The following is a 57,671-nucleotide window of genomic DNA, read 5'->3' on the forward strand; positions in this document are numbered from 1 at the left end:
ACGGCGCGGGCAAGAAGCCGGCTTCGAGCGCGAAGAGCGACGAGCTGTGCTTCGTACGGGTGCGCTACAAGCTGCCGGGTGAGTCCAGCAGCCGCCTGGTCGAACAGCCGGTGCGCGCCGGATCGGTGCACAAGACACTGGCCTCGGCGCCGGCCGACCAGCGCTTCGCCGTCGCCGTCGCCGCCTTCGGCCAGCGCCTGCGCGGCGAGCAGCAGGTGGCCGATTACAGCTATGCCGACATCGCCGACCTGGCGAACGGTGCGCGGGGCGAGGATGCGGAAGGCTATCGGGCCGAGTTCGTGAAGCTGGTGCGGATGACGGAAGCGCTGGGCAAGGCCGGTGGAATCGGCCAGCCGTAGGGATTACGCCGACAGTAAATCGAAGAGGGTGAGGGCGACGACCTTGGTCGCTTTCCTCAGATCCTCCAGCGCCAGCTTCTCGTCCGCCTTCTTCGCATTCGATTCCGGCACCGTCCGCGGCCCGGCGCCGTACATCACGGCCGGAATCCCGCGCTCGCCATACAGGCGCGCATCCGCGTACAGCGGCGTACCGACCGCCGGAATGGCTTCGCCGAGCACCGCCCGTGCATTCTCCTGCAGGCTGCGCACCAGTTGATCCGCCCCTGGCAGCGGCCGCAGCGCCTGCGACAGCAGCAATCTCCGGATCTCGACCCGGATTCCGGGCAGGCCCTGCACCGCCTCCTCGATCAGCGCACGCACCCCCGCTTCCACGGCGGCCGGGTCTTCTTCCGGAATCATGCGCCGGTCCATTTTGAGGACCACCTTGCCCGGCACGACATTCGTGTTGGTCCCGCCATCGATACGCCCGACCAGCATGGTCGGCGAGTCGATCCCCGGCACGCTCGACTTGATCTTCTTCAGCTCCGGCAGCTGGCCATAGATCGCGTTCAGGACGCGCGTGGCGGCCTGCAGTGCATCATGCGCCGTCTCGGGCATGGCGCCGTGGCCGGCCTTGCCGTGCACCGTCACTTCCAGCTGCAGGCAGGCGTTGTGGGCGGTGACGACCTGGTAGCTGAAGCCGGCGGCGATCACCAGGTCCGGGTGCGTCAGCTTCTGTTCGAGCAGCCAGCCCGGACCGAGCAGGCCGCCGAACTCCTCGTCGTACGTGAAATGCAGCTCCACGCCGCCCCGCAAAGGCGCCTTCAATGCTTCGAGTGCGCGCACGGCGAAGATATAGGTCGCGAAGTCGCTCTTCGACACCGCCGCCGCGCGCCCGTACAGGTAGCCATCCTCGATCTCGGCGCCGTAGGGCGGCCTGGTCCAGCCCTCGCCCGGCGGCACCACGTCGCCGTGGGCGTTCAGGGCGATCGTCGGACCGCCCGCGCCGTAGGGCCGGCGCACGATCAGGTTCGTGATGCTCTCCATGCCGTAGTCGCGCACCTCCTGCGCCGGCACCGTGTGGCGCTCGGCCTGCCAGCCGAAGCTTTCCACCATGCCGGCGATCGCTTCCGCATGCGGCGCGTTGTTGCCGGGCGGGGTATCGGTCGGGATGCGCACCACCGACTGCAGAAAGGCGACCTGCTCGTCGAAGTGGGCGTCGATCCAGTCGAGCAGCTGCTGTTTGGTGTCCATATTTTTATTTACCCCGCTTGTTTACCTGCTTATTTACTTACCTTTGCGCCGGCTTCGAACCAGGCGCCGACCTGCGCCCGTTCGGCGTCGGTCATGTGGGTGAGATTCGCCAGCGGCATCGCCTTCAGCTGCACCGTCTGCTGGTAGATGCGCGCCGCGTGCTGGGCGACCAGTTCGGGCGAATCGAGCATGACCCCGGCCGGCGCGGTGGCGAAGCCGGGTTGCGTTGGATGCGCGGAATGGCAGGCCACGCAGCGCTGGTCGACGATGCTCTTGACCTGCGTGAACTGGCCGGCCGTGTCCACGCCCGGCTGCTGCGCCGTGGGCGCTTTCGGCGCAATCAGCACCGCCAGCACGGCCAGCAGCGCGACGCCGGCCGCCGGATACTTCCACTCGATGCGGCCCTTGTGGCGCAGGTTGAAGAAATGGCGGATCAACACGCCCGCCGCCATGATCACCGCCAGCACCGCCCAGGCGTGTTCGTGGCGATAGGTCATCGCATAGTGGTTGCTGATCATGAGGAACAGCACCGGCAGCGTGAAGTAATTATTGTGGACCGAGCGCTGCTTGGCGCGGATGCCATGGACGGGATCGGGCTTCCCGCCGGCCAGCATGGCATCGACCATCTTGCGCTGCCCGGGAATGATCACGTGGGCCACGTTGGCAACCATGATGGTGCCGATCATCGCGCCGATATGGAGGTAGGCCGCGCGGCCGCTGAGCAAATGCGTCAGCACGTATGCGCTGCCGACCAGGAAGGCGAAGATGACGAGGCCGAACGCCAGGTCGCGTTTGCCGAGCGGTGATTTGCACAGCAGGTCGTACACCAGCCAGCCGGCCACCAGGCTCCCGAGGCCGATGCCGACCGCCTGCCAGCTGCTCAGATCGGCCACGCTGCGGTCGACCATCATCGCCTGCGCGTTCAGGTAGTAGACGATGAACAGCAGCGCGAAACCCGACAGCCAGGTCGAATAGGCTTCCCACTTGAACCAGTGCAGTTCCGTCGGCAGTTCGGCGGGCGCCACCAAGTATTTCTGCGGATTGTAGAAGCCGCCCCCGTGCACGGCCCACAGCTCGCCGGCGACGCCCTTCTTCGCAAGGTCGGAGCCGGGCGCGGGCGGCTTGATCGTGTTGTCGAGCCAGACGAAATAGAAGGAGGCGCCGATCCAGGCGATGCCCGTGATGATGTGCAGCCAGCGCACCAGCAGGTTGAGCCATTCGAGGCCATAGGAGGCGAACACGTCCATGCAGGGTCCTTGTAGCGTGATTTCACTGACGATAAACCGATTTCATTTTGTACAACATGAAAGTTGACGTATATTCGACATACCCGATTTCATATACAACAAGCCCATGGCCGCCCTGCCCCAGCACCTGGATATCCACCTGATCCGTATCCTCTATCTGCTGCTGGTCGAGAAGAACGTCTCGCGGGTGGCCCTGAAACTGAACCAGCCGCAGCCTTCGATCTCGGCCTCGCTGCGCAAACTGCGCGAACTGACGGGCGACCCGCTGCTCGTGCGCGGCGCGCGCGGGATGGTGCCGACCCAGCACGGCGAAAGCCTGCTCAAACCCGCCAAGCGCATCCTCGACGAGACCGAGAGCCTGTTCGTCAAAAAGTCGGCCTTCGTCCCCGAAGAGGCGGCGCGCACTTTTCATATTGCCGCGCCCGACTACCTCGACACCCAGTTCCTGCCGAACGTGGTCGCCGCCGTGCGCCGCGGCTCGCCCAACAGCCGGGTCGCGATCCACGGCATGGGCGCCGGCGCCGACTACCTGCGCATGCTCTCCGACGGCGAAATGGACCTGGTGATCGCCAACTGGGACGAGCCGCCCGCGCACCTGCACATCTCGAAACTGTTCGAGGACCCGATCGTCTGCACCATGCGCGCCGACAGCCCCTACGCGCGCAGGACGGACGCCGACGCGATGACCATCGAAGACTACCTCAGTTTGCCGCACGTGGCACCCTCGCAGACGCTGCCCGGCTACCACGGCGTGATCGATTCCTTCCTCGCGCGCCAGGGGATGCAGAGAAAAATCGCGGTCGAGTCGCCCTACTTCGGGCTGATTCCCTACATGCTGACCCAGACCGACCTGGTGCTGACCACCGGCCGCCAGTTCATGCGTTTTTATGAGAAGACGCTGCCGCTGAAGACGTTTACGATGCCCCTGAAATTCCCGCCGATGCGCTTCTACCAGCTGTGGCACCAGCGCGTGCACCAGTCGTCCGAGCACAAATGGCTGCGCGACCAGGTGAGCCAGGCTGCGCGGGCGCTGGTACAAAAATAAGGTATATGCGCAGGCTTATGATTGAACCGCGCGCAGGATTTATCATCGAATGCTTGACCACCCGAGGCCGACCATGACCACGCTTGCAAGCCTGAACACCTTGACTGACTCCGCCTTTGTCGCGGCTCTGGACGGCATCTACGAGCACTCGCCCTGGATTGCACAGCGCGCGGCAGCACGCCGGCCGTTTGCGACGCTCGCCGCGCTCAAGCTGGCGCTGCAGGACGTCGTGAATACCTCGAGCGAGGCTGAGCGTCTCGGCCTGCTGCGCGCGCACCCTGAGCTGGCGGGCAAGGCGGCCATCGCGGGCGAGCTGACGCAGGAGTCGACGAGCGAGCAGGCGGCTTCCGGCCTGAACCTGTGCAGTGCCGGGGAATACGCGCGGCTGCACGCCCTGAACGCCGAATACAACGACAAGTTCGGCTTCCCCTTCATCCTGGCCGTGAAGGGCCCGACCGGGCGCGGGCTGACGCGCACCAGCATCATCGAGACCTTCGCCCGGCGCCTGAAGAACACGCGGCCCGATGAATTCGCCGAGGCCCTGCGCCAGGTGCACCGCATCGCCGAAATCCGCCTCAACGCTTTATTCGACGTGGCGCCGCAACTGGGCGCGCAGGTGATGGACTGGTGCGAAACGATCGGCGCCTGGAGCGACCCCGACACAGGCCTCACTTGCGCCTATCTCACGCCCGCACACCGGCGCACCGCCGCACAGATCATGCAGTGGATGGCCGACGCCGGCATGGAAGCCCACATCGACGCGGTCGGCAATGTGGTCGGGCGCTACGCCGCGCATGACCCGGATGCGAAGACGCTGATGACCGGTTCGCACTACGACACGGTGCGTAACGGCGGCAAGTACGACGGGCGGCTCGGCATCCTGCTGCCGATTGCCATCGTGGCCCACCTGCACGCGCGCGGCGAGCGCCTGCCCTTCCACCTCGACGTGGTCGGCTTCGCCGAAGAAGAAGGCGTGCGCTTTCGCAGCACCTTCCTCGGCAGCAGCGCGATCACCGGCCAGTTCGACCCGGCGCTGCTGGACGCGCTCGACGCCGACGGCATCGCGCTGCGCGACGCGATCCGCGCCGCCGGCCAGGAGCCCGGCGCCATCGCATCGATTGCCCGCAAGCCGGAAGACCTGCTCGGTTTCGTCGAAGTCCACATCGAACAGGGACCGGTGCTGCTCGAACGCGGCTTGCCGGTTGGCGTCGTCACCGCGATCGCCGGCAGCTCGCGCTATCTGGTCGAACTGACGGGCGTGGCGAGTCACGCCGGCACCACCCCGATGGGCATGCGGCGCGATGCCGCCGCCGCCGCCGCCGAAATCGTGCTGCTGGTCGAGGAACGCTGCAGCGGTGTGCCGTCTCTGGTCGGCACCGTCGGCCAGCTCGAGGTGCCGGGCGGTTCCGTCAACGTGATCCCGGGCGCCTGCAAGCTCTCGCTCGACATCCGCGCCGCCATCGACGCCGTGCGCCTGGCAGCCGTGGACGACATCCTGGCCGGCATCAGTGCCATCTGCGCGCGGCGCGGGATCGAGGAAAAGCTGTGGAAGATCGTCGAGGCCGACGCTGCTCCGTGTGCGCCGCGCCTGATGGACGCGCTGGGCGCGGCGGTCGAGCGCGCGGGCGTGCCACGCTTCGACCTGCTGTCGGGGGCCGGCCACGATGCGATGCAAATGGCGCAGATCACCGAGGTCGCGATGCTGTTCACCCGCTGCGGCAACGGCGGCATCAGCCACAACCCGCTGGAGACGATGACGGCGGACGACGCGGAACTGGCCGGACAGGTGCTGCTCGACTTCCTGCGCAGCTACCCGGCCTGAGGGACAGGCTTCGCGGTCCCCGGAAGCATGCCGCGCACGGTGAGGCCGATGGACAGGCCGATCGATGCGAGCAGGAAGGGACCGCCCAAGGCCTCGCTCAGCCTGTCACCCGCCGCCACGCCGACCAGGAACAGCGCGCCGAACCAGATACCGATCGACCACAGGACGCAGCATGCGATCAGCATGAAGGGATTGCGCCGGATGCCGGGGGCGGCCGCCACGGCCTGCGATGCGCCGCAGACTGGACAGGCGCCGCTGCCATCATGCACGTCGCCGGCACAGCCCGGGCAAAAGACCATTTCCATGTTCGCTCTCCATCGGTTGCGGGTCGATGCGGCTGCTGCGATTAATGCGCGCAGAAAAGATTACCTGGCGGGCAGCGCGAGGTCATGCGGGCTGTCATTGTCAATGTAGGGCCATCGACATCGATGTCAAGGAAGTCCCATGTTCGTGCTCCGTCCTGCTTACCCTGAAGAAATTCCCCTGCTATGGGCGCTGCGCACCCGCGCGGTCGCCCACGCCTGTGCGGCGCACTACAGCGCAGCCGTGCTGGCGGCCTGGCTCAGCTCACCGCCACCGGCTTCCCTACATCAATTGGTGGCCCAGGGTGGCGGCATCGTCGCCGAGGACGACGCCCGCCTGCTTGGCTATGGGGTATTGAATGCGGCCAGTGGCGAGGTCGACGCCGTCTTCGTCGAGCCGGCGCAGCACGGACGCGGGATCGGCGCGCTGCTGCTGAAGGCGGTCAAGGATGCCGCCCGCGCGGCCGGCTGCGGGCGCCTGTTCCTGCCGGCTTCGCTGAATGCGGTGCCCTTCTACGGGCGCGCGGGTTTTACCGCGGTGCGTGAGGAGATGTATCCGCACAGGTCGGGGATCGGAATACCGTCCGTGCTGATGGAAAAGCTGCTCGGCTGAGGCTGCTACCGCTTCCCCCGCCGCGCCAGCACCAGCGCAATCCCGCCCAGGATCGCCACTGAAGCCAGCACCAGCCGCAGTGTCAGCGGCTCGGAAAGGAACAGCACCGCCCCGAACGCGGTCATCACGGGCACCGACAACTGCACCGTCGCCGCCTGCATCGCCGTCAACCTGCGCAGGGCCGTGTACCAGAGCGCATACCCGAAGCCGGACGTCACCGCGCCCGACACGATCGCAAGCAGGATGCCTGCGGCGTCGGCATGGGCGACGCCGGTGAACGGCAGCCACAGCACGAAACCCAGCGGCGCCGCGCGCAGGAAATTGCCGGCCGTGGCGCGCAAAGGATCGGGCGCACCGCGGCCGCGCAGCGAATACACGCCCCAGGCCGCCCCGGCCAGGGCCATCGACACGGCAGCGAGAAGCGGCGGCGCACTCACCCCCGGCAGCACCAGGTAGACCAGGCCCGCCGCCGCCAGTCCCAGCCCGCACCAGGCCGTCAGCGGGAAGCGCTCGCCGCCCCGCAGCGCCCAGCCGAACATGGTCAGCTGGACGGCGCCGAACAGGACCAGCGCCCCGGTTCCTGCCGCCAGGCCGACATAGGCAAACGAGAAAAAAGCGACATACGCGAACAGCATCGCCGCCGACATCCAGTCGCCGTGCACGCTCGTTTCGTGCCCCGCGCGCCAGCGCACGATCAGTGCCAGCGCCAGTGCGCCGGAGGCCAGGCGGATCGCACCGAAGCTGGCCGGATCGATGCCGCCGCGCGCCAGGGCCAGGCGGCACAGCAGGGAGTTGGCGGCAAAGGCGAGCATCGCCGCCGCCGTCAAGGCCAGCGTTGCGAGCTGCGGCGTGTCGGCGGCGCGGTCACGCATGGACGGCCCCCGGTGCAGGCGCCCGGTTCCACACGTGCGGGGCCGCGCCCGCTGCGCGCGTGACATGATCCCGCTGCTGGACGGAAGGTTCAAGCCGGCTGGGGTGCGCCGTCGACATCGGGGAAGTGGTCGCCGAAACTGGGTTGGACACCCTCGGGCCGTGCTGGTTCAGCATCCTGGCACGCATGCGGCCGTGCCGGCGCCGGCACGCCCACGACAAAGCGCGCGCGTTTCGCCTACTCGAACTCGCGCGGCGGCGCGCGCCTGGCCGTCGCCCGGCTCTTGAGCCAGTCGCGTCCGCCCGCATTCAGCGCGCGCGTGACGACTGCCGGCGGCAGGCTGTACACGGTGGCCCAGGTGGCGCGCCCATCTGCCCCGTTCGAGGGAAAGCTGCTGGTCTCGATCGGCCAGTTGTACTTGCGTTTCAGGGTGCGGACGATGGCCGCCAGCGTGACCCGGCCGCGCAGCGGCTCGGCGCCGGTCTGGTCTTCGTCGGACAGCAGCACCGCCAGCACGGCGCCACGCGCGGTCAGCGGACCGGGAAAGGTAGGGGTTTTGCTCGGCATGCGGGCATTGTAGCGGCGTTTTCGCAAGGCCAGTGCACGCCGGCACCGTGTGGACGCGGCGACTCTCCGGCTGCGCCGCGCTCGCCCCGGCCCGCATCAGATGCTCGCTGCTTCGCCTGCGACGACTGCGTCCTGCGCGACGCCGGCCCGTTCCAGCATCGCATGCAGCAGGACATTGCAGCCGGCCTCGAGGTGGGCGGGCTGCGCATCCTCGATCTCGTTGTGGCTGATGCCATCCTTGCAGGGCACGAAGATCATGCCCGAGGGCGCGACCCGCGCCGTGTAGATGGCGTCGTGGCCGGCGCCCGAGACCACGTCCATCGTCGAATAGCCGAGCTTGGCGGTGGCCGCACGGACGGCGTCCACGCAATCGGGATGGAAGGGGCAAGGCGGGTAATAGGAGACGCGCTCGATCTCGATGCCCAGGCCGGTCTCGCGTTGCGTCTTCGCGACGAACGCCAGCATCTCCTCGTGCATCGTGTTGAGGAGCGCGTCGTTCACGTTGCGCAGGTCGATGCTGAATTTCACCTGGCCGGGAATCACGTTGCGGCTGTTCGGGAACACCTGCACCATGCCGACCGTGCCGCGTCCGTAGGGCGGGTAGCGGTTCGCAATCGCGACGACCTCCTGCATGATGGTGGTGGCGACCTGCAGCGCGTCGCGGCGCAAGCCCATCGGCGTCGGGCCGGCGTGGGCTTCCATACCGGACACCGTGCAGTCGTACCAGGACAGGCCCATCACGGCCGGCACCACGCCGATCACCTTGTCGGCGTCTTCCAGCACCGGGCCCTGTTCGATGTGCGCTTCAAAGTAGGCGCCGATCGGATGCTGGCCGGGTTCCTGGTCGCCGAGGTAGCCGATGCGCTCGAGCTCCTCGCGCACGGTCTTGCCGTCGACGTCCTTCGCTGCATAGGCGGTCTCCAGGCTGAAGGCGCCGCAGAACACGCCGGACCCCATCATCACCGGCACGAAACGCGAGCCCTCCTCGTTGGTCCAGAAGGCGACCTCGATCGGGGCCTCCGTCACGATGTTGCGGTCGTTCAGGGTGCGCACGACTTCGATGCCGGCCAGCACGCCATAGTTGCCGTCGAATTTGCCGCCGGTCGGCTGGGTGTCGACGTGGCTGCCGGTGACGATCGGGGGCAGGCTGTTGTCGCGGCCTGCGCGGCGCATGAAGACGTTGCCGATCTTGTCGACGGTGACGCTCATGCCGGCTGCGCGCGCCCAGCCGACGACGAGGTCGCGGCCCTGGCGGTCGAGGTCGGTCAGGGTGAGGCGCTTGACGCCGCCTTTGGGGGTGGCGCCGATCCGGGCGAGCTCCATCAGGGAGTTCCACAGGCGTTGGCCGTTGATGCGCAGGGTGTCGGGCATGATTGTTTTCCGTTGGGAGTTCAAGCTTGCGTCGTGGTGAATGCCGGCCGGTCGATGTGGCGGCCGGCGCCCTCTTCCGCGCGCAAGTCGCCACGTTCGAAGACGAGCTTGCCGGCGGCAATCGTGTGCGTGGGAATGCCGCGTACGGTGCGGCCTTCGAAGACGTTGAAGCCGCCTTTCGCGAACTGGGTTTTCGCCGAGATGGTCCGGGTGCCGTTCGGGTCCCAGACGACGAGGTCGGCATCGGCCCCGACCTCGATCACGCCTTTTCTCGGGTACATATTAAAAATCTGCGCGGCGTTGGTCGAGGTGACGCGCACGAATTCGGAGGGCGTCAGGGTGCCCGAGTTGACGCCGGCGTCCCAGACGATCGCCATGCGTTCCTCGACGCCGCCGCAGCCGTTCGGGATCCGCGTGAAATTGTCGGCACCGGCCGCCTTCTGTTCGGCGCAGAAGGTGCAGTGGTCGGTCGCCGTCGTGTGCAGGTTGCCCCCACGCAGGCCCTGCCACAGCGCCGCCTGGTGATGCTTGCCGCGAAACGGCGGGCTCATCACGTGGCCGCGGGCGAAATCCTCGTCTTCGCTGGCGTACACGCTGTCGTCGATGACGAGGTGGCCAGCCAGCGCTTCGCCGTACACGCGCTGTCCCTTGGCACGGGCACGGGTGATGGCCTCGAGCGACTCGGCGCAGGACACGTGCACGATGTAGACGGGCGTACCGAGCACCTTGGCGATGGCAATGGCGCGGTTCGCCGCCTCGGCCTCGACTTCCGGCGGACGCGACAGCGGATGCGCCCTGGCGCCGGTGATACCCTTTTGCAGCAGTTCCTGCTGCAACTGATAGACGAGTTCTCCGTTCTCGGCGTGGACCGTCGGGATCGCCCCCAGTTCCAGCGCGCGCCGGAAACTTTTCACGAGCGTTTCGTCGTCCGCCATGATCGCGTTTTTGTAGGCCATGAAATGTTTAAAACTGTTCACGCCGTGCTCGCGCACCAGCGTGCCCATGTCGGCGTGCACGGACTCATCCCACCAGGTCACGGCCACGTGGAAGGTGTAGTCGCCGGCCGACTTCCTCGCCCAGCCGCGCCAGGTGCGGTAGGCCTCCAGCAGCGACTGCTTCGGATCGGGAATCACGAAATCCATGATCGTCGTCGTGCCGCCCGCCAGGCCAGCCGCGGTCCCCGTAAAAAAATCGTCGGCGGTGACGGTGCCCATGAACGGCAGCTGCATGTGGGTGTGGGTGTCGATCCCGCCCGGCATCACATACTGTCCGCCCGCGTCGATGACGGTGGCGTTCGCGGGCGCGTCCAGCTGCTCGCCGACGGCCACGATCTTGTCGCCAAAACAGAGCACGTCGCCGCGGAAGGCGCGGTCGGCGTTCACGATGGTGCCGCCGCGGATAATCGTCGTCATGGGCATCTCTCCAGGTTTGCTAGGAATTCGCAGCCGGACGCAGCGCCGGCAGCGCGCGTCCTTTCATCATCAGGCCGTAGGCAAGCCCGGAAATGAGCACGCCGACGAACCAGGCATAGGTATAAATCGTCTTGAAGGTCGCCCCCACTTCCGGGAACGAGGCCGGGAAGGCGGCGTTCAGGAAGCCCGGGATGTTCGGCGCCACGCCCAGCACGAAAGCGACGATGGCCGCGACGTTCCAGCCGCTGCCGTACGAATAGATGCCGCCATGGCGGTAGAGCTGGTCGACGTCGAGGGCGGTCTTGCGGATGAAATAGTAGTCGATGATCAGGATGCCGGCGATCGGCCCCAGCAGTGCGGAATAGCCGATCAGCCAGGTGAAGATATAGCCCTGGGTCGTCTCCAGGATTTTCCAGGGCATCATCACCAGCGCGATGCCGGCCGTCAGGTAGCCGCCTGCACGGTAGCTGATGGTCTTTGGCGCCAGCGCGGAAAAGTCGTAGGCCGGGCCGACCAGGTTGGCGGCGAGGTTGACGCTGACGGTGTCGATCAGCAGCACGATCAGGGCGATCAATACGGCCACGCCCGTCATGCGGCTGGCGACGTCGACCGGATCCCACAAGGCCTTGCCGTACAGGACCACGGTGGCCGAGGTGACGATCACGGCCAGGGCCGCGAGCAGGCCCATCGGTGCCGGCAGGCCGATGGTCTGGCCGATGACCTGGTCGCGCTGGGATTTGGCGAAGCGGGTGAAGTCGGGGATGTTCAGCGCCAGCGTCGCCCAGAAACCGACCATGGCCGTGAGCGAGGGCCAGAAGGTGCTCCAGAACTGGCCGGCCTTCTTGCCGCCTTCGACGAATTGCGACGGCTGGTCGAGCAGCGGACCGAAGCCGCCCGCCTTGTTGTACACCCAGCCGAGCAGCACGAAGCAGATGACGATCTTCAGCGGCGCGGTCCAGGTTTCCAGTTTGCGGATCGCGTCCATGCCGTGCACGATGAAATAGAACTGGATCGCCCAGAAGGCCAGGAAACAGAGCAGCTGGCCGAGGTTGATGCCCAGGCCCGCGATCGGCTCGCCGCCGACCGGATGTCCGGCCAGCACGCCCAGCAGCGTATAGATCATGCTGCCGCCAAACCAGGTCTGGATGCCGTACCAGCCGCAAGCGACGATCGCGCGCATCAGGGCCGGCAGCTTGGCGCCCGAGGTGCCGAAGGAGGCGCGCGCCAGCACCGCATACGGGATGCCGTATTTGGTGCCGGCATGGCCGATCAGGAGCATCGGCAGCAGCACGATGGCGTTCGCCAGGAACACCGTCCACACCGCTTGCCAGCCGGACATGCCGGCTTCGATCAGGCTGGCCGAGAGCGTATAGGCGGGGATGCACATCACCATGCCGACCCAGAGCGCGGCGAAGTGGTACCAGCGCCAGGTGCGCTGCGCGGCGCTGGTGGGCGCCAGATCGTGATTCCAGAGTTCGGTGCTGACAGGGTGTTGCGTCACGGTACGGTTTTCCAAACGGATCTCTCCAAACAGGTTGCTGATGCAACGCAGTGTAGCGCAAACGTTTTTGCGGGCGCGAGTGGAAAACCGCTTGCGCCCGCCATACCGGTTCAGGCCGGCTCGATGACCGCCGTTGTCTGCCCTACCGCGGCGTCGGCCCGGCTTTCCGCGCGCGGATTGCGGGGATCCTGCGTCCAGTTCATGTAGGGCTTGCCGGTTTCCTGCGGCACCATCGCGATGCAGGCCTCGACCGGGCAGGTGATCTCGCACAGGTTGCAGCCGACGCACTCGTCGCGGATCACCTCGTAGCGGCGGGCGCCGTTCTCCATGATCCGCTGCGCGATCGCCTGGTGCGAGGTGTCTTCGCAGGCGACAAAACACTTGCCGCAGCCGATGCACTTGTCCTGGTCGATGTGGGCGATGGTCTGGAAATTCATGTCCAGGTATTTCCAGTCGGTCGTGTTCGGCACTGCCTTGCGCGAGAAGGCGGCGATGTCGGCATAGCCCTTCTCGTCCATCCAGCGCGCCAGGCCGTCCTTCATCTCCTCGACGATGCGGAAGCCGTGCAGCATGGCAGCCGTGCACACCTGCACCGAGCCGGCACCGAGCGCGATGAATTCGGCCGCGTCCCTCCAGTTGCCGATGCCGCCGATGCCGGAGATCGGCAAGCCGGCGGTGACCGGGTCGCGTGCGATCTCGGCCACCATGTTCAGGGCGATCGGTTTCACGGCCGAGCCGCAATAGCCGCCGTGGGTGCTGGCATTCCCGACTGCCGGGAACGCGACCATGCGATCGAGGTCGAGGTGGGTGATCGAGTTGACAGTGTTGATCAGCGAGACCGCATCGGCGCCGCCGGCCAGCGCCGCACGCGCTGGGGCGCGTACGTCGGTGATGTTCGGCGTCAGTTTCACGATGACGGGCAGGCGCGTGTGCTTCTTGCACCAGGCGGTGACCATCTGCACGTATTCGGGCACCTGGCCGACGGCCGCGCCCATGCCGCGTTCGGGCATGCCATGCGGGCAGCCGAAATTGAGTTCGATGCCGTCGGCGCCGGTCGCTTCCACCAGCGGCAGGATCGCCGCCCACGGCGCTTCCTCGCAGGGCAGCATCAGCGAGACGATCATCGCGCGGTCGGGCCAGGCCTTTTTCACGGCCGTGATCTCGCGCAGGTTGATCTCCAGGCTGCGGTCGGTGATCAGCTCGATGTTATTGAAGCCGATGACCTCGCGGTTCTTGCCGTAGTGGGCCGAATAGCGCGAAGAGACGTTGACGGCCGGCGGATCTTCGCCGAGCGTCTTCCAGACCACACCGCCCCAGCCGGCCTCGAAGGCGCGCACGACGTTATAGGCTTTATCCGTCGGCGGTGCCGAAGCGAGCCAGAACGGATTGGGCGATTTGATACCGCAGAAATCGATGCTCAGGTCGGCCATGCTGCCCCCGCCAGGATATCGTTGTGGATCGCCAGCGCGGCCAGTTTGCCGTGCTGGACCGCTTGCACCGTCAGGTCCTGTCCCAGCGCGACGCAGTCGCCGCCGGCGTAGATGCCGGGGACCCTGGTGCGTAGCGCGCCGTCGACGGCGATGCGTTCGCCGTCGCGCCATAGTTCCTGGGCCAGGGCATCGAGTTCCGATGGCGGCGCCATCGCCTGGCCGATGGCCTTGAACACGGCATCGGCCGCGATCTCGATAAAGGCGCCGGTGCGCGCCAGCCGGCCTTCGTCCATGCGGGTTTCCTCGAAGCGCATGCCGATCACGCGCCCCAGGCCGTCGAACAGGACTTCCAGCGGCGAGGCCCAGGTACGGATGCGCACGAAATTGGTCTTGGCGATCTCGATCTCGTGGCCGGTTGCGCTCATCGCGTCGAAACCCCGGCGGTAGACCAGGGTCACCTCGTCGGCGCCGAGGCGTTTCAGTTGCACCGCCATGTCGATCGCGGTATTGCCCGCGCCGATGACGATTGCGCGGCGCGGTACCGGCAAACGAGACAAGTCGTCCGCCTGGCGTAAGGCCGCAATGTAGTCGGTCGCGGCCAGCAGGCCCGGCGCATCTTCTCCCGTCAGGCCGAGGCGGCGGCTGGCACCCAGGCCCAGGCCGAGGAAGACCGCGTCGAAGCGCGCGTGCAGGTCCTGCAACTGGAGGTTGTCGCCCAGAGCCTGGCCGTACTGGATGTCGATGCCGCCGATTGAGAGCAGGAAGTCGACTTCCTGCTGCGCGAAGTCGCCGGGCAGCTTGTATTTGGCGATGCCGTATTCGTTCAGGCCGCCGGCTTTCGGCTTCGCTTCGAACACGACGACGTCGTGCCCGAGCATGGCGAGGCGGTGGGCGCAGGACAGGCCGGCCGGGCCGGCGCCGACCACGGCGATCGTCTTCCCGGTCGACGGGGCGCGCGCGAATGGGTGACCCTCGAAGCGCGCATTGTCGACCGCGTGGCGCTGCAGCAGGCCGATTTTGACGGGCTCGCGCTCGGCGTAGTGATTGCGCACGCAGGCGTCTTCACAGAGGATTTCGGTCGGGCAGACGCGCGCGCAGCTGCCCCCAAAAATGTTCGCCTTGAGGATGCCGATGGCGGCGCCGTTGATGTTCCCGTCGTGGATGTTGCGGATGAAGCTGGCGACGTCGATGCCGGTGGGACAGGCACGCATGCAGGGGGCGTCGTAACAGTAGAGGCAGCGCGCTGCTTCGATGGCCGCCTGGCGGCTTGTCAACGGCGGCGCCAGGTCCGTGAACTGCGCCGCGAGCGCGCCGTGCGAGTCGGCTGCCGGCGGCAGGTGCTGGAGAGTCTCGATCATGTGCATCCCTGGTTTTGTTGGAGTGCTGGTGTTCGACTGCTTCGTACCTGTGGTGCTGACTGCTGCCTTGCTTTTCGTAGGGTGGGCACTTGTGCCCACCCTACGCCCTCCGGCGGCGTTCGCAGTGTGCGAACGTCGCCAAGGTTTGTCACTTCATCTGCGGGAACGCGAACTCCACGCCGGAACTCGCCGTATTCGGCCAGCGCTGCATCACCGCCTTGTGGCGCGTATAGAAGCGCACGCCTTCCGGGCCGTAGGCGTGGTGGTCGCCGAACATGCTGCGCTTCCAGCCGCCGAAGCTGTTGAAGGCCATCGGCACCGGCAACGGGACGTTCACGCCCACCATGCCGACCTGGATCTGGCGCACGAATTCGCGCGCCACGCCGCCGTCGCGCGTGAAGACGGCGACGCCGTTGCCGTACTCGTTGGCGTTGATCAGCTCGACCGCGCTGCCGACGTCCGGCAGCCGCACCACGCACAGCACCGGCCCGAAGATCTCTTCCTGATAGATGCTCATCTCGGGTTTCACGTGGTCGAACAGGGTACCGCCGACGAAGAAGCCGTTTTCATAACCCTCGACCTTGTGGCCGCGACCATCGACGACGAGGGTCGCGCCCTGCTCCACGCCCTCTCCGATCAGACGCTCGATGCGCTGGCGCGCCGCTTGCGTGACGACCGGGCCCATTTCTGCCCCCTTGCTCATGCCCTCGCCGATTTTCAGGTTCTTCGTACGCTCGGCCAGGGTGGCAACGAGCTTGTCGCCGGCGTCGCCGATGGCCACCGCCACCGAGATCGCCATGCAGCGCTCGCCCGCCGAGCCGTAGGCGGCGCCGATCAGGGCGTCGACCGCCATGTCCATGTCGGCGTCGGGCATCACGACCATGTGGTTCTTGGCGCCGCCCAGGGCCTGCACACGCTTGCCGTTGGCACTGCCGCGCGCATAGATGTATTCGGCGATCGGGGTCGAGCCCACAAAACTGATCGCCTGCACGTCGCGATTATCCAGCAGCGCGTCGACGGCAAGCTTATCGCCCTGCACCACGTTGAAGACGCCGTCCGGCAAGCCGGCTTCCTTCAGCAGGCGCGCGTGCAGGAGCGATGGCGAGGGATCGCGCTCCGACGGTTTCAGCACGAAGGTGTTACCGCAGGCGATCGCCACCGGGAACATCCACATCGGCACCATGACCGGGAAATTGAAGGGCGTGATGCCGGCCACGACGCCGAGCGGCTGGCGCATCGACCAGGCGTCGATGCCGCGCGCGATCTGGTCGGTGAACTCGCCTTTCAACAATTGCGGGATGCCGCAGGCGAATTCGACGACTTCGATGCCGCGCGCGACTTCGCCCTGCGCGTCGCTGAAGGTCTTGCCGTGTTCGCGCGTGATCATGGCCGCGAATTCGTCGGTGTGCTGCTGGCACAGCTGCAGGTACTTGAACAGGATGCGCGAGCGCGCCAGCGGCGGCGTGGCGGCCCAGGCCGGGAAAGCGGCTTGCGCGGCGAAGACGGCGGCGTTGACTTCGTCGACGCTGGCGAGGGTCACGCGGGCGCAGGGTTCGCCCAGGGCCGGGTTGAAGACGTCGGCGTAGCGCTCGCCCGCCGTGTCGACGACCTGGCCGCCGATGAAGTGGCCGATAATTTCAAGTTGATTCATGTTATGTCTCTTCTAGTCCAGGTTTTTCAATACGGTGGCCAGCTTGCCGAACAATTCGTCGATGTGCTGTTTCTCGAGGATGAGGGGCGGCGACAGCGCGATGATGTCGCCGGTGGTACGGATCAGGAGACCGTCGGCAAACGCTTTCTTGAACGCCTGGTAGGCGCGCGCGCCCGGCTTGCCGGCGATCGGTTCGAGCTCGATGCCGGCGACCAGGCCGATCGTGCGAATGTCGATCACATGCGGCAAGCCTTTCATGGCGTGCACTGCGTCTTCCCAATACGCCTGCATGCCCTTGGCGTGCTCCAGGATCTGCTGCTCCTTGAAGGTCTCGAGCGTGGCGAGCGCCGCCGCGCAGGCAACCGGGTGGCCCGAATAGGTGTAGCCGTGGAACAGCTCGATGCCGGCGGGCGCTTCCATGAAGGCATCGTGGATGAATTTTTTGCTGAACACCGCGCCCATCGGGATCACGCCATTGGTGATGCCTTTCGCGGTCGTCATCAGGTCCGGCTCGACCTCGAAATAGTCCGCCGCGAACGGGGTCGTCAAGCGTCCGAAGCCGGTGATGACTTCGTCGAAAATGAGCAGGATGCCGTGTTTGGTGCAGATCTCGCGCAGGCGTTTCAGGTAGCCTTTCGGGGGCACCAGCACGCCGGTGGAGCCGGAGACCGGCTCGATGATCACGGCCGCAATGGTGGAGGCGTCGTGCAGCGCCACCAGGCGCTCGAGTTCGTCCGCCAGTTCGACGCCGAAGTCCGGCTCCCCGCGCGAAAAGGCGTTCTTCAGCAGGTTGTGCGTGTGTGGCAGGTGGTCGACGCCCGGGAGCAATGGACCGAAACTCTTGCGGTTGGGGCCGATGCCGCCGACCGACAGGCCGCCGAAACCGACGCCGTGATAACCGCGTTCGCGTCCGATCAGCCGAGTGCGTCCGCCCTCGCCGCGCGCCTTGTGATAGGCCAGCGCGATTTTCAAAGCGGTGTCGACCGCCTCGGATCCGGAGTTGGTGTAAAAAACGTGGCCGAACTTGTGGCCCGTATAGTCCATCAACTGTTCGGCCAGGTCGAAGGCGGCCGGATGGCCCATCTGGAAGGTGGGCGCGAAATCGAGCTGGCCGATCATCTCGCGCACCGCGCTCACGATCTTCGGCTGGGCGTGGCCGCAAGGCACGCACCACAGGCCGGCGGTGCCGTCGAGGATCTGGTTGCCGTCCACGTCCTTGTAGTACATGCCTTCGGCCGAGACCAGCAGGCGCGGATTGGCCTTGAAGTCGCGATTGTTCGTGAAAGGCATCCAGAAGGCGGACATCGATTCGGGTCTGGACTCGTTCATGCAGGCTCTCCCTTGTTTGCAGCCAATTATTGGTCTGTGTGGCAAAACGACGAGGCAATACTAACAATGTGCACGCCAGCGCTGCGAATGTAAAGCCATGGGGCTTTCGGGCTGGCCGGTCCAAACAGGGTACGTTGCAAAAATGCAAAATACTCCACCGATCCGGTAATATAAACGCGCGCCGTGATGCCGTCATATCAATTCGAATATATCCGAAGTCTACGGCGACCAACAGCCATGCTAAATCACCCGGCATACCGCCTGTGTGAGAATGCTAACGCCCTTGATCTAACGCAAACTCAGCCATCGCGGGTAAGGAAACGTGGGGCTGACCGGAGATTGCCATGCCAGAATCGATGCCTCCCGTCCTGACAACCGGACGCTTGACCCTGCGTCCGCTCGCCGCCGGCGACGAAGCCGCCCTGTTTGCCATTTTTTCCGACCCGGAGGTCGTGCGTTACTGGTCGCGCAACGCCTGGACCGACATGGCCCAGGCCGACGAGATGCTCGCCGCCGCCCTGCGCGACTATGCCGACGGCGGCGGCCTGCGCTACGGCATCGTCGTCAGCGCCACCGGTGCGCTGATCGGCGTTGCCAGCCTGTTCGCCTTCAACCGCGACAACCGGCGCTGCGACCTCGGCTACGCCCTGGGCAGCCGCCATTGGGGCCATGGCTATGTCAGCGAGGCGCTGGTGCCGGTGCTGGAACACGCCTTCGGTGCGCTGGGCATGAACCGGATCGAGGCCGACATCGATCCGCAGAACCTTGCCTCGGGACGCGTACTGGAAAAACTGGGTTTCCGCCAGGAGGGATTCATGCCGGAACGCTGGATCGTCCATGGCGAGACGGCCGACACCGTCTTCTATGGCTTGCTCAAGCGCTATTGGGACGAGCGTGCACCGTCCCGTTCGTCGGTCGACGCTGCCGGTTAGCCCATGAAATGCACGCTTCGTCGCAGTGCCCTCGCCGCCGTCCGGCGCCAAGGGTAGAGTGCTTCCATCGACACCACCAACACGAGGAGCACAGCATGAAAACGACCACCTTCCGATCCTTTGCCGCCGAACTGGAAGACGCCGCGGCAACGGCCATGCGTTATCTGCGCAGCGGCCTGCGCACCTTCTCGGCCCTGCCCTGGCCGGCCCTGCTGCTGGCGGCCATCCTGACGGCCTGCGCCATCACCGTCATTCCGTTGGCCCTGATGCTGTTTGCGATCTTCCTCGCCATCAAGTACGCCGTACTCGCGATCAATAGCGACAAGACCACCCCGCTCGAGGACTGAGCTATGCAAGCCAGCCAGATCAACCGGGCCGTCGACTTCATGCGCGAAGCCTTTGCCGAGGTAAGCAAGCTGTGGTGGGCATTCTTCGACTGGGTCGCGGTGGTCGACTGGCGCAAGCTGGCCATCACCTGGCTGCTGGCACTGTTTTTCCTCGGCATGCTGAATACGCCGGAACCGGCGGTCTGGTACATCTTCCTTTCCTTCGGCATCAAGGTGCTGGCCGGCGGCAAGCGCCGCGCCGAACTGGTGGCGAAGGACGCCACGCTGAAGGCCGAGGTGGCGACCCTGGAGCGGCGCCTGACCGAAGCGCAGATGGCGGCCCTGCAGGCCCAGGTCGAACCCCACTTCCTGTTCAACACCCTGGCCCTGATCGGCCGCCTGATCGAGACCGATCCGCCGGAAGCGGCCAAGGTCCACGCGCACCTGATTTCCTACCTGCGCTCCAGCCTGCCGCAGATGCGCTCGGGCGGCGGTGCCACGCTCGGCAAGCAGCTCGAACTGTCGCGCGCCTACCTCGCGATCATGCAGGCCAGGATGAAGGAACGGCTCCAGGTGCGCTTCGAGGTGCCCGACTTCCTCGGCAGCGCGCCCTTCCCGCCGATGATGCTGCAGACCCTGATCGAAAACGCGATCAAGCACGGCCTGGAACCGAAGATCGAAGGCGGCACCATCACGGTGCGGGCCCGGGTCGACGTCGCCACCCTGGTCGTCGATGTCTGCGACGACGGCGTCGGCATCGACCTGCACGCCGACGACGGCGTGGGCCTGGCCAACATCCGCGAACGCCTGCAACTGCTGTACGGCACCCAGGCCGAGCTGGTCATCGAAGCGCCTCCCGGCGGCGGCGCCTGCGCCTCGGTGCGCATTCCCTACAAGATGATGGAGGACGCATAATGTCGGTCACTGCCCTGATCGCCGACGACGAAGCCGCGATGCGCGAGCAGCTGCGCGCCCGCCTGGCGGAAGTATGGCCCGAACTCGAGGTGGTCGCCCTCGCCTCGAACGGCATTGAAGCCGTCGAGATGGCCGCGCGCCACCAGCCGCAGATCGCCTTCCTCGACATCCGCATGCCCGGCATGGGCGGCATCGAGGCCGCGCGTCAGCTGTATAACCGCTGCCACATCGTCTTCGCCACCGCCTACGACCAGTACGCCGTCGACGCCTTCGAGCATGGCGCGATCGACTACCTGCTGAAACCCGTCACTGCCGAAAGACTGGCGACCACCTGCGAACGCCTGCGCAAGCGCTTGCAGCAAGCGCCACAGGACATCGGCGCCCAGCTCGCCCAGCTGGGCAGCCTGCTCCAGCAGGGAACGCCGCCGAAGCGCAGCTACCTGCGCTGGATCCAGGCGCAAGTGGGCGGCAGCTTGCGCATGGTAAGCACGCGCGAAATCCTGTTCTTCCAGTCCGACGAAAAATACACGCGGGTGCAGACGGCCACCGCCGAACTGCTGATCCGCAAGACGCTCAAGGAGCTGGCGGACGAGCTCGATCCGGACGAATTCTGGCGCATCCACCGGTCGACGCTGGTGCGGGTCGACGCCATCGCCGAGGTCTCGCGCGACCTGCGCGGGCGCCAGATGCTGAGGGTGCGCAATTATCCGCAGGAGCTGGAGGTGAGCCGGAATCATTCACACCTGTTTCAGCAGATGTGATTTTCGAGTCATTGACCCTCGTCGCTGTTGATGTCGAAACTTCCTGCCGAATCCGTACTCGAAAGATGAACCGTGGAGAGGAGGCGCCATGTCGCGCGCAGTGCACTTCGAAATTCACGCCACACAGCCGCAGGCGCTGATCGATTTCTATTCGAACCTGTTCGGCTGGTCGTTCAGCAAATTTCCAACTGGTGAATACTGGATGATCAATACGGGACCCGACAGTCAACCCGGGATCAATGGCGGACTCCTGCCGCGGCCCGGGCCGGCGCCGGGGCCGATGGCGTCGCCGAATGCGTTTGTGATCACGGTTGACGTGGATAACCTCGATGCGTCGATGGTGAAGGCGCAAGGGGGCGGGGCCGTGCTGTGTGTGCCGAAGATGGCGATTCCTGGGGTTGGGTGGCTGGCGTATTTCAAGGATCCGGATGGGAATATCTTTGGGATGATGCAGATGGATACGAGCGCGGCGTGACGCCTGGGTATCCGTTGGCAGTACTATTCGCGACGCTGGAGAAATAGCTTTTCTTCGAAGAGGAAGTGCATAGATCCACGACCGCAATGAAGACTGGGCGTCTTACCTACAACAGTCTAGCCGTGCAAAGGTGCGCAGAAATGAACGTCCGCGTCCAAGGCTGCCTTTGGGAATACAGCCGTTCGCTCACCAGTTAGAGTCCCTTCAATTGCATACGGGTCGTCCGGCTCAACCATACAGCCAGCCTCGACGTCGCTTGGCCATTGCGGCACTTTGCTCGTGCGCATAGCGAGCCATCGAAACATGCTCACGACCAGGCACAAAGGGAACATGGCCCAGTAGATTACAAACGGCGCGCCCGCAAAATTGGCGAATACTCGCTCAGCACCTACGCGGAATGCTTCCCTTCGCTTGTCGACGGGCATACAAAATTGTATCTGATTCACTACATCTTGTGGACCATCTTCCATATAGCGCCGGATGAATTCCCAGTGTGCGCGTACGAAATCATCAGACGAGTGGCGCACGCTGCCTGGAGCGGCAATTGCGGCGTCGATGGAACCAACATAACTAAGGGCAAAAGTCTCGCGAATCGTCACCTTATCAGACGCGAGGACATGCCCGCGGACTTCCCACTCATTCCACTGAGGCATATGCCCTAACGTGAAAAATACATCACTCCAACGAACCGAAAGTACCGTTCCATTTTTTCTGAACACATGTACCATCCGATTCTTCCGATCAAAACGCATTGGATAATGGGTATATGCAAATGACTCTTTTTTCAGCAACCAAATAGCTCCAGCTATCACTGGTAAGATCATTACCGCGACAACTGTACAAATCAACCAGCCGTCGCTTGCGGGACGAAGACTTGGCGGGCTAGTCAGCGTCACATACACCATTCCGAAGAGACCGGAAGCAAAGATGGCAATGACTATGATCGCAACTGCCGTCAAAAGCCCCTTCCAACCGAACCATTTGTCTATTGATTCCAAATATGTAGAGTTTAATTTAACCACGCTTAACTGGTATCTTGGCTCAAGTTCAAGACGCTGGCTCTGCTTCAGATGATGAAGTTTCTCCTCGTCGGTAAGCAGTCGGTTTACTTGATAGTCTCGGATCAGGCCAGAGAATTCCATATTTACCTTCACGATAAAGCCAGTTTGAGCTGTGCTTGCTCAGTATCGAAATCGACGTATCGCTGACCTGTCAACTTCCCCCAAGGACAACGTTCCAGCCAATCCTGGATAGGATTATCTTTGATATTATCGATAAGAAACCCGATACCGATTGCCAGCAAAATTAGAAGTCCAATTACGGGGATCGAGGCCGAAAGAAGAATTGCTGCGCTAAGCGCCACCCCGACAATTGCCGATCCGATATAGCTAACAACAATCAACCCGCTTGATCCCTCTTGATATTCATTGAAAGCTTTGTAGACATCTAATCCAGCCACAACTAATCCTGCGCATATCCCGACACCCTTTCCTGCATGCGCTAAGAAATCTGCAAACTTAGAAGAAAATGCTTGCCCAAATCGCATACCTAGGCTTACTCGCCCTGACAAGGCATGGCCAATTGCTTCAGAAGTCGTCGCCGCAACAGCTGCCATTGCGCTATAGAGTCGGGCGCTCGCATCGAACGTCTCGTCTTTTAGACTTTTCGCTTCGTCCGACATCAATTTGGTCAAACAAACTGCCTGCAAGATTGCTGTTACCACACCGGCACGAACTTCGATGCTGATAACTTTTCGCCACCGGCCCAAATTGAGAGATTCGATTGCCTCAGTAGTTTTTATACTTTTAGCCAACCAATCATGACGCTGTTGTGGAGTCAATCCATTCGGCAGCTGCGCAATAACTTCCTTATCAGCGATCATTAACCATTTTCTTTTTGTCGTCCCACTCATCGGCTTACCATGAACCTGCTGGCGTTTCAGCTCAATTGCAACGGCTCGTCTTAATTGTTCTTCATTCGCGGGTTGGCCACTTAACTGAATAAGCTGTTTGGTCAGAAGCGTTACAAACTGTCTCTTTGTGCCGACGATATCGCATACAACGACTGGATGCCCGGATATTAAACCTGTAGCCATTATTGCAGCCCTGAAACCTGAACTACCGTCAATTACCTTGTGAAACATTTTTGCTATCGAACAGCCTATCTGTGCGATAAGATGGGCTGTAACGTCCCTTGCTTGAGAATCAATCTTACCGACAGCAAGAGCAGACGCCGTAAAGATATTGTCCCATGGAAGTTGACGCACGTCGAAACCTACTGTGGTGGCGCCGCTGATTGCATCTTTAGTAACATTTTGATTGAGAATCATCGCACGCAACAAAACATTTTTTGCATCTGCGATATCGCCTTTAAGCCAATCGTCGTACAAGTCAGTGCATGCTTTCTTGTCTTGGGTAGCAGTTAAACACTGCGCAACCGTTTTCGTGAATACAACTCCCGATTCCGCATTAAGAGGATCATAATTACATTCGAGATGGTTGATGAGAGACGTGCTCTTCATCCAGGCAACGTGGCTTAGCGCCAAAGGAGCTATGAATTCCCCATCGAATGCCTGAAGTCTTTTTCCAAAAGAATCATTCCAACGGCCCCGCGCAGTGTTATCAAATTTCTTGGCATACTTATCCCACCCATTATCTGCAGCACGCGTTAACTCCGCTCGCGTAACAGTACGAATACTCTCTGTTTGAGCCCGTGTGGAAGCCGAAAACAAATGGCCGAGCGGGTTTGCCTTGATTTGATTATCTGCGATCTGATCTGCCGCGGCGATCTCAGCATCCTCCGCCTGCTTACGTAATGCTTCCTCGATCCGATCAATTGCATTACTAGCTGCCAAATATCTTTTATTTTCAACATTTTTTTCCGAAAATAGAAGTGCATTCCGTTTCATTAGAAAGGCCAATTCCTGCGCCACGCCTACTGGATCATTCAAGGTAACAATCAATCCCGCGTTTGGACGCAAAGCCTCACATTCCCGCTTCAAGCGATCGGCGTGACCGTGGCGAGAGATAAACTCGAATGGGCTCCACTCAAAATTAGCTTTCGCCTGACTAGGGGATACCGCATACTCTGCTATTAGTGCATCAACCTGCTTAATCGGCCGGTGAGGCATTTGGTTTCCGCTTAGCGCTGCCTTAATATCGATTTCTATCATGTGACGTTTGCGATAAGCAACGTCCTCGTTCGCCTTTCGTACGGCTTCAGTCCACCAAACATCGCTGAAGCCTATCCATACCTTAGAGGCATTCTTGGGATCTGGCACCGTAATACAACTTGCGATAGCGCGATGGCCTGCGTCTGGACAATTAAACGGCTTCTGGGGTGTCGCTGCGATGACGCCAGGGGTATCCAACAGTTTGAAGAAATAGCCATCGTTGGTGACGAAGTATATTTCCCAGCGATGCCGCGCTTCATCGAAGACATGCACATAACCACTGCGAAGCACCCGCTTCGTGTAGTGGGCTGCCTTGGCACTGAGCTCGATCGGTAGAGCTGGCGCTAATGGCGCGCCACCGCCGGCCGGTGCGACGCCATCGCGCACGAGCAGTAGAGGCAAGCCGCGTTTGTCACAAAATTCGCATGTTTTTGCAGAGGTCATAGTTGGCTTTCCAGCGGCGTTTTCGTAGGCTTGCAAAGCGCATGCCAGACCTGCTCTTCGACAAGCGCAAACCGATCGGATAGGCTGGACTCTTCGGCTGACATCGCGTCCTGCTTGATGACTCTTGCCACTGTGGGATGTTCGTCGAACGTGGGATTGGTCCGAAGGCCTCGCGCGGCGAACTCAACCAGATCGGCATTGTCGATAAGGCCGTAGCGTCTGGCTGCGCGTTCCATTAATTCCTCCGCCAACGCTCCAGCGCTTGTCAGCGCCGCGGCCGCCCGAATATTCGCGTGATGTAGGGCACGATTAACGAGGCCGATACGTTCGATTCGGGCCCAGTCCCAACGCTCTTGACCTGCGTAGGGTTCAGCGCCACCAAGAGCGCTGGATTGAGAGCCGGGCGGATAATGCAATTCACGTTCTGCGGTCACCCACTCCCCGCCTATCCAGTAGGTAATTGCCAGTGACAGCCCAAACATCTTTCGGCTCTGCATTGGGTTCAATATGCGTAGCATCTGATGTAGAACACGCGAATCGTGCAAGCGCAGCCACAACCCGTGTCCCGGCCGAGGCCGCACTAACTGCATCGAATTCCAATGGCGGGTAATTTCTCTTGCGGAGGCTTTCGTCTTGATGAATAGAGTTATGCACGGAGCCTGTGCGTTCTCGCAAGCATTCCGTATTTGATTCGATATGCCGTCCAGCGCGTAACTGGCTGATCGGTTGAGATCGATCAATATCGGCATCAGGTGAGCACTTGGCCCGAGGTGGTTAGGCACTAATCGTTCAACGATCAGTCCGTCGGGAAGACATTCGGCCATTCCTGCATCGGCCACGGCAAATGCGTATTGACGCACCGTCTGGGAATTGAAAGGTTCGTTCATCGGATTTCCGCATCAGGACAAAGGGACGGTGCTGTCGCCGGCAGCTGCTGCACCGGCGGCCCGGAACTCACAAAGCTTCAGATCGCCAGGCTTCGGCATTGTTTTCTTGCAACTGGCGCTCTGCGGCCCCGCCAACTCTTTTGCACTCGCCTTAAACTCCACCTTCCCCGGCGCATGCACCTCGATATTCCCGCCCTCCAGCTTGATGAACGCCCCCTGCGCCGTCAGCAGCACATGCTTCTTCGGCGCCGAGATCGCCACCGTTTTCGTGACGCTGGCCACCGTCACCGTCTTGTCCGCAACCAGAGAGGTCGTGCCGGACTGGCTTTGTGCGCTCAGCTTGCCGCTGGCCGCATGTAGCTTGAGGCCGGTCTCCTGGTTCGGCTTGGTCTTGTTGCTGGCTTTGCCGTAGGTAAAGAGACTAATACCGCCAATTAGTAGCGTAGATGAGCTAGCCTGCGCGACAAGGTTGATGTCCTGGGCAGTGATGTTGGTCGTCGTGCCGGCCGAAAGAACAGCATCGGCGGGGGTGGCAGCGACGATGCCGGCAGGGCTCGACAGTTGCAGGTGCGGTTCGCCGTACGCGACCGCATTCTGATCGGCGGCCTCGATGACCTCTGCGCTATGGCCCATCTGCCCGAGCGCAGGAAACTTGGCAGGCTCGGGCTCATCCTTGAGCTTTGCATTGTGCTTCTGCGCCTGCGTCGCCAGCGCGACCTGCAATTCATGGCTTTCCCTGATCTGCCCCGCAGCCTCGCGCGAATCGAGCTGGCTGCCGCTGCCGCCATTGCGCACATCCGCCGACAGCAGCAGGCCCTGTCCGGCGCGCACTGCCGCGCCGTCGGCGGTCTTGAGTTCGGCGCCAAAGCCGGCCGGCTGCAGGCGCGCATTGTCGCTCTGGTGCCGCAGCTGGCCGAGGTTCAGCTCGGCCGCGCCGTCGTGTGCTTTCGTGTGCCGCTGCAGGGCCAGGCGCGACTGGCCGGGACTGTCGTCGAACACCAGCTGGCTGTAGGCCCCGCCGCCCTCCTGGCTGGCATTCATCGCCTGCGATTTAAGCCCCGACAGCACCGCCGGGTGCGCATGTCCGCCGCCCTCGCCCGGAAACCACGCGGGCGCATTCCCGGTTGCTGCGGCAGCGCCGTGGGCCACCGCGTTGTGCTGCGCATCCTGCTGGCCGCGTCCGTTGTACAGGCTGCCGATGACGACCGGGCGGTCGATATCGCCCTCCAGGAAGTCCACCAGCACTTCCTGCCCGATGCGCGGCACCATGTTGCTGCCCCAGTTCGCGCCGGCGATCGGCGTGAGGACCCGCACCCAGGTGCCCGCCGTATCGTCGCCTGGCGCACCGGTATGGCCCTCCGGATAAGGGTGGAGGGCACGGCTGTGGCTGGCTGCGCCGCGCTGCCAGTGGAATTGAATCTTGATGCGGTGGTCGCGATCCGTGTGGATGCTTGCGCCAGGCGGGCCGACGACGATTGCCGTCTGCTGGCCGCGCACGGTCGGACGCGGATGGAGGAGGCGGCCGTGCGCGTCGATGCCGCTGCAGCGAAACGGAACGCGCGCGAGGATCGCGTCGATCCGGTTGCGGTACAAGGGCCGGTCATCGCCAGAGAGGCCGAATTCATCGGCGACGCTTGTCGTCACTACTCCCTGTCCCAACAGTTTGTGCACGGAGCCCAGTACGTCGGCGCCCAGGTTGTTGTGCATCAGGTGGACGGCGCGCGTAATGAGGAAGCTGCGCTCGCCGTCGTGACCGGCCGCGTCGAAATGGGCGTGGCCGTGCAAACTAAAAGTGGTGCCCGGCGCGAAGCTGCGCACGGTGCCGGCGGCCACGTGCACCTGGCGCGCCGCCTCCAGGGCCTGGATCTGGTTGAGGGCGATGCGCTGTCCCTGCTCGCGGTCCTGCCATGCGTAGACGCCGGGCGCATCGCGGCTGGCCAGCGCTGCGTCGCCACCGGGTCCGGTGGCATCGACCCGGCGCTGGCGCACGGTGCGGTAATCCCAGCTGCCCATCTCGATCGCATCGGTTGCGAGCCGCGACTCGATCCGCCAGCGGTCGACGCTGTCGGCACGCATGACGGCGCCCGGCCGGGTGAACTCGACCGAGGCCTGCACGTTCGCTTGGCACGCGCCGTTGTGGTCCGCGATCACCAGCACGTGGCTGCCCAGCGCCGGGCTGTCCGGGGCGCCGCTGTGTTCGAAAAAGGTGAACAGGCCTTCCTCGTGCATCAGGCGTTCGGAAAAGGCCAGGTCGCTTTCCTGGTATTGCGTGGTGAGACTGCGCTTCGGATACACACGGCTGTCGGCCAGCTCGAAACGCCAGTCCGGTATCAGCCTGCCGCGTCCCGCATACGCCTTGAAGACGCTGTCGAGGATCTCGATGACCGTCTTGTCCTGGAAGATGCGGCTGTCCCTGCCGAACGAAAGGAAGCGCGTCCAGGGTTCGATCGTCAGGGTGTAACGGGCAAAGCCGCCGTTCGCGCCGCTGATTTCAAAGGCGGTGACGTGGCCGTGAAAGGAACGCATCTGGCCGCTGGTGGCGGTCAGCAGTTGCAACAGCGCCGGTTGGCCGATCAGGCTTTTCAGGGAAAGATGCGCATCCGTGCACAGCGCATCGACTCGAAAAGAATACCCTTTGCTGATCCCCTCCTCGCCGCGCACGCACTCGGCGAGCAGGTCGATGCCGAGTGGTGTCGTCAACCGGAGCAGGCGCGTATCCTGCGTAAAACGATTGAACGACGCGAGAAGCGCCGCGCCGTGTGCCTGCTCTGACATGGATCCTCCTGTAAATGCATTGCGCATCGGCCGATGTGATCCGGTTTATACGCGCATACAACATGGGATTACACGTCGAGAACACAGCCCGGCTGTTGAGGAAGATCAGCCGGCTTGCCGCTTGGCACGCAAGAAAAAAGCGCCGCCACGTTCCCGTGTGCGGCGCTTCCCGTACTGCAGGCGATCGCAGGACTTACTTGTTCAGGTCCCACCCACCAAACGCGTTCGGCAGTTGCCCGGCCGCGGTCGTCTCGTGGATATCGCCTTTCAGGTTGGTCAGCACGACCGGCAGCGCATTGCCGCCCAGTTCCAGGATGACCTGGCGGCAGGCGCCGCAGGGAGCGATCGGGCCGTCGGTCTGGCCGATCACGGCCAGGGCCGTGAAGTCGCCCGGCTTGTAGCCGTGGGCGATGGCGCTGAAGAAGGCGGTGCGCTCGGCGCAGTTGCACAGGCCGTAGGAGGCGTTTTCGACGTTACAGCCGCGGAAGATGCGGCCGTCCTTGCATTCGAGGGCGGCGCCGACCTGGAATTTCGAATACGGCGTGTAGGCCAGTTCGCGCGCGGCGCGGGCTTCGTCGATCAGCTTTTCGTATTTCATGTGCCTTCCTTACTCCGGGCGGATGGTACGGTGGATCATCGGTGCGACAGCGGCTTTCGCAGCACCGATCTGGTATGCGGCCTGCACCTGGCGCACGGCCTGCTCGGCCGCCTGCCGGGTGCGCGCGTGGACCATCGCCAGCGGCTGGCCGACGGCGATCGCGTCGCCCAATTCAACCAGGTTCGTCAGGCCGACGGCGAAGTCGATCGCATCCTGCGGACGCACGCGGCCGCCCCCCAGCGCGACGACCGCCAGGCCGAGGCCGCGGGTGTCGACGGCGGTGGCGAAGCCGGCCTGCAGAGCCGGCACCGGCACGATGACCGGTGCGGTCTCGAGGTAGGCGTCGGGCTTGTCCATCAGGTCGGCCGGGCCGCCCAGGGCCTTGACCATGCGCGCGAAGCGTTCCGCCGCTTCGCCCGAATCGAGGGCCGCCTGCAGCCTGGCGCGGGCCTCGCTGTCGTTCGCTGCCAGGCCCGAGATGACCAGCATCTCGGCGCACAGCGCCATCGTCACTTCGTGCAGGCGCGCCGGGCGCGCTTTGCCGGTCAGGTAGTCGATCGCGACGCGCACTTCGACGGCATTGCCGGCGGCGTGGCAGAGCGATTCGTCCATGCCGGTCAGGATGGCCGAGGTGCGGGTGCCCGCGCCGTTGCCGACGCTGACGATGCTCTCGGCCAGCTCGACCGATTTCGCATAGGTCGGCATGAAGGCGCCATTACCTACTTTGACGTCCATGACCAGGGCATCGAGGCCGGCCGACAGCTTCTTGGAGAGGATCGAGCCGGTGATCATCGCTACCGATTCCACGGTCGCCGTCGTGTCGCGGATGCTGTAGAAGCGCTTGTCGGCCGGCGCCAGCTGGGCGGTCTGGCCGATGATGGCGACGCCGACTTCCTTCACCACGGTGCGGAACAGTTCAGGATCGGGGACAGTGCTGTAGCCGGGGATCGAATCGAATTTATCCAGCGTACCGCCGGTGTGGCCCAGGCCGCGGCCCGAGATCATCGGCACGAAGCCGCCACAGGCGGCGATCATCGGTCCGAGCATCAGCGAGACGACGTCGCCGACGCCGCCGGTCGAGTGCTTGTCGACCACGGGACCCGGCAGGTTCAGGGATTTCCATTCCAGGACCTGACCGGAATCGCGCATCGCCAGCGTAAAGGCGACGCGTTCGTCCATGGTCATGTCGTTGAAGTAGACGGCCATCGCGAGGGCCGCGATCTGGCCTTCGGTGACCGTATTGTCAGGGATGCCGCGGACAAAAAACTGGATTTCTTCGGCGCTGAGGATGCCGCCATCGCGCTTCTTGCGGATGATTTCCTGGGGGAGGAACATGGGATGTTCGCCTCTCTACAATTCAAACATTCAAACGACGTAGGGTGGGCACTCTGTGCCCACGCGGCGATACGCGGCGGCGAGATCGTCGAACACGACAACGGAGCCTTTACGTATCACCGCGTGGGCACGGAGTGCCCACCCTACAAAATCAAATCAAACGCCGTAAGGAATCCAGACGTTTTTCACCTGGCTGGCGTGCTGCAGCACCGTGCGGCCACAGGCCTGCTTCGCATCGAACCAGTCACGGCCCTTGCCGCCGCCGACCCAGGTGCGCTTCAGCGTCTCGCTGGATAAGCGCTCGACTTCGGCGCAGCCTTCCGCCGAACCGTCGTGGCGCCACACTGCATCGATGTCGCCGTGGGTGGCCAGCGTACGCGCCAGCTCGTCGGCCGAGCCAGTGACGATGTTGAGCGCGCCGCCCGGCAGGTCCGAGGTGTCCAGCACCTGGTACAGGTCCGTGGCCGACAGCGGGTAGGCTTCCGACGGCACCGCGACGACGCGGTTGCCCAGCGCCAGCGCGGGAGCGACCAGCGAGATGAAGCCCAGCAGCGGGTTCTCGTTCGGGCAGATCACGCCGATCACGCCGACCGGCTCGTTGAGCGCAACGGTGATGCCGTGCATCGGCGGCTGGTGGGCGGCGCCGTCGTACTTGTCGCACCACGCGGCCCAGTAGAACAGGCGCTCGATCGAAGCCGCGACTTCGCGCTGCGGGTCACGCACGCCGGTCATGGCGGCGAGACGGGCAGCGAATTCCTCGGCGCGGATCGCCAGGTTCTCGGCGATGTAGTACAGCACCTGCGCGCGGTTGTGCGCGGTCGCTTTCGACCAGCCGGCAGCCTTGTGCGCGGCTTCCACGGCGTTGCGGATGTCCTTGCGATTGCCCTCGCCGACGTCGGCCAGGAAGGCGCCGTTGGCGCCGTTGATCGCGCGGCTGTAGGCGCCGTCAGGGCGGGCCTGCTTGCCGCCGATGTAGAGCTTGGCGGTGCGGTCGACGGCGAACGGGCTGCCGGCGTCCGAAGCTTTCACTTTGCCTTTTTCAGCGACGATCGGTGCGCTTGGGCGCGCATCTTCCGACAGCGGGGTCAGGTACTCGTACATGCCCTCCTTGCCGCCTTCGCGGCCGAAGCCCGATTCCTTGTAGCCGCCGAAGCCGCAGGCTGCGTCGAACTGGTTGGCGGTGTTGATCCACACGACGCCGGCCTTGATCTGCGGCGCGACGTCCAGCGCCAGCGAGATCGATTCCGACCACACGCAGGCGGCGAGACCATACACGGTGTTGTTCGCGAGTTGCACTGCTTCGCCCGGGGTGCGGAAGCTCATCGCGACCAGCACCGGTCCGAAGATCTCGGTCTGGGCGACGGCGGCCGAGGTCGAGGCGCCGGTGATCAGGGTCGGCAGGTACCACGAGCCGGCGACAGGCGCTTCGCAGCTCGGTTGCCAGATTTCGCAACCTTCGGCGCGGGCGGCTTCCACCAGGCCGTGGATGCGCTGCTGCTGCACCGGATCGACCAGGGCGCCGATGTCGTTCGATTTATCCAGCGGCGAACCGACGCGCAGGTTCTGCATGCGCACTTTGACTTTGGCGATGAAGCGGTCGTACACCGATTCCTGCACAAGCAGGCGCGAGCCCGCGCAGCAGACTTGTCCCTGGTTGAACCAGATCGAGTCGACCAGGCCTTCGACGGCCGCGTCCAGGTCGGCGTCGTCGAAGACGATGAACGGCGACTTGCCGCCCAGCTCCAGCGACAGCTTCTTGCCGCTGCCGGCCGTGGCCTTGCGGATGATGCGACCGACTTCGGTCGAACCGGTAAAGGCGAGCTTGTCGATGCCAGGGTGATTCACGATGGCTTCGCCCACGCGGCCGTCGCCGGTGACGATGTTCACCACGCCGGCCGGCACGCCGGCCTGCTGGCAGATTTCAGCAAATAACAGCGCCGTCAGCGAGGTGTACTCGGCCGGCTTGAACACGATGGTGTTGCCGGCGGCGAGCGCAGGCGCGATTTTCCACGCCAGCATCAGGACCGGGAAGTTCCAGGGAACGATCTGGCCGACCACGCCGACGGCGCGGTAGTCGGCGAATTCTTCCGACTGCAATTGCGCCCAGCCGGCGTGGTGGTAGAAGTGGCGTGCGGCCAGCGGCAGGTCGGCATCGCGCGTTTCGCGGATGGTCTTGCCGTTGTCCAGCGTTTCCAGCACCGCGAACAGGCGCGAATGCTTTTGCAGCAGGCGCGCGATCGAATACATGACTTTCGCGCGGCCGTGGCCACCCATGGCGACCCAGCCCGGCTGCGCACGGCGCGCGGCTTCGACGGCGCGGTTCACGTCGTCCGAGGTGGCTTGGGTGACTTGCGCCAGTTCCGAGCCGTCGGCCGGGTTGTTCGAGGCGAAGGTCTCGGCACCTTCGGTCCACGCGTTATCGATGAACAGTCCAAAACGGCGTCCGTGCTGGTCCAGCCACGCTTGCGCTTCTTTGGTGCTCTCGGGTGCGGGGCCGTAATCCATAGTTTGCAGAATCTCTTTAATTGTTGGCATGACGAATCCGTTCGGTATTTAAGGTTGCGCGTGGCGATGTGCGGCCGAGTAGGCGCCGGTCACGTAGTGCTCGAGCTGGCGCTCGATGTCGGTCATCAGGCTCGAAGCGCCGATGCGGAACAGGTGCGGCTGCAGCCAGTCGTTGCCCAGCTCTTCCTTCATGACGGTCAGGTATTGCAGCGCGCTCTTCGCGGTCGAGACGCCGCCGGCCGGCTTGTAGCCGACCTGGAAACCGGTCTGCTCGTAGTATTCGCGGATCGCGCGGGTCATCACCAGCGACACGGGGATGGTGGCGTTCACGCCTTCCTTGCCGGTCGAGGTCTTGATGAAATCGGCGCCGGCCATCATGCAGACCCACGAGGCCTTGGCCACGTTGTCCAGCGTGACCAGGTCGCCGGTGGCGAGAATGGCTTTCACGTGGGCCTCGCCACAGGCCTGGCGGTAGGCGACCATCTCGTCGTACAGGGCCTGCCAGTTACCGGTCAGGACATGCTGGCGCGTGATGACGATGTCGATCTCGGTGGCGCCGGCGGCGACCGACAATTCGATTTCACGGATCTTGGTCTCCAGGCTCGACAGGCCGGCCGGGAAAGCGGTCGACACGGCGGCGATCGGCAGGCGGCCCTGCAGGATTTTCACTGCAGGCGTGATCATCTCGTGGTAGACGCAGACGGCGCCGGTGGTCAGCGACTCCAGGCCGAGCGCTTGCATCAGGTCGGCGCGCAGCGGGCGCATCGCCTTCATGCACAGGCGCTCGACGCGGCCCGGGGTGTCGTCGCCGCCGAGGGTGGTCAGGTCCATGCACTGCACGGCGCGGATCAGCCAGGCAGCCTGGTATTCCTTTTTCACCGTGCGGCGATTCGCCAGGCTGGCGGCGCGGCGGTCGGCCGCATTGCGGTTGACCTTGATACTGTTCACCCAGCCGAGGTCGAGGCCGACGGCGGTGTTACGTTTGAAGTCCAGGTTCTGGGTCATAGCAGTGCGGTTCCGTTGGAGAGAGGTTTGACGCCGAGGTGTTTGGCCAGCGTGGCGCCGATGTCGGAGAAGGTGCTCGCGATCGGCAGCTCCTGCGGCTTGACGTTCGGGCCGAAGAAAATCATCGGGATGTGTTCGCGCGTGTGGTCCGAGCCCGGCGCAGTCGGATCGCAGCCGTGGTCGGCGGTGATCACGACCAGGTCGCCGTCTTTCAGTTTCGCCATGAACTCGGGCAGGCGCGCGTCCAGTTCGTGCAGCGCGTTCGAATAGCCGGCGACATCGCGGCGGTGGCCGAAGTGCATGTCGAAGTCGACGAAGTTCACGAACGACAGCGATTTGGCAGGCGCCTCGTCCGCCACTTCCAGCAGGCGGTCGAACAGCGCCATGTTGTCGACGCCTTTGACGAGGCGGGTCACGCCCTGGGCCGCGAAGATGTCGCTGATTTTACCGAGGGCGATGACTTCGCCGCCTTCATTGGCGACGTGATCGAGCAGCGTCGGGCTTGTGGGCGGCACGGCGTAATCGTGGCGATTGCTGGTGCGCTTGTACTTGCCGTTCGCGCCCAGGAACGGACGCGCGATCACGCGGCCGATGTTGTAGGGTTTCACAAGTTCATAGGCCGCCTCGCAGACCGCGTACAGGCGCTCCAGGCCGAAACTCTCTTCGTGCGCCGCGATCTGCAGCACCGAGTCGGCCGAGGTGTACAGAATCGGCTTGCCGCTGGCGACGTGCTCGTCACCGAGTTCGTCGATGATGGTGGTGCCCGAAGCGTGGCAGTTGCCCAGCCAGCCGGGAACGCCGGTCAGCTCCTGCAGTTTATCGGTCAGCTCCTTCGGGAACGAAGGAACGGTCTTCGGAAAATAACCCCAGTCGAACAGCACCGGCACGCCGGCGATTTCCCAGTGGCCGCTCTGCGTGTCCTTGCCGGTCGACTGTTCGCGCGCGACGCCCCAGGCGCCCGTAAAACCGTCGCGTTGATTGAAACCGGCGGCCCATTCGCCGCTGGCCTTGTGGGCGGCGGCTGCCAGGCCGAGGCGCTCGAGGTTCGGCAGCGACATCGGCTTGCCCTCTTTCGCGGCCCACTCGGCGATGTGGCCGAAGGTATTGGCGCCCGTGTCGCCGTATTTGTCGGCGTCGGGCAGCGCGCCCAGGCCGAAGGAATCAAGCAGGAGGATGAATGCGCGTGACATGGAAGTCCTCGATTATTGAGCGGCTGCGCGTGGAATGGCCGCCAGGCGCTCGGTGAACGAATGAATCAGGGTGACCAGGTCCTTGGCCGCGATCGCCGCGTACTTCAGGGTCTGCTCGTGCGACAGCGGGAAGGGCGAGAGGCCTTCCGCCAGGTTCGTGATGGCCGAGATGCCGACCACTTTCAGGCCGCAGTGGCGGGCCGAGATCACTTCCGGCACCACCGACATGCCGACGACGTCGGCGCCCATCGTCCTGAACGCGCGGATTTCGGCGGCGGTCTCGAAGTTCGGACCCGGCGCGGCGAGATACACGCCTTCGGCGATGGTGATGTTTTTGGCGGCCGCGGTTTCCTTGACCAGGGCGCGCAGCTCGGCGTCATAGGCATTGGCCATGCTGAAGAAGCGCGGGCCGAAGCGGTCGTCGTTCGGACCGGCCATCGGGCTGCCCGGCAGCAGGTTGATGTGGTCCGACAGGACGACGACGCTGCCGGCATCGACTTCGGGGCGCAGCGAACCGGCGGCATTCGTCACCAGCAGCATCTCGCAGCCCAGCAGTTTGAAGGTGCGCACGGCCGAGGTCATGACGTTGGCGCCATAGCCTTCGTAGAAGTGGCCGCGGCCCTTCATGCAGACGACCGGCACGCCGGCCAGGGTACCCAGCACGAGTTCGCCCGCATGCCCGTGCACGGTGCTGATCGGGAAGCCCGGCAGTTCCGAGTAGCTGATCGAGACCGCGTCCAGCATCTGCTCGGCAAGCACGCCGAGGCCGGAGCCGAGGATCATCGCCACGCGCGGCTCGAACCCTGGTTTGCGGGCGCGAATGATCTCGGCGGCTTCGAATGGGGTATTGCTGGACATGAGGTTTCCTTCTGTTGAATCCAAGATGAGGGAGGCAGTCGTGCGGGCTGTACAGGGGAGCGGCCCGGCGCCACAGAACGGGCGTACGAAGACCAGAAATTATTATAACTATGCATTATCCGGGATATGTATGGCAAATACCATTTCTCTTGCTCATTTATATGAGAGCCGACTAAATCCCGCTACATACTGTGGTGCCGCCGATATGGGTTGACGCCATCCAAACATCTGTCTAGCATTGATAAACATTTGTTGAAACCGACCCCGACCGTGACCGAGCTTCCGAAAAAAGAACAGTTGTATGAGCTGATCCGCGCCAATCCCTTCATCGCGCAGAACGAGCTCGCTACCGAACTCAATCTGTCGCGTTCGGCGGTGGCCGGCTACATCGCCAGCCTGGTACGCGAACGGCGCCTGCTCGGGCGCGCCTATGTGCTGCCAAGCGAGCGGCCGATCCTGTGCATCGGCGCGGCCAACCTGGACCGCAAGCTGCGCGCAGCGGGCCCGCTGGCGATGGGCAGCTCGAACCCGGCCAGCGCGGTCGAATCCTTCGGCGGCGTGGCGCGCAACATCGCCGAGAACCTGGCGCGGATGGGAGCAAAGGTCGGCCTGATCACGGCGGTCGGCAACGACTCCTCCGGCAGCGCCCTGCTCGCCCATGCCGACGGCGCCGGCATCGACACCCGCGGCTGCCTGCGGTTGGACGACGCCGCCAGCGGCACCTATACCGCAGTGCTCGACCACGATGGCCAGATGGTGGTAGCCCTGGCCGACATGGCGCTCTACGACCGCATCACGCCCGCGCTTCTCGACCTGCGCCGGCAGCAGCGCGCCGGCGCCTCGCTGATCGTGGCGGACCTGAACCTGGGCCGCGACGCGATCGAAACGCTGCAGCTGGACGCCGCGCGCGACGGCGTCGATCTCGTCATCGTCGCGGTCTCGGAGCCGAAGATGAACCGGCTGCCGGCATCGCTGCAGGGCGTACGTTTGATTATCCTGAACCGGGGCGAACTCGGTGCCCGCCTCGGTCGCGTAGTACAGGACGACGACCTCGCAGCGGCCTGCGGCGAACTGCAGGCGCAGGGCGCGCAGGACGTCGTCGTCACGCTGGGGCCGCGCGGCGTGCTGTTCACGACGCCAAACGGCGTCGAACGGCTGGACGCGCCGCCGGCAAAGGTGGTCGACGTCACCGGCGCCGGCGACGCCTTCTCCGCCGCCGTCTGCCTCTCGCTGCACGGCGGCGGCACCGACCTGGCGCTGGCCTGCCGCCGCGGCCTGCAGCTCGCCACCCTCACCATCGAATGCCGCGAGACGGTCTGTCCGCAACTGGCGCCGGAAACCTTCGGCGCCCTTATCTAACATACTGGAATCCCCATGCACTCCTTCCTGCTGTTCTCCCCCGAAGTCGTCGCCGCGCGCAATGCCGGCCGCCCCATCGTCGCGCTCGAGTCGACCATCATCTCGCACGGCATGCCCTATCCGCAGAACGTGGAAACCGCGCGCAAGGTCGAACAGATCATCCGCGACGCCGGCGCCGTGCCGGCCACGATCGCCATCATGGACGGCAAGATCTGCATCGGGCTGTCCGATGCGCAGCTCGAAACGCTGGGAACCGCACCCGATGCAATCAAAGTGAGCCGGCGCGACCTGGCCTATGTGCTGTCGCAGCGCCTGCTGGGCGCGACCACCGTTGCCGCGACCATGATCTGCGCCCAGCTGGCCGGCATCGAAGTCTTCGTCACCGGCGGCATCGGCGGCGTACACCGCGGCGCCGAGACCAGTTTCGATATTTCGGCCGACCTGCAGGAGCTGGCGCATACGAGCGTCGCCGTCGTCTGCGCCGGCGTCAAGTCGATCCTCGACATCGGGCTCACCCTCGAGTACCTGGAGACCCACGGCGTGCCGGTGGTGAGCGTCGGCCAGCCCGGCTTCCCCGCCTTTTTTACACGCGAGAGCGGCTTCGATGCAGATTTCCGGATCGACGGCGCCGAGCAGCAGGCCAGCTTCATCCGCACCAAGTGGCAGCTCGGTTTAAAGGGCGGTGTCGTGGTCAGCAACCCGGTGCCGCAGGGGTTCGCGATGCCGAAGGAAGAGATCGACCGCATCACCGAACAGGCCCTGCGCGAAGCCGGCGAACAGGGCGTGACGGGCAAGAAGGTGACACCCTTCCTGCTGGCGCGCATCAAGGAGCTGACCGGGGGCCGCAGCCTGGCCACGAATATCGCCCTGGTCGAGCATAATGCCCTGGTCGGTGCACGCCTGGCCGTCGCCTTGAACGCTCACGCCGCATAAATCACACACCATGTCGATCGACCTGAAACAGCTGAAATACTTCCTCGCCGTGGCCGAGGAAAAAAGCTTCAGCCGCGCCGCCGAGCGCCTGCACATCTCGCAGCCGCCGCTCTCGCAGCAGATCATGAAGCTGGAATCGGAACTCGGCGTGCGCCTGTTCGCGCGCACCACGCGCAGCTTCGAGCTGACCGTGGCCGGCAAGGCGCTGATGACGGAAGCGGCCGACCTGCTGGCCCGCATGCGCATGACGATCGACACCATCCGCCAGATCGACCGCGGCGAAGTCGGGCGCCTGCGCGTGGGCATCGTCGGCTCGGCGATGTGGGGGCCGATCCCGAGCCTGCTGGAGCGCTTCCAGAGCGAATTCCCGAAAGTCACCTGGACCCTGCACGAACTCGGCCCCGACGAGCAGTTCGAGGCGCTGCGCTCGAAGCAGATCGACGTCGGCTTCTGGCGCGAGCCGCGCCTCGAGGAAGAAGAGCTGAAGGCGGCGCACCTGCACCAGGAACTGTGCTTCCGCGAGAACGTCTGCGTGGCCGTGCACAAGAACCACGCACTGGCCGGGCGCGAGGCGATCGACCTGGTCGACATCGCCAACGAGCCGATGCTGACCCTGCACCTGAGCCAGTCGGCCGAGCCGCGTTACCTGATCCAATGCTGCGTGAATGCAGGCTTCCAGCCGACCATCTTCCAGGAAGCGGCCGAGCCGCAGACTTTATTGGCGATGGTCGGCGCGGGCCTGGGGGTGGCACTGCTGCCGGAGACGACCAGCCGGATCGGCTGGCCGGGGGTGGTGTTCGTGCCGATCAAGGCGAATACGCCGTCGGCGAATTTGTATATTACCTACACCAGCCAGGACGATGCGCCGGTGGTCAGGGCGTTTTTGAAGATCCTCAAGCCGGACGGAGACGGTGGCGCACCGTAGGGTGGGCACTTGTGCCCACGCGGATCACCGGTGAATGTACGGCGACGCCAGGTGGATTCCGTCATGCGTGCGAACCGATTAAATTCAACGCAAGCACATATCCACCGTCGCACGCGTGGACTCAGGAGTCCACCCTACGAACTTCGCTTCAGACTAGTGGGTGGCTCCACCGACTGTGGTCTGAACTCCGCCACCCCGCACTGCCACCTCGATTGCCACCTTCAAACCCTCGACAATCTCGGCAAGCGCCATCGACGGCGCGCCGTCCGGCGCCTGCTCCGGCAGATACGGCACGTGAATGAAGCCGCCGCTCACATCCCGCCCCTGCAGGTGGTGCATCAGCCCATAAAACACGTGGTTGCAGACGAAGGTGCCCGCCGTCTGCGACACCGACGCACGCAGCCCGCGCTCGCGCATCGCGCCCACGATCGCCTTGACCGGCAGCGAGGCGAAATAGCCCGCCGGACCGTCGGCCGCGATCGGCGCATCGACCGGCTGCTGCCCGTCGTTGTCGAGGATCGGCGCGTCGTCGACATTGATCGCGACCCGTTCGACGGTCAAATCCGCGCGGCCGCCGGCCTGGCCGACGGCGATCACGACATCGGGCTTGATTTCGTCGACCGCGCCGCACAGCACCCGGTTGGCCTGGCCGAAGACGCAGGGCAGCTGCAGGATTTCGACCATGAAATCGCCATCCACCCAGCCCTTGAGCGCGCGCACCGCCTCCCAGGCCGGATTGATGGTTGCGCCGTTGAAGGGCTCGAAGCCGGTCAGCAAGACAGTCTTTTTCATCGCTATCGATTCATCAGGAAGTAGAGGAGGACGATGTTCGCCGCCAGCAGCGGCAGCGCGGTCGGAATCTGCGCCTTGATCACCGCGTTCTTGTCGGGCAACTCCAGGAGCGCCGCCGGGACGATATTAAAGTTCGCCGCCATCGGTGTCATTAATGTGCCGCAATACGCGCTGAACATGCCGATGGCAGCCATGATCGCCGGATCGGCGCCGAAGCGCCCTACCAGCACCGGCACCCCGATGCCGCCGGCAATCACCGGAAAGGCCGCGAAGCCATTGCCCATGATGATAGTGAAGAGTGCCATGCCGACGCAATACAGGGCGACGGCCGCCAGGCGCGAGTCGGCGGCGATCCACGAGGTCGTCACTTGCGCCACCGCCTTGCCGACGCCGGCTTCGGCGAACAACAGGCCCAGCACCGCCAGCATATGGGGCAAGGTCACCGCCCAGCTCATTGCATCGACCAGGCGGCGCGCCTCGCGCAGGCCCTGCAGCGGACTGGCGCGGGTCAGCCGGCAGGCCGCGCCGAGGGCCAGCAGCGAGGCCAGGCCGAGGCAGGCCAGGGTCAGGTGGGCCTTGTCGAACAGGGCCCAGTCACCGATGCGGACGTCCTTCAGCACGGTCGCCCCGAGCACGGTCACGACTGGAATGACCAGCGCCGGCAGGAACAGGCGGTTGCCCAGGCGGGCGGCGCTGGCGCGGCGTTCGTCCGCTTCCAGCGTTCCGTGCTTGCCCGGCTTGACAAGACCGCAGCCGGCCAGCAGCGCCATCGCGATCATCAGCGCCCCGGCCAGGGCCGGCGGCAGAAAATCGCCCACCAGGTAGACGGCCGCGTACAGTCCCCAGAACAGGGCCGACGTGAAACGGCGCGGGTGGCCGCGGTCGAGCGCGGTCAGGAGTGCCACGAAAGCCAGCAGCAAGCCGACCATCAGGTAAAGGACATTGAGCGAAAAGATCACTTGCCCTCCCCTTCGCGGCGAATCGCGGCGTCGAGCCGGCACAGGTTCCAGCTGTGGATGACGAAGGCGCATACCGCCGTCGGGATGCCCCACAGCGCCATCCGCATCGGGTCGACCTCGATGCCTTCGGCGCGCAGGATGGTCTGCATCAGGACGATGGCGCCGAAGGCGACGAAGATGTCTTCGCCGAAGAACAGGCCGACGTTGTCGGTGGCCGCCGCCATCGCACGGATGCGGTAACGCAGCGCATCGGACAGCGTACCAATGCGCGCCTCGGCCGCGCCCTCGGCCAGCGGCGCGACCAGCGGACGCACCATCGACGGCTGCCCACCCAGGCTGGTCAGGCCGGCGGCGGCCGAGATCTCGCGCAGGAACAGATACACGATCAGCAGGCGCCCGCTGGTGGCCGAGCGGATTTTCGCGATGCTCGCCATCGCATGCTCCTTCAGTCCGAAGCGCTCCAGCAGGCCGACCGCCGCCAGCGGCAGCAGCAGCACCAGCGGCAGGTTGCGGGTCTTGATGAAGGCCGTGCCGAGCGACTCGAGCACGTGCATGAAAGGCATGGCGGCCGCGGCCCCGGTGACGCCGCAGGCGGCCACCACGACCAGTACGGGATTGGCCCGCAGCAGGAAGCCGGCGGCGATGACGGCCACGCCCAGCAGTGGCCACAGGTTGACGGCGGTTTGCATGCACTCTCCGGCTTGAAATTTGGCGAGAGGAGTGTAACCGAAGCGAGCTTGCGTAGACGAAACACCGAAGCGATCGGCCCACCCGCGCACGCTTGATCGCGCTCATGCCCGGGAGGCACCTCTTGATTAACCTCGGGGGCATAAACGGCAGGAACACCTGCCACCGACAAGGAGACACCATGCGCCTGCCCGCCCTGTTCCACTCTCTGCGCCGCTGGGCCAGACGGCTCGGCCCGGTCGTGCTGTGCGCCACGCTGGCCGCTTGTGGCGGGGGCGTGGCGATCGGCTTCGGCTATACGGACTATCACGACGACTACCCGGACCGGCCCGACCGTCCGGACCACGGCCGTCCGAACGCCGAGACCGGCATTTTCCTGATCGCCGGCGGCCTGTGCCCGACCTGCGGCGGCTCGCTCGACGGTTCGGGGTCGAGTGCCCGCTTCGATGCGCCCGAGGGCGTCGTCAGTGCGCCCGACGGCAACCTGTACGTCGCCGAGAAGAACAGCGCCACGATCCGCCGCGTCTCGACCCAGGGCGTGGCGGTCACCTTCGCCGGCAGCGTCGGGGCGATCGGCAGCCTCGATGGCGCCGGCACCAGCGCGCGCTTCAATTCGCCGACCCGGCTCGAGGCCGATGCCGACGGCAACCTGTACGTCACCGACACCGGCAATTCGCTGATTCGCCGGATCAGCGCCGCCGGCGCCGTCACCACGCTGGCCGGCGCGGCGGGCCAGTGCGGCAGCGTCGACGGCGACGCGCGCAACGCCCGCTTCTGCTCGCCGCAAGGGATCGCGATCGACCGCCAGGGCAACCTGTACGTGGCCGACACCCTGAACCACACCATCCGCCGCATCGACCGCGCGAATAAGGTGACGACCGTGGCCGGAGCAGCGGGCGCCTGCGGCAGCAGCGACGGACGCGGTAGTGCAGCGCGCTTTTGCGAGCCGCAGGACATCGAAGTCGACAACGCCGGCTACCTGTACGTCGCCGATACCGGCAACTCGACGATCCGCGAAATCTCGCCCGCGGGCGAGGTGCGCACCATCGCCGGCGCCGCGGGACAATGCGGCAGCGCCGACGGCACCGGCGCGAATGCACGCCTGTGCCGCGCCGCCGGGCTCACGCTCGACGGCACCGGGGACATGTACGTGGCGGACACCGGCAACGGCACCATCCGGCGCATCAGCACCTCGAACGCGGTCAGCACCGTCGTCGGGGTGCCCGGCAGCCAGAACAATGTGCTCGGCCCATTGCCGGGCGGGTTGAACGCGCCGCGAGGGATTGCGGCACTCAGTGCAGGGGTGCTGGCCGTGACCTCGCACAACCTGATATTAAAACTGGTGCCGCGCTGAAGCCTCATGCCGCGCGGCCCACGCATGGAGCGTGGGATCGTGGACTACTCGGGCCGTACCGGCGTGGCCGCCATGTCGCCGACCACCGTATTCCAGGGGCGCACGTGGAAAGCGCGCACCAGGCCATGCGTGACGTACGGGTCTTTCGCGGCGAACAGCTGCGGTATCTCGGGGCTGTCGCAGTTGAAGACGAGCAGAGCGCGGTCGGCCGGTTCGCCGAGGGCGCCGGCGAGCACGATCTCGCCGCGCTCCTGGGATTCCCAGGCCAGTTTCAGGTGTTCGTTGCGGAACTCGGCGCGGCGCTCGAGGTAGTCGGGGGCGAGGTCGTAGGTGAGGAGATAATGCACGGCGCTTCCTTCATTGTTGGATGAACAATCGTCCTTCATGTTACCCGAAGCCGCCGCGGCGTACCGGGCGAACGAACCGATCCGCACTCCTGCTGTCCAATCGATCAGGTAGCGATGCCTGCCTGCGCCTGATTGTGTTTCTGTAGCGAAAAACACACTCCCCCGCCGACAAATCTTTATGCTGCGGTGCATTGCGACATGGCGCACAGAACATTCTCTACCGACGAGGTAGACTGGCAGCATGAACACATCGAGCAAAAAAATGGCGGCGGGAATGGCGGGCTTTGCCAGCGTGTTGTGGCTCGGCCTGACGGCGGCCGTTGCAGCCAACCAGCGCCGGCTGGTGTTCAACCCCACCGTCATCCCCGAAGTGAACAGCCCGCGCAGCAGCGGCCACCGTACCCGTCCGATCGTGCTGCGCGCGAAAGACGGCACCCGCCTCTGCGGCTGGCTGATGACGCCGCGCACCCCGGGCCCGCGTCCGGCCGTGCTGTATTTCGGCGGGCGCTCGGAAGAAGTGTCCTGGGTCGTGCGCGACGCCGGCAACCTGTTTCCGAACATGACGGTGCTGGCGCTGAACTACCGCGGCTACGGCAATTCCCACGGCATCCCCGACGAAACCCTGCTCGTCGAAGACGGCTGTACCCTGTTCGACTGGCTGGCCGCCCTGGGCCAGGTCGACGCGCGCCGCATTGCCGTCGTCGGGCGCAGCCTCGGTTCCGGCGTGGCGGTACAGGTCGCCAAGGAACGCGCGGCGCACTCGGTGGTGCTGATCACGCCCTACGATTCGATCCTCGCCATCGCCAAGAAAAAATTCCGTGCAATGCCGATCGAGTACATGCTGCGCCACCGCTTCGAGTCGATCAAGCACGCGCCTTCGCTGAAGGTGCCGACCTATGTGCTGCGCGCCGAGAGCGACGACATCGTGCCGCATTCGCATACCGACCAGCTCTGCGAAAAGCTGGCCAATCTGATCCTCGACGACATCGTCCCCGGCTCGGACCACATGAACATCCCCTACCTGGAAGCGACGCAAGCGCGCATCGCCGGCTTCCTGACCCAGCGCTTCAGCCAGCCCCTGGCGGCGCCCCAGCTCATCGAAACTGTGGCTTGAGGAAAAAAAATGCCGAATCTTGTCGGCATTTATATTTCCACCGAATAAATTGCCAAGTAAAATCGTATTTGCCTTGCAGCGGTGGACTGATGCATATTTGACAGGTTGAGCTGCAGGATTCCGGCATCGGATCACGCGGCGCATGGCCGGCCCTCTCCCCCTCTCATTGTTGTGATGGCGCGACATTCGCGCCCGCGCTGTGTGGAGGAAAGGTTTCGATACAAATCGTAACCCCATGAAACGTCCGGGGCTGACACAATCCGCACGGCATCACGCGCCAGAACGCATTGCGGTGGTGTGTCGAGAGCCTTGCCTCTAGCTTAGCCCTCCCAACGCAGCCGTTGCGCCGGGTACAATATCGAAATTCCAGGAGCTCATTCATGAAATTCAAGCAACTCAGCACGACGATTGCGGCTTTGTTCATTGCCGGCAGCGCCATGGCGCAAGCGCCGGCGCCGAAGCTGGGCATCGTCTACGATGCCGGCGGCAAGTTCGACAAGTCGTTCAACCAGTCCGCTTTCGAAGGCGCCGAGCGCTTCAAGAAAGAGACCAACATCCCGTATATCGAAGTCCAGGCCAACAGCGATACCCAGGCCGAGCAGGTGATGCGCGGCCTCGCGCGCAAGAAGCTCGACATGATCGCCGCCATCGGCTTCTCGCAGACCCAGGCCGTGGCCAAGGTCGCCAAGGAATTCCCGAAAGTCAAATTCGTCCTGATCGACTCGATCGCGCCGGGCGCGAACGTGAACTCGATCATGTTCAAGGAACAGGAAGGCTCGTACCTGGTCGGCGTCGCCGCCGCGATGGCCTCCAAGTCCAAGAAGATCGGTTTCGTCGGCGGCATGGACATCCCGCTGATCCGCGCATTCGCCTGCGGCTACAGCCAGGGCGCGAAGGCCCAGCAGCCGAAGATCGAGATCATGTCGAACATGGTCGGCACCACCAGCGCGGCCTGGAACGACCCGGCCAAGGGCGGCGAGCTGGCACGCCAGCAATTCGACCGCGGCGCCGACGTCGTGTTCGCCGTTGCCGGCGGTTCGGGCATGGGCGCGCTGCAGATGGCCAAGGAAAAGGGAAAACTGGCGATCGGCGTCGATTCGAACCAGAACTACCTGCATCCGGGCTCGATGCTGACCTCGATGGTCAAGCGCGTCGACGTCGCGATCTACGACGCGTTCATGCAAGTCAAGAACAACACCTGGAAGGCCGGCACCACCTATAAAGGCCTGAAGGAAGGCGGCGTCGACTGGGTGCTGGACAAGGACAACCGCAAGGTCGTCTCGCCCGAAATGGAAAAACGCGTCAATGGCGTGAAGGCCGACATCATCAACGGCAAGATCAAGGTCATCGACTACCGCGCCGCAAGCAGCTGCCCGGTCTGATCTTTTTTTAAGGTTTTCATCAAAGCGCGCCGCGCCGGTTTCCGGCGCGGCGCGCTTTTAAATGCATTGATCTGATCAATGCATTTACTCTTTATAAAGCATTCACTTTTTCACTACTGATCGCTATGCAGCCAGCCGTAGAATTTCGCAACATAAGCAAGGCCTTCGGGCCGGTGCAAGCGAACGCTGACGTCAGCTTCACAATCGCCAAGGGTTCCATCCATGGCGTCATCGGGGAGAACGGCGCCGGCAAATCCACCCTGATGAGCATCCTGTACGGCTATTATCACGCCGACAGTGGCCAGCTCCTGATCGACGGCCAGGCGCGCGCCATCCGCAGCAGCCAGGAAGCCATCGATCTCGGCATCGGCATGGTGCACCAGCACTTCATGCTGGTCGAGAACATGACCGTGCTCGACAACGTCATGCTCGGCGCCGAGGGTGGTTTCAAACTGGCTGCGAAGCGCGCCGAAGTCGAAGCAAAGCTGCGTGAGATCTGCAGCCGCTACCGCCTCGATGTGGATCCGCTGGCAACCATCCACGATTTATCCGTGGGCGCCCAGCAGCGCGTCGAGATCCTCAAGCAGATCTACCGCAGCGCCAACATCCTGATTCTCGACGAGCCGACCGCCGTCCTGACGGCCCAGGAGACTGCGTCCCTGTTCGAGATCCTGCGCCTGTTCAAGGAGCAGGGCAAGACCATCATCCTGATCACCCATAAACTGCAGGAGATCATGGACATCACCGACCAGGTGACGGTGCTGCGCGCCGGCCGCGTGTCGGGCGCCGTGGCGACCCGCGAGACCTCGAAAGAGCAGCTGGCCAACATGATGGTGGGCCGCCCGATCGAGGGCAACCTGCCGCGCAAACCTTTCAACCCAGGCGCGCCGGTGTTGAAAGTGTCGAACCTGCAGCTGAAGGACGCGAACGGCGTTCAGCTGCTGGCCGACATCGACCTGAACGTGCGCGCGGGCGAGATCGTGGCGATTGCCGGCGTCTCCGGCAACGGCCAGAGCGAACTGATGGAAATCCTGGCCGGCATGCGCCTGCCGACCTCGGGCCAGGTCGAGCTGGAGGGCAAGCCCCTGCCCTTCGGGCGCCGCACGAATGCCGACGGCTTGCCGGCCACCTTCCGCAAGCTCGGCATCGGCCACGTGCCGGAAGACCGCCTGCGCGACGGTGTGATCAAAGATTTCTCGGTGATGCAAAACACCGTGTTCGGCTACCAGGACCGTGTGAAGAACCGCTGGGGCCTGTTCGACTTCGATGCGATCGCCAAGCGCTGCGCGCACCTGCTGCAGGCCTTCGACGTGCGTCCGAACAATCCGGACCTGCGCATCGGCCTGCTCTCGGGCGGTAACCAGCAAAAGGTCGTGATCGCGCGCGAAGTGTCGGCGGCACCAAAACTGATGCTGGTCGGCCAGCCGACCCGCGGGGTCGACATCGGCACCATCGAATCGATCCACACCCAGCTGCTGCGCCTGCGCGACGAAGGCGTGGCGATCCTGCTGGTGTCCGTGGAACTGGAAGAAGTACGCGCACTGGCCGACCGCATCGTGGTCATGTCGGGCGGCCGCGTCACCGGCGAACTGAATATCGACGAATTCGACACCACCCGCATCGGCCTCCTGATGGGCGGCATGCACAAGTCATGAAACAGATGAAAACCACCGAACTGCCACGCTGGGCGACAGGCTTCGCCCTGCCGGTCCTGAACCTGCTGTCGGCCCTGCTGGTCGCCGCGCTCGTCATCCATCTGCTGGGCGAAAGCCCGGTCGAATCGATGAAGATCCTGATCAACTCCGCGGTCGTCAATCCGGAAGGCCTGGGCTATACCCTGTTCTACGCCAGCACCTTCATCTTCACCGGCCTGGCGGTATCGATCGCCATGAAGGCGGGCCTGTTCAACATCGGCGCAGAAGGCCAGATGTATTTCGGCGGGCTGGGCCTGACGCTCGCGATGCTGGCATTCGACGCCACGCTCTCGCCCTGGCTGCTGATTCCGCTGGCGCTGCTGGGCAGCGCCCTGTTCGGCGCGCTGTGGGCCTTCCTGCCGGGCTACCTGCAGGCCCGGCGCGGCAGCCACGTGGTGGTCACGACCATCATGTTCAACTTCATCGCCGCCAACCTGATGAACTTCATCATCGTCAAGGCGCTGCTTCCCGAGGGCGAGCAAAACCCGGCCAGCCGCGTCTTTTCCGATGCCGCCGCCCTGCCGACCCTGAACACCTGGTTCTCCTTCTTCGGCGACTCGCCGCTGAACATCGGCTTCCCGATCGCCATCGTCGCGCTGGCAGTCTACGGTGTGATGGTCTCGCGTTCGGCCTGGGGCTACCAGCTGCGCGCGACGGGCCTGAACCAGCACGCGGCCCACTACGCCGGCGTGCGCATCAGCCGCATGATCATCGTCGCGATGCTGATCTCGGGCGCGCTCGCCGGCCTGGCGGCGGTGAACTCGATCATGGGGTCGACCCATTACCTGAGCCTGAACTTCCCGGCCGGCGCCGGCTTCGTCGGCATCGCGATTGCCCTGATGGGCCGCCAGCACCCGGTCGGCATCTTCCTGTCGTCGGTGCTGTTCGGCGCGCTGATCCAGGGCGGCTTCGACCTCTCGCTGGAAAAACCGAACATCCCGGTCGAGACCTTCATCTTCATCCAGGGATTGATCATCCTGTTCTGCGGCGCGATGGAACACTTCTACGCGCCGGCGCTCCTGAAACTGATCAACGCAACACGCAAGGGATAAGCCATGGAATTCTTTGATTTCGCCGCCGCCGTCATCGTCTCGATGATCCGCAGCGCGCCGGTGCTGATGTTCGCCGCGCTGGCCGGCCTGTTCGCCGAACGCAGCGGCGTGGTCGACCTCGGGCTCGAAGGCAAGATCCTCGCCTCGGCCTTCGTGTCGGCCGCCGTTGCCTACAGCACCCACAATCCCTGGGCCGGCATCGTCGCGGGCATGGCGGTCTCGGTTGCAATCGCCATGGTCCAGGCCTTCGTGTCGATCACCCAGAAGGGCAACCAGCTGGTGGCCGGCATCGCCATCAACATCGCCATGAGCGGCCTGACCTTCGTCGTCGCCCAGTACATCTTCCAGCAGGGCGGGCGCACGCCGGACCTGGGCGACGCGCGCCTCCCGAACATCGTGCTGCCGGGGACCGAAGCGCTGGCAAACCTGCCTTTCCTCGGCTGGCTGTGGGGCCGTGTGCTCGGCGGCCATTCGCCGCTGGTCTACCTGGCCTTCCTGCTGCTGCCGGTGGTGCACTGGGTGGTGTATCACAGCCGTTTTGGTTTGCGCCTGCGCGCCTGCGGAGAAAACCCGCATGCGGCGGACGCGGCCGGCGTCTCGGTCGAGAAGACGCGCTACCTGGCGATGCTCGTCGCCGGCGTACTGTGCTCGTTCTCGGGCGCCTACCTGTCGATCGTCCAGAGCGGCTTCTTCCTGCGCGACATGTCGGCCGGCGCCGGCTACCTGGCGTTGACCGCGCTGGTGTTCGGCAACTGGCGTCCGCTGCACACCGTGCTCGGCTGCCTGATGTTCGGCTTCTTCACGGCCGTGCAGATCCAGCTCGAAGGCCGCGACCTGCCGCTGGTCGGCCGCATCCCGGGTTCGCTGATCCAGATGATCCCGTATGTCGTGACGGTGGTCGTGCTGGCCGGACTGATGGCCAAGTCGGTGGCGCCGAAGGCGATCGGCAAGCCGTTCGTCAAGTCGCGCTGATCGGACACGTATCAAACGAGGGGCGGCCTGCGGGCCGCCCTTTTTTTGCCTGGACACCTGGCAACTGCAGGGTGGGCGCCCCGTGCCCACCGCCCACTATTCCCGCTGTAGTGGCACCCCACCCGCATCGAGCTTCTGCAACGCATGCTTCTTCCCGCTGCGCGCCTCCTGCCAGGCCGGCAGCACGCGGAAGGTCAGCGCCAGGTCGTAGTCGCCGGCCACGCTGCCCGCGTCCATCGGCACATTGCCCGGACGGTTCTGGAACCAGCGCAGCCATTCGCTTGATCCCGGCGCGGGCGAATTCAAATAGGGAGCGCCGGCGTTCGGCGCGCCGTCGGCATCCGGCGGCGCCAGCGGCATCAGGAAGGCACTCATTCCCTTCGCCGGATTGGCGGGATTCCACTGCGAGGTCCCATGGCAGCTGAGGCAGGACGAATTGCCGGCCCGCCGCAGCAGGCTGCGCTGCCCGCCCGTCACCACCGAGATGTCGTTGGCGCCATGGTCGTTCGGTCCCGACAGCCGCCCTCCCCAGCCGAGCGTCTCGGTGGCGTACAGGGGCGCGTTCGGATTGATCCAGCTTTCGAACAGCGGCGCGCCCGGCTTGGCGGCGCTGTCAACCCGCGGATCGTTGCCCCATTGCGCGCCCAGCGGCACCATCTGGTCCCATACGCCACGGCTGCCCGGACGCGTGTTGCGGTCGTAGACCAGGGTCGTGAACACCCAGCCGGTCTGCGGCGCCGACTGCGTGTCCTTCACCACGATGTCGACCTGCATCAGGTGGCCCTTGCCCAGGGTCGGGCGGTCGAACTGCCCGGTGGTGGCATTCGTCGTCATCATCATCGGCCAGGACAGCGCGCCGCGCATCGCCGGCCATTCGGCGGGACCGGCCGTCGTGAAGGCGAGCTTCACCGTGATCGAGCCTTCGGCATATTGGGTGGCGCCCCCTCCGAGCTGCGGCGCCTGCGGGTCGCGCCAGATCGCGCCCAGCGTCTGCGCCGCCGTGCGGTTGTACCAGGTGAGGACATAGGTCGTAAATGGTTTCGTCAGGCCGCTCTTCGCAAACATGGCGTCGTCGACCCGTTCGATCCCGACCAGCATGCCGTGGATCGCTTCGCGCTGGGCGCCCAGCCAGGGATCGTTGTACCAGCCGCGCCGGCCCGGGTCCCAGTCGCCGTCGTCCAGCAGCAAGGCCACCATGTCGCGGGCGACGCTGTCTTTCAGGGCTTGCGTGTAGGCGGCGGCGTTCGCGGTGCTGATCGGCAGGTTGCCGATCGCGGTGCGCCAGGGCATGTGCGGGGCCGGCAGGCCGGACGGATAGTCATGGCTGAGTTTGAACAGCGGCCCGGCGTAGTCCGAGCGCGACGGCAGGCGGCCGTTGTGGTCGAGCCAGGGATCAGGGGCGGCAATGGCCGGCACCCCAAGCAGCACGCCCAGCACGGCCAGGCAATAGCAGAAGTACATGGTTCGAATGCGCATGTTCTTTCCTTGGAAGGAAGTGAAAACAGCCCATTCTTCCGTGCGGGAACCCTGCTGGATTGCGAACGAACAATGTCTTGCCAGACTCCAGCGAGCGCCGCTGAGCGTCGCTATTGCGCCTCAGTCGCTCGCCAGCCGCGCCGAGCGCGTGATGGTCCACGACAGCCCGAAGCCCGCCGACAAGCCATTGTCGCGCAGGTGCAGTGGACTGTCGCGGTTGGCGCCCGAGCCATAGTTCTCGGCGCGCAGGAAGCCGTAGACGCGCAGGTCGCGGTTGACCACGCGCGCGGCGAATACCCCGGCGCGGACCAGGATCAGGCCGGCGTCCGCGCTGTAGGCGGGTCGGGTGGCGGTCGCGAATTCGGGCCGCACCTCGTAGAAATAACGGTTGATCTTGCCGTCGCCGACGACCGCGGCGAGATGGGTGTCGAACAGCCATTTGCCGTCAAGACTGCGCCGCTCGTAGACCAGGCGCGGCTCGAAGGTATAACCCTGGTGGCGCAGGCCGCTGCGTACTTCGATCACGGCGCGCAGGGGCAGCTCGGCGCGCAGGCCGCTTTGCGCATCGAAGCGCGCCAGGCGCAGTTTCAGGCGCGGACCGAATTCGGCCAGCGCGCCCAGGTCGGGCATGCCGGCACGCGCCGCCACGTCGTCGGAACGGGCAGGCAGCGAGGCGGCCAGGCCGACGTCGAGTTCGGCGGCGTCGGTCTTGAACAGGCGCGCGCCGATACCGGACTGGTCGGAACGGAATACCTTGCCGCGGTAGATGACGAGCGGCAGCGCCAGGCCGCGCGTCTCGCGGTCGGCCGCGCCGGGATACGAGGGCGTGCTGACGACGCCGCCCGCCAGGCCCAGTTCCCACAGCGGCTGGCCGGGACGGGACTCGGGCGCCACGTCGGAATCGACTCCGGATTGGGCGCGGGCGGCCGTGCTCAGGCACAGGCCAAGGCAGGCAAGGAGGCGGCGGTTCATGCGGTTATCCGGTCAAGGGCGGCGCGGCGCGCCGGAAACGCCATTCTAGCCGCGGCCGGGCCGGCCCAGCCGCACGGCTGGCCCCAGAAAAAAGGCCGGGGCGTCACCGCCGCGGCCTTCATGACGACTGGACTTGCGGGATTGCTTAGCCGTAGATCGCCTTCAGCACTTCCGCCAGTTTGTAACCGCCCTTGATCAGCTGTTCCTTGGCGATCTGCGAGCTCGGCACCGGGTAATTGGCCGGCACTTCCAGGGCGAAGGTGTAATAGGTCTCGCCCTTCTTGCTGATTTGCGGCGTGATCTTGCCCGGCACCACGTCGGCGTAGGCGAATTTCGACACCACCAGCGCGTCGTCCGCCCACTGGTAAGGCCAGGTCGCCGGCTCGCCCGTGTTCGCCTTGATCACCGGCTTGCTGTCGATCGCGAACTGCGCGAACTGTTCCGGCGTCTTGGTACGGACGCGGCGGAAGGCGTAGTCGACCGTGGTGCTGTCCCAGTACGAGTGGAAAGGTTTCGTCAGCGCCTTCGGCACGCCCTCTTTGACCGGCTTCGGATCGCCCGGCGGAATCAGGTTCGCGCTCAGCTCGGACAGCTTCTGGTCGTCCAGCAGCAGGTTGTTGCCGCCGCGCGAGTCGAAGATCGCCGCTTCGTCGACTTCCGCATGGCTCTTCGGCACCACGAACTTGCCGTCCCTGGAAACGAAGGCAGCGCCCACGTGCAGCGGCTGGTGGATGTCGCCGGTCATGTGGGTCAGCAAAATCAAGGCCTGGCGCTTGGTGAACTTGTGCGGGTTCAGGGCCGGGTCGGTTTTGCCCTGCAGGACCGCGATGCACTGCTTCAGGGTCTGGACGATGTCGACCTCGGCCGTACCCACCGCGCCGTCATGGTAGTGCGCCAGCTGGAAGGGCACGTCGGTGTAGTGGTACTCGCTGTGCTTCGGATTGGCGTCCGTGTAGGCCACCATTTCCGGCGACTGCGGGCCGCAATAGGTGCCCTTCACGCAGTCCGGCCAGTTGGCGATGGCTTCCAGCGACTCGCCCGGCAGCAGCAGGGCCGCGATCTGCTTTTCGGCATTCGTGCCCTTGAGCAGTTTGTCGGCGATGGCGCCGACCGCGCGGTGGCCGTCGCCGCCCCAGGCCAGGGCGTCGACCGACGTAAAGGCGCTGGCGAGCGCGAGGACACAAGCTAGTTTTTTCATGGTGGTTCCTTGGTTTGTGCGGTGCTGCGGTTATTGTTGCGCGCGCACTTTGTCGATGCGCGTCGATGGGGCCAGGCCGGCATTCGCACCGCCGGCGCCCGGGTGTTTCGCGATGTAGTCGCTCAGCGCGTCGAGGTCGACGATATGCGTGTCGACCCGGTTCGTGCCCCTGGCAAATTCCGGGAAATTATCGCCGCCTTCGGCCAGGAAGTTGTTCGCGACCACGCGATAGGTTTTGCTGTCCTCGACCGGCGCGCCCATGAACTTCAGACTGCCCGGCACCAGGCGCTGGCCGGCCGGACGCGTCTCGTCCCAGGTGTACGTGAGGCCTTGCGACACTTGCAGGATGGTGGCGCCGGAGGCGCTCGGACGCTGCCACTGCTGTTCCAGCAGGCGCCGCAATTGGGCGCCGGTCAGGTCCAGCACGACCAGGGTATTCCCGAAGGGCAGCACCGCCTGGGCGTGGCCGAAGTTGGTGGTCAGCGCGGCATCCGACGTCTCGAGGTCCTTGCGGATACCGCCATTGTTCATGAAGCCGATCTGGGCACCCTGCGCCCGGGTCGCGGCCAGCACGGCGTCGGCGATCAGGTTACCGAGCGGCGACTCCCCTGCTTCGTTTGCCTTGCGCGCCACCGTCGGCGTGCCCAGCTTGCCCAGCGGACGGGCCAGCGCGGCGCGGCTGCGCTCCTTGACGTTGGCGAGGAAGGCGCTGACTTTCGGATCGGCCGGGAACAGTTCCGGGTTCATGACGACGTTGCGCACGTCGATGTCGGACACAAGGCCGCTGGCCGGGTCGACCTTCACGGCGATGCGCGACAGCAGGTGCCCCGCCGCATCGGCCTGGGTCACGACGCGCCCGTCGACCTTGCACAAATAGCCCTGGTGCGAGTGGCCTGTAATCACCAGGCGGAACGCCGGGTCGAGCTGCTTCACGATGTCGACGATGCCGCCCTTTAGATCGTTGCAGGCCGGCTGGTCTGGCGGCGTGGCCGTGTGGCCGCCTTCGTGGATCAGGGCGACGAAGACCTGCGCACCCTCGGCGCGCATCTGCGGCAGCGCGCGGTTGATGGCTTCGGCTTCGCCGATGAAGTCCAGGCCGGCAATCGCCGAGGCCACCGCGACCGAGGCGGTGCCCTGCAGCACCGCGCCGACCACGCCGACTTTCACGCCTTTCACGGTCTCGATGCGCCAGGCCGGCATGAAGGGCTTGCCGGTGGCGCTATCGAGCACGTTCGCGGCGAGATACGTAAAACGCGCGCCGCCGTAGTTCGGCATGATCCGGCAGGCCTTGCCCGGACGCGGCGAATCGCAGCCGCCGGCCTGCTGGCGCAGCAGCTCCTTGCGGCCCTGGTCGAACTCGTGGTTTCCCACCGACGACAAGCGCAGGCCGAGCAAATTCATCGCCTCGATGCTCGGCTCGTCGGCCCACATCGAAGAGAGCGCCGGGCTGGCGCCGATCAGGTCGCCCGCGCCGATGAACAGCAGATCTTTATCCTCTTTGCGCCAGGCGGCAAGTGCGCCGCTCAAGGCTTCGATGCCGCCCGCGCTCAAGGTTTCGCTCTTGCCCGTGGCGGCGCTGGTATAGGTGTACTTGCTCGGCTCGAGGTTGCCGTGGAAATCGTTGATGGCAACGAGGTTCAATGTGACCGGACCACGCGGCGCGGTGGTGCAGCCGGCGGCAGCCAGGGCCAGCGCCAGAATGGACAAACGGGCGCGGGCGCGCGGGGAAACGGTCATACATTACCTTTGCTGATGAAGTCGGGAACCCCCTGCAGGGCGAGCCGAATTATTGCACGTAGGGATGCGCGCGGCCATCTTTACAGCCGCCGCACCCTTTCATCCTGAAACGAAAAAACGGCCGGTGTCGCCACCGGCCGTTCATCACTCAAGCTGCGAATTCAGTACTTAGAACTCGTACTTGAGGGTTGCCTGGATTGCCCACTGCGATTCGTTCTTCTGCTGCTTGATCGTCACGTCGTCGGCCTTGTTGCGGACCGCGTAGACGTAGCGGCCTTGTGCATCCAGACCGGCGTAGTCGACGAAGCCGCGCACGTTACCGCCGGCCGAAGCGAACGGCACTTCTTCGATATGACCCCACTTCTTGTTCAGCAGGTTGCCGAAGTTCAGGAAGTCCAGCGTGAACGTTGCCTTGTTGCGCTTGAAGATGCCCGGGATTTCCTGGCTCAGGCGCAGGTCGACGGTGTTGGTCCACTTCGAGAAGCTCTTGTTGCGGCCAACCACGCCGCCGGCTGCGTCACGCAGGTCCGACTGGCTGTTGACGATGTCCCAGAAACGTGCCTCGGTGGCAGCGCGTTCCGCATCGGTGGCGCCGTAGAACGCGACCTCACCCGAACCTGGTGCCTTCGGGATGTACATCAGGTCGTTACCGGCAACGCCGTCACCGTTCAGGTCGTTCTTGTAGGTCCAGCTGTACGGCTTGCCCGAACGGCCTTCGTAGAACACGCCGATACGGGTGTTGTAGGTGCCGATGAACTTCTGCTGGAAGTTAACCAGCGCGTTGACGCGGTCCTTCACCAGGTAGGCCGAGTTCGCTGCCACTTCTTCGTTCGGGTTGAATACCGAGCGGGCGCGGAAGTTCGAGTTCGACACCGACGAGGTCAGCGGCGAGACTTCGGTTGCATCCGTGCGGGTGTAGGCAACCGACCAGCCCAGGCCCTTGGTCAGCGGACGCGACAGCGACAGCGTGATCAGGTTGCCGTCGCCTTTGCTCGAGTTCTTCGCCAGCAGCACGTCGGCAAACGCCTGGTTGTTGCGGGCGCGCGAAGTCGTGGTGATGCCCGACTTGGTGCTGACCGTGCCGTTGTTGGCGCTGTAGCTGGCAGCAGCCAGGCCGGCGGCGTTCCAGAACATCTGGCGGCCGTCGCTACCGGTTGCGGTCGGTGCACCCAGGTTCAGGTGCTCGTAGTAGATCGAGGACTTGTTGTTGGTGTACAGGTACTCGGCACCGAAGACGATGCCACCCCATGGCAGTTCGGTATCGAAGGCCAGGTTGGCTTTCCAGATCGACGGCTGCTTCAGGCTTGGATCCAGGATGTCGACGTTGGCCGCCGGTGGCGAACCGACGTTGGTCGGCTGTGCATCAGGATTGAAGCTGAAGATGCTGCGGTCGGTCGGGCAACGGTTCGAGCTGGTGCCCGAGCAGTTGATGATGCGGGTCGCAACGCCCGGGTTCGAGAACGGGTTCGACATCCAGACGGTTGCCGCGGCACCCTGGAACAGGCCGGCGCCACCGCGGATCTGGGTTGGCAGGGCGCGGTCGAACTTGTAGTTGAAACCGACGCGTGGCTGCCACAATTTCTGGCCGTCGACGGTGACGGTGTTGTCGTAGCCGAAACCACCGGTCTGGCGACCGAACTGGCCGGTGCCTGCGATCACAGGCGCGGCGGCGGCGCTGTTGCGCAGCGGCGTACCGCCGACACCGGTCTCGTCGACACGGACGCCTGCGCTCACGGTCAGCTGCTTGTTGATGGTCCAGGTGTCCTGCACGAACAGGCCCGTGTTGTTCATCGTGAAGTCGGCAACGGCGTTGTCCAGCGACGAACCCGGTGCGGCGGTTTGCAGGGTGTACGAGGTCGGCTTGCCGTTGCGGAAGTTGCTCAGCACGGCCGCTTCGATTTCCGCGGTGGTCACGCCGGACTTGCTGCAGACACTCGCGTTGAGCGTGTTGTCGCAAGCGAAGGTGTAGTTACCGTAGATGTTCTGCAGGAAGGCGTTGTACACCTCGTTCTTGCTGTAGTCCAGGCCGAACTTGACTTCGTGCGCGCCCAGCGTCCAGTTGGCGCCGGCGAAGTAGTCCATGGTCTTCGTGCCGAGGATGTTACGCTGGCGCGAGTTTTCGGTACCGAAGTTGATGAAGCGCGAGCCGGTCTGGGTACCCGACGGGGTGCCGGCCGGGAGCGGGCCGCTGAAGCTCAGGCCGATCGAAGGCAGGCGCGAATTGTTGTCCGGGATCGCGTCGTAGTCGCGCATCGAGATACGCGCTTCGGTCGAGAAGGTCGGGGTCCAGTCCGAGAAGACCTGGGCAACCGCGGTTTCGATCTTCTTGTTATTCCGGTAGTACATCGAATCGAGCGTCACGCCGGTGGCCGAGAACGATGGGAAGATTGGTTCGGTCTGCTTGGTCTTGCCGTAGCGGAAGTTCGCAC

General features: G+C 64.6%; 49 protein-coding genes (2 of these 49 running past the window's edge). 18 read left to right on the forward strand and 31 right to left on the reverse strand.

The window, feature by feature from the left end; translation table 11 throughout:
• Nucleotides 1–359 carry the end of a vWA domain-containing protein gene (locus LPB04_RS00680; RefSeq protein WP_193686908.1) on the forward strand. Its footprint begins 1,327 nt before the window's first position, so the window shows 359 of its 1,686 coding nt (coding positions 1,328–1,686); its start codon lies beyond the left edge, outside the window; it ends in the stop codon at nt 357–359.
• Nucleotides 360–362: 3 nt separating this feature from the next.
• Here the strand turns inward: LPB04_RS00680 and LPB04_RS00685 are convergent, their stop codons facing one another.
• The gene (locus LPB04_RS00685; RefSeq protein ID WP_193686909.1) at nt 363–1,592 is read right to left on the reverse strand and encodes a M20/M25/M40 family metallo-hydrolase; all 1,230 of its coding nucleotides are present in this window, start codon (nt 1,590–1,592) and stop codon (nt 363–365) included.
• A gap of 29 nt (nt 1,593–1,621) precedes the next feature.
• On the reverse strand, nt 1,622–2,839 hold the full coding sequence (locus LPB04_RS00690; protein ID WP_193686910.1) for a urate hydroxylase PuuD: 1,218 nt from the start codon (nt 2,837–2,839) through the stop codon (nt 1,622–1,624).
• Nucleotides 2,840–2,945: 106 nt separating this feature from the next.
• On the opposite strand from LPB04_RS00690, the gene LPB04_RS00695 reads away from it, so the two are divergent.
• Both LPB04_RS00695 and LPB04_RS00700 read left to right on the forward strand, forming a co-directional pair.
• Nucleotides 2,946–3,884 (forward strand): LysR substrate-binding domain-containing protein, encoded by a 939-nt coding sequence (locus tag LPB04_RS00695; RefSeq protein ID WP_193686911.1) that lies wholly within the window; start codon nt 2,946–2,948, stop codon nt 3,882–3,884.
• Nucleotides 3,885–3,957: 73 nt separating this feature from the next.
• A complete protein-coding gene (locus LPB04_RS00700) occupies nt 3,958–5,706 on the forward strand; it encodes an allantoate amidohydrolase (protein ID WP_193686912.1) in 1,749 nt (582 codons plus the stop codon).
• Here LPB04_RS00700 and LPB04_RS00705 read toward each other — a convergent pair.
• Nucleotides 5,694–6,011 carry a hypothetical protein gene (locus LPB04_RS00705; RefSeq protein WP_193686913.1) on the reverse strand — a complete coding sequence of 106 codons (318 nt, stop codon included), beginning with the start codon at nt 6,009–6,011 and terminating at the stop codon, nt 5,694–5,696. The two genes, LPB04_RS00700 and LPB04_RS00705, sit on opposite strands and share 13 nt — an antisense overlap.
• Nucleotides 6,012–6,150: 139 nt before the next feature.
• On the opposite strand from LPB04_RS00705, the gene LPB04_RS00710 reads away from it, so the two are divergent.
• Entirely contained in the window at nt 6,151–6,621 is a 471-nt protein-coding gene (locus LPB04_RS00710) for a GNAT family N-acetyltransferase (protein WP_193686914.1), read from the forward strand.
• A 5-nt stretch (nt 6,622–6,626) separates the two neighbouring features.
• Here the strand turns inward: LPB04_RS00710 and LPB04_RS00715 are convergent, their stop codons facing one another.
• The 9 genes from LPB04_RS00715 to LPB04_RS00755 form a co-directional block, all read right to left on the reverse strand.
• Nucleotides 6,627–7,493 (reverse strand): DMT family transporter, encoded by an 867-nt coding sequence (locus tag LPB04_RS00715; RefSeq protein ID WP_193686915.1) that lies wholly within the window; start codon nt 7,491–7,493, stop codon nt 6,627–6,629.
• Nucleotides 7,494–7,729: 236 nt separating this feature from the next.
• On the reverse strand, nt 7,730–8,059 hold the full coding sequence (locus tag LPB04_RS00720; RefSeq protein WP_193686916.1) for a hypothetical protein: 330 nt from the start codon (nt 8,057–8,059) through the stop codon (nt 7,730–7,732).
• Nucleotides 8,060–8,155: 96 nt separating this feature from the next.
• The gene (locus LPB04_RS00725; protein WP_193686917.1) at nt 8,156–9,430 is read right to left on the reverse strand and encodes a Zn-dependent hydrolase; all 1,275 of its coding nucleotides are present in this window, start codon (nt 9,428–9,430) and stop codon (nt 8,156–8,158) included.
• 20 nt (nt 9,431–9,450) lie between these two features.
• Complete coding sequence (gene hydA, locus LPB04_RS00730; RefSeq protein ID WP_193686918.1) at nt 9,451–10,842, reverse strand: dihydropyrimidinase; 1,392 nt, start codon at nt 10,840–10,842, stop codon at nt 9,451–9,453.
• Between the two features lie 19 nt (nt 10,843–10,861).
• Nucleotides 10,862–12,343, reverse strand: coding sequence for an NCS1 family nucleobase:cation symporter-1 (locus LPB04_RS00735; RefSeq protein WP_193686919.1), 1,482 nt, complete (start codon nt 12,341–12,343; stop codon nt 10,862–10,864).
• Nucleotides 12,344–12,453: 110 nt separating this feature from the next.
• The gene (gene preA, locus LPB04_RS00740) at nt 12,454–13,773 is read right to left on the reverse strand and encodes an NAD-dependent dihydropyrimidine dehydrogenase subunit PreA (protein ID WP_193686920.1); all 1,320 of its coding nucleotides are present in this window, start codon (nt 13,771–13,773) and stop codon (nt 12,454–12,456) included.
• Complete coding sequence (locus tag LPB04_RS00745) at nt 13,761–15,131, reverse strand: NAD(P)-dependent oxidoreductase (protein WP_193686921.1); 1,371 nt, start codon at nt 15,129–15,131, stop codon at nt 13,761–13,763. The genes preA and LPB04_RS00745 overlap by 13 nt, the downstream gene beginning before the upstream one ends.
• 148 nt (nt 15,132–15,279) lie before the next feature.
• Nucleotides 15,280–16,782: a CoA-acylating methylmalonate-semialdehyde dehydrogenase gene (locus LPB04_RS00750; protein ID WP_193686922.1), complete on the reverse strand. Its 1,503-nt coding sequence runs from the start codon at nt 16,780–16,782 to the stop codon at nt 15,280–15,282.
• A gap of 12 nt (nt 16,783–16,794) precedes the next feature.
• Complete coding sequence (locus tag LPB04_RS00755; protein ID WP_193686923.1) at nt 16,795–18,111, reverse strand: aspartate aminotransferase family protein; 1,317 nt, start codon at nt 18,109–18,111, stop codon at nt 16,795–16,797.
• A 344-nt stretch (nt 18,112–18,455) separates the two neighbouring features.
• On the opposite strand from LPB04_RS00755, the gene LPB04_RS00760 reads away from it, so the two are divergent.
• The 5 genes from LPB04_RS00760 to LPB04_RS00780 all read left to right on the forward strand — a co-directional run bounded on the left by LPB04_RS00760 (nt 18,456) and on the right by LPB04_RS00780 (nt 21,520).
• Nucleotides 18,456–19,043: a GNAT family N-acetyltransferase gene (locus tag LPB04_RS00760; RefSeq protein WP_193686924.1), complete on the forward strand. Its 588-nt coding sequence runs from the start codon at nt 18,456–18,458 to the stop codon at nt 19,041–19,043.
• Nucleotides 19,044–19,138: 95 nt separating this feature from the next.
• Nucleotides 19,139–19,390: a hypothetical protein gene (locus LPB04_RS00765; RefSeq protein WP_227496571.1), complete on the forward strand. Its 252-nt coding sequence runs from the start codon at nt 19,139–19,141 to the stop codon at nt 19,388–19,390.
• A gap of 3 nt (nt 19,391–19,393) precedes the next feature.
• On the forward strand, nt 19,394–20,284 hold the full coding sequence (locus LPB04_RS00770) for a sensor histidine kinase (RefSeq protein ID WP_193686925.1): 891 nt from the start codon (nt 19,394–19,396) through the stop codon (nt 20,282–20,284).
• The gene (locus LPB04_RS00775) at nt 20,284–21,045 is read left to right on the forward strand and encodes a LytR/AlgR family response regulator transcription factor (RefSeq protein ID WP_193686926.1); all 762 of its coding nucleotides are present in this window, start codon (nt 20,284–20,286) and stop codon (nt 21,043–21,045) included. Before LPB04_RS00770 ends, LPB04_RS00775 begins: the two co-directional genes overlap by 1 nt.
• An 88-nt stretch (nt 21,046–21,133) precedes the next feature.
• On the forward strand, nt 21,134–21,520 hold the full coding sequence (locus tag LPB04_RS00780) for a VOC family protein (RefSeq protein ID WP_193686927.1): 387 nt from the start codon (nt 21,134–21,136) through the stop codon (nt 21,518–21,520).
• Between the two features lie 116 nt (nt 21,521–21,636).
• Here the strand turns inward: LPB04_RS00780 and LPB04_RS00785 are convergent, their stop codons facing one another.
• The 10 genes from LPB04_RS00785 to xapA form a co-directional block, all read right to left on the reverse strand.
• Nucleotides 21,637–22,662: a DUF6708 domain-containing protein gene (locus LPB04_RS00785; RefSeq protein ID WP_193686928.1), complete on the reverse strand. Its 1,026-nt coding sequence runs from the start codon at nt 22,660–22,662 to the stop codon at nt 21,637–21,639.
• Between the two features lie 8 nt (nt 22,663–22,670).
• A complete protein-coding gene (locus LPB04_RS00790; protein ID WP_193686929.1) occupies nt 22,671–25,136 on the reverse strand; it encodes a T6SS effector BTH_I2691 family protein in 2,466 nt (821 codons plus the stop codon).
• Nucleotides 25,133–26,023 carry a DUF4123 domain-containing protein gene (locus LPB04_RS00795; RefSeq protein WP_193686930.1) on the reverse strand — a complete coding sequence of 297 codons (891 nt, stop codon included), beginning with the start codon at nt 26,021–26,023 and terminating at the stop codon, nt 25,133–25,135. The genes LPB04_RS00790 and LPB04_RS00795 overlap by 4 nt, the downstream gene beginning before the upstream one ends.
• A 12-nt stretch (nt 26,024–26,035) precedes the next feature.
• Nucleotides 26,036–28,798, reverse strand: a complete 2,763-nt coding sequence (locus LPB04_RS00800) for a type VI secretion system Vgr family protein (protein WP_193686931.1) — start codon at nt 28,796–28,798, stop codon at nt 26,036–26,038.
• A gap of 193 nt (nt 28,799–28,991) precedes the next feature.
• Complete coding sequence (locus LPB04_RS00805; RefSeq protein ID WP_193686932.1) at nt 28,992–29,396, reverse strand: cytidine deaminase; 405 nt, start codon at nt 29,394–29,396, stop codon at nt 28,992–28,994.
• 9 nt (nt 29,397–29,405) lie between these two features.
• Nucleotides 29,406–30,731 (reverse strand): thymidine phosphorylase, encoded by a 1,326-nt coding sequence (deoA, locus tag LPB04_RS00810; RefSeq protein WP_193686933.1) that lies wholly within the window; start codon nt 30,729–30,731, stop codon nt 29,406–29,408.
• A gap of 156 nt (nt 30,732–30,887) precedes the next feature.
• Nucleotides 30,888–33,266 carry an aldehyde dehydrogenase family protein gene (locus LPB04_RS00815; RefSeq protein WP_407943874.1) on the reverse strand — a complete coding sequence of 793 codons (2,379 nt, stop codon included), beginning with the start codon at nt 33,264–33,266 and terminating at the stop codon, nt 30,888–30,890.
• 18 nt (nt 33,267–33,284) lie between these two features.
• A complete protein-coding gene (gene deoC, locus LPB04_RS00820; RefSeq protein ID WP_193686935.1) occupies nt 33,285–34,241 on the reverse strand; it encodes a deoxyribose-phosphate aldolase in 957 nt (318 codons plus the stop codon).
• Nucleotides 34,238–35,431, reverse strand: a complete 1,194-nt coding sequence (locus LPB04_RS00825) for a phosphopentomutase (protein WP_193686936.1) — start codon at nt 35,429–35,431, stop codon at nt 34,238–34,240. Before LPB04_RS00825 ends, deoC begins: the two co-directional genes overlap by 4 nt.
• A gap of 12 nt (nt 35,432–35,443) precedes the next feature.
• Nucleotides 35,444–36,289 (reverse strand): xanthosine phosphorylase, encoded by an 846-nt coding sequence (xapA, locus tag LPB04_RS00830; RefSeq protein WP_193686937.1) that lies wholly within the window; start codon nt 36,287–36,289, stop codon nt 35,444–35,446.
• A 249-nt stretch (nt 36,290–36,538) separates the two neighbouring features.
• On the opposite strand from xapA, the gene LPB04_RS00835 reads away from it, so the two are divergent.
• From LPB04_RS00835 to LPB04_RS00845, 3 genes are read left to right on the forward strand one after another with little or no spacing between them, the layout of a single operon-like run.
• Nucleotides 36,539–37,648, forward strand: a complete 1,110-nt coding sequence (locus LPB04_RS00835; RefSeq protein WP_227496572.1) for a carbohydrate kinase — start codon at nt 36,539–36,541, stop codon at nt 37,646–37,648.
• 15 nt (nt 37,649–37,663) lie between these two features.
• Complete coding sequence (locus tag LPB04_RS00840; protein ID WP_193686939.1) at nt 37,664–38,581, forward strand: pseudouridine-5'-phosphate glycosidase; 918 nt, start codon at nt 37,664–37,666, stop codon at nt 38,579–38,581.
• 10 nt (nt 38,582–38,591) lie between these two features.
• Nucleotides 38,592–39,506 carry a LysR family transcriptional regulator gene (locus LPB04_RS00845; protein WP_193686940.1) on the forward strand — a complete coding sequence of 305 codons (915 nt, stop codon included), beginning with the start codon at nt 38,592–38,594 and terminating at the stop codon, nt 39,504–39,506.
• 153 nt (nt 39,507–39,659) lie between these two features.
• Here the strand turns inward: LPB04_RS00845 and pcp are convergent, their stop codons facing one another.
• From pcp to LPB04_RS00860, 3 genes are read right to left on the reverse strand one after another with little or no spacing between them, the layout of a single operon-like run.
• Nucleotides 39,660–40,298, reverse strand: a complete 639-nt coding sequence (gene pcp, locus LPB04_RS00850) for a pyroglutamyl-peptidase I (RefSeq protein WP_193686941.1) — start codon at nt 40,296–40,298, stop codon at nt 39,660–39,662.
• 2 nt (nt 40,299–40,300) lie between these two features.
• The gene (locus tag LPB04_RS00855) at nt 40,301–41,257 is read right to left on the reverse strand and encodes a DUF979 domain-containing protein (RefSeq protein WP_193686942.1); all 957 of its coding nucleotides are present in this window, start codon (nt 41,255–41,257) and stop codon (nt 40,301–40,303) included.
• A complete protein-coding gene (locus LPB04_RS00860; RefSeq protein ID WP_193686943.1) occupies nt 41,254–41,946 on the reverse strand; it encodes a DUF969 domain-containing protein in 693 nt (230 codons plus the stop codon). Before LPB04_RS00860 ends, LPB04_RS00855 begins: the two co-directional genes overlap by 4 nt.
• Before the next feature lie 179 nt (nt 41,947–42,125).
• On the opposite strand from LPB04_RS00860, the gene LPB04_RS00865 reads away from it, so the two are divergent.
• Entirely contained in the window at nt 42,126–43,298 is a 1,173-nt protein-coding gene (locus LPB04_RS00865; protein WP_193686944.1) for an NHL domain-containing protein, read from the forward strand.
• A gap of 44 nt (nt 43,299–43,342) precedes the next feature.
• Here the strand turns inward: LPB04_RS00865 and LPB04_RS00870 are convergent, their stop codons facing one another.
• Nucleotides 43,343–43,645: a YciI-like protein gene (locus LPB04_RS00870; RefSeq protein WP_193686945.1), complete on the reverse strand. Its 303-nt coding sequence runs from the start codon at nt 43,643–43,645 to the stop codon at nt 43,343–43,345.
• 241 nt (nt 43,646–43,886) lie between these two features.
• Here LPB04_RS00870 and LPB04_RS00875 point away from each other — a divergent pair, with 241 nt between their 5' ends.
• From LPB04_RS00875 to LPB04_RS00895, 5 genes are all read left to right on the forward strand, one after another.
• Complete coding sequence (locus tag LPB04_RS00875) at nt 43,887–44,759, forward strand: alpha/beta hydrolase (RefSeq protein WP_193686946.1); 873 nt, start codon at nt 43,887–43,889, stop codon at nt 44,757–44,759.
• Between the two features lie 380 nt (nt 44,760–45,139).
• Nucleotides 45,140–46,141: a BMP family lipoprotein gene (locus LPB04_RS00880; protein ID WP_193686947.1), complete on the forward strand. Its 1,002-nt coding sequence runs from the start codon at nt 45,140–45,142 to the stop codon at nt 46,139–46,141.
• 125 nt (nt 46,142–46,266) lie between these two features.
• On the forward strand, nt 46,267–47,796 hold the full coding sequence (locus tag LPB04_RS00885) for an ABC transporter ATP-binding protein (protein ID WP_193686948.1): 1,530 nt from the start codon (nt 46,267–46,269) through the stop codon (nt 47,794–47,796).
• Nucleotides 47,797–47,801: 5 nt separating this feature from the next.
• Nucleotides 47,802–48,887 (forward strand): ABC transporter permease, encoded by a 1,086-nt coding sequence (locus LPB04_RS00890; RefSeq protein ID WP_193688809.1) that lies wholly within the window; start codon nt 47,802–47,804, stop codon nt 48,885–48,887.
• Nucleotides 48,888–48,890: 3 nt separating this feature from the next.
• Nucleotides 48,891–49,859 carry an ABC transporter permease gene (locus tag LPB04_RS00895; RefSeq protein WP_193686949.1) on the forward strand — a complete coding sequence of 323 codons (969 nt, stop codon included), beginning with the start codon at nt 48,891–48,893 and terminating at the stop codon, nt 49,857–49,859.
• 96 nt (nt 49,860–49,955) lie between these two features.
• On the opposite strand, the gene LPB04_RS00900 is transcribed toward LPB04_RS00895, so the two are convergent.
• From LPB04_RS00900 to LPB04_RS00920, 5 genes are all read right to left on the reverse strand, one after another.
• Complete coding sequence (locus tag LPB04_RS00900; protein ID WP_193686950.1) at nt 49,956–51,335, reverse strand: hypothetical protein; 1,380 nt, start codon at nt 51,333–51,335, stop codon at nt 49,956–49,958.
• A gap of 120 nt (nt 51,336–51,455) precedes the next feature.
• Nucleotides 51,456–52,307: a MipA/OmpV family protein gene (locus LPB04_RS00905; RefSeq protein ID WP_193686951.1), complete on the reverse strand. Its 852-nt coding sequence runs from the start codon at nt 52,305–52,307 to the stop codon at nt 51,456–51,458.
• Between the two features lie 145 nt (nt 52,308–52,452).
• Nucleotides 52,453–53,505 carry a S1/P1 nuclease gene (locus LPB04_RS00910; protein ID WP_193686952.1) on the reverse strand — a complete coding sequence of 351 codons (1,053 nt, stop codon included), beginning with the start codon at nt 53,503–53,505 and terminating at the stop codon, nt 52,453–52,455.
• A gap of 30 nt (nt 53,506–53,535) precedes the next feature.
• Nucleotides 53,536–55,242, reverse strand: a complete 1,707-nt coding sequence (locus LPB04_RS00915; protein WP_193686953.1) for a bifunctional metallophosphatase/5'-nucleotidase — start codon at nt 55,240–55,242, stop codon at nt 53,536–53,538.
• 168 nt (nt 55,243–55,410) lie between these two features.
• A protein-coding gene (locus LPB04_RS00920; RefSeq protein WP_193686954.1) for a TonB-dependent receptor crosses the window boundary here: on the reverse strand, nt 55,411–57,671 show its 3' portion. It continues 1,144 nt past the right edge of the window; the window shows 2,261 of its 3,405 coding nt (coding positions 1,145–3,405); its start codon lies off the right edge, out of view; its stop codon occupies nt 55,411–55,413.

It is taken from the genome of Massilia litorea (assembly GCF_015101885.1).
Lineage (GTDB): Bacteria > Pseudomonadota > Gammaproteobacteria > Burkholderiales > Burkholderiaceae_D > Telluria > Telluria litorea.

Bases quoted from the DNA above. Each gene is read 5' to 3' on its own strand.
- LPB04_RS00685 (WP_193686909.1), bottom strand. From the start codon at position 1,592: ATGGACACCAAACAGCAGCTGCTCGACTGGATCGACGCCCACTTCGAC.
- LPB04_RS00690 (WP_193686910.1), bottom strand. From the start codon at position 2,839: ATGGACGTGTTCGCCTCCTATGGCCTCGAATGGCTCAACCTGCTGGTG.
- LPB04_RS00695 (WP_193686911.1), top strand. From the start codon at position 2,946: ATGGCCGCCCTGCCCCAGCACCTGGATATCCACCTGATCCGTATCCTC.
- LPB04_RS00700 (WP_193686912.1), top strand. From the start codon at position 3,958: ATGACCACGCTTGCAAGCCTGAACACCTTGACTGACTCCGCCTTTGTC.
- LPB04_RS00705 (WP_193686913.1), bottom strand. From the start codon at position 6,011: ATGGAAATGGTCTTTTGCCCGGGCTGTGCCGGCGACGTGCATGATGGC.
- LPB04_RS00710 (WP_193686914.1), top strand. From the start codon at position 6,151: ATGTTCGTGCTCCGTCCTGCTTACCCTGAAGAAATTCCCCTGCTATGG.
- LPB04_RS00715 (WP_193686915.1), bottom strand. From the start codon at position 7,493: ATGCGTGACCGCGCCGCCGACACGCCGCAGCTCGCAACGCTGGCCTTG.
- LPB04_RS00720 (WP_193686916.1), bottom strand. From the start codon at position 8,059: ATGCCGAGCAAAACCCCTACCTTTCCCGGTCCGCTGACCGCGCGTGGC.
- LPB04_RS00725 (WP_193686917.1), bottom strand. From the start codon at position 9,430: ATGCCCGACACCCTGCGCATCAACGGCCAACGCCTGTGGAACTCCCTG.
- hydA (WP_193686918.1), bottom strand. From the start codon at position 10,842: ATGACGACGATTATCCGCGGCGGCACCATCGTGAACGCCGACCGCGCC.
- preA (WP_193686920.1), bottom strand. From the start codon at position 13,773: ATGGCCGACCTGAGCATCGATTTCTGCGGTATCAAATCGCCCAATCCG.
- LPB04_RS00745 (WP_193686921.1), bottom strand. From the start codon at position 15,131: ATGATCGAGACTCTCCAGCACCTGCCGCCGGCAGCCGACTCGCACGGC.
- LPB04_RS00750 (WP_193686922.1), bottom strand. From the start codon at position 16,782: ATGAATCAACTTGAAATTATCGGCCACTTCATCGGCGGCCAGGTCGTC.
- LPB04_RS00755 (WP_193686923.1), bottom strand. From the start codon at position 18,111: ATGAACGAGTCCAGACCCGAATCGATGTCCGCCTTCTGGATGCCTTTC.
- LPB04_RS00760 (WP_193686924.1), top strand. From the start codon at position 18,456: ATGCCAGAATCGATGCCTCCCGTCCTGACAACCGGACGCTTGACCCTG.
- LPB04_RS00765 (WP_227496571.1), top strand. From the start codon at position 19,139: ATGAAAACGACCACCTTCCGATCCTTTGCCGCCGAACTGGAAGACGCC.
- LPB04_RS00770 (WP_193686925.1), top strand. From the start codon at position 19,394: ATGCAAGCCAGCCAGATCAACCGGGCCGTCGACTTCATGCGCGAAGCC.
- LPB04_RS00775 (WP_193686926.1), top strand. From the start codon at position 20,284: ATGTCGGTCACTGCCCTGATCGCCGACGACGAAGCCGCGATGCGCGAG.
- LPB04_RS00780 (WP_193686927.1), top strand. From the start codon at position 21,134: ATGTCGCGCGCAGTGCACTTCGAAATTCACGCCACACAGCCGCAGGCG.
- LPB04_RS00785 (WP_193686928.1), bottom strand. From the start codon at position 22,662: ATGGAATTCTCTGGCCTGATCCGAGACTATCAAGTAAACCGACTGCTT.
- LPB04_RS00790 (WP_193686929.1), bottom strand. From the start codon at position 25,136: ATGACCTCTGCAAAAACATGCGAATTTTGTGACAAACGCGGCTTGCCT.
- LPB04_RS00795 (WP_193686930.1), bottom strand. From the start codon at position 26,023: ATGAACGAACCTTTCAATTCCCAGACGGTGCGTCAATACGCATTTGCC.
- LPB04_RS00800 (WP_193686931.1), bottom strand. From the start codon at position 28,798: ATGTCAGAGCAGGCACACGGCGCGGCGCTTCTCGCGTCGTTCAATCGT.
- LPB04_RS00805 (WP_193686932.1), bottom strand. From the start codon at position 29,396: ATGAAATACGAAAAGCTGATCGACGAAGCCCGCGCCGCGCGCGAACTG.
- deoA (WP_193686933.1), bottom strand. From the start codon at position 30,731: ATGTTCCTCCCCCAGGAAATCATCCGCAAGAAGCGCGATGGCGGCATC.
- LPB04_RS00815 (WP_407943874.1), bottom strand. From the start codon at position 33,266: ATGCCAACAATTAAAGAGATTCTGCAAACTATGGATTACGGCCCCGCA.
- deoC (WP_193686935.1), bottom strand. From the start codon at position 34,241: ATGACCCAGAACCTGGACTTCAAACGTAACACCGCCGTCGGCCTCGAC.
- LPB04_RS00825 (WP_193686936.1), bottom strand. From the start codon at position 35,431: ATGTCACGCGCATTCATCCTCCTGCTTGATTCCTTCGGCCTGGGCGCG.
- xapA (WP_193686937.1), bottom strand. From the start codon at position 36,289: ATGTCCAGCAATACCCCATTCGAAGCCGCCGAGATCATTCGCGCCCGC.
- LPB04_RS00840 (WP_193686939.1), top strand. From the start codon at position 37,664: ATGCACTCCTTCCTGCTGTTCTCCCCCGAAGTCGTCGCCGCGCGCAAT.
- LPB04_RS00845 (WP_193686940.1), top strand. From the start codon at position 38,592: ATGTCGATCGACCTGAAACAGCTGAAATACTTCCTCGCCGTGGCCGAG.
- pcp (WP_193686941.1), bottom strand. From the start codon at position 40,298: ATGAAAAAGACTGTCTTGCTGACCGGCTTCGAGCCCTTCAACGGCGCA.
- LPB04_RS00860 (WP_193686943.1), bottom strand. From the start codon at position 41,946: ATGCAAACCGCCGTCAACCTGTGGCCACTGCTGGGCGTGGCCGTCATC.
- LPB04_RS00865 (WP_193686944.1), top strand. From the start codon at position 42,126: ATGCGCCTGCCCGCCCTGTTCCACTCTCTGCGCCGCTGGGCCAGACGG.
- LPB04_RS00875 (WP_193686946.1), top strand. From the start codon at position 43,887: ATGAACACATCGAGCAAAAAAATGGCGGCGGGAATGGCGGGCTTTGCC.
- LPB04_RS00880 (WP_193686947.1), top strand. From the start codon at position 45,140: ATGAAATTCAAGCAACTCAGCACGACGATTGCGGCTTTGTTCATTGCC.
- LPB04_RS00885 (WP_193686948.1), top strand. From the start codon at position 46,267: ATGCAGCCAGCCGTAGAATTTCGCAACATAAGCAAGGCCTTCGGGCCG.
- LPB04_RS00890 (WP_193688809.1), top strand. From the start codon at position 47,802: ATGAAAACCACCGAACTGCCACGCTGGGCGACAGGCTTCGCCCTGCCG.
- LPB04_RS00895 (WP_193686949.1), top strand. From the start codon at position 48,891: ATGGAATTCTTTGATTTCGCCGCCGCCGTCATCGTCTCGATGATCCGC.
- LPB04_RS00900 (WP_193686950.1), bottom strand. From the start codon at position 51,335: ATGCGCATTCGAACCATGTACTTCTGCTATTGCCTGGCCGTGCTGGGC.
- LPB04_RS00905 (WP_193686951.1), bottom strand. From the start codon at position 52,307: ATGAACCGCCGCCTCCTTGCCTGCCTTGGCCTGTGCCTGAGCACGGCC.
- LPB04_RS00910 (WP_193686952.1), bottom strand. From the start codon at position 53,505: ATGAAAAAACTAGCTTGTGTCCTCGCGCTCGCCAGCGCCTTTACGTCG.
- LPB04_RS00915 (WP_193686953.1), bottom strand. From the start codon at position 55,242: ATGACCGTTTCCCCGCGCGCCCGCGCCCGTTTGTCCATTCTGGCGCTG.